The organism is Pseudomonas sp. GW823-FHT02E01, from assembly GCF_058797535.1.
Window position 1 is genome coordinate 100,443 of sequence record NZ_JBXAJS010000009.1, and the last position, 56,419, is coordinate 156,861.

Below are 56,419 nucleotides of genomic sequence, written 5' to 3' on the forward strand. Positions count from 1 at the left end.
AGCGAGCTTGCTCGCGATGGCGGAATGTCAGGCGAAATCGATGTTGAATGTGCCGGCCTCTTCGCGGGCAAGCCCACTCCACAGGGATGTTCGGCGGGTGCAAGAACTGTGTGCGATATTAAAGCCACTCAGCGCCGTGGCTCGGCCACCAACAGCAATGACTGCGGCACGGGGCTTTGCGGGTGCTGTGGCTCCTGCAGGCCGGCCAATGCAAAGCCGGCCATGTCCAGTGCATTCAGCCAACTGGACAGGGTGCGGAAATACCATGGCATGGGCTGCCACTGCCCCTTGAAGCCAGAGAAGTTCTCTTCCCGCCAGCCATCCTGGTAGTCGCCCGCCGCAGCCGCCCACGGGTGCAGCGTCTGGATCAGCAGCGCGCCACCCGGGGCGAGCCGGGTGTTCATGGCGGCGAACAGGGGGATGATGTCCTGATGCAGCAGGGCGAAGTTGGCGCAGATCAGGTTGTAGTCGCGGCCGATGTCGACTTTCGCTTCAGCCAGTTGTTCATAGCTCGCCAAATGCACCCGCGCAGTGCCCGCCGTCCGTGCCGCCTCCACCAGCGTCGCATCGCCATCCACACCGACCGCATCGATGGCCCGGTCTGCCAGCGCGCGCAACAACCAGCCTTCACCGCAACCCAGGTCGAGCACACGCTCGGGCTGGCGACCCAGCACCGCCAGCAGGATGGCCTGGTCGGTGACCTTGAGGCGGCTTTCGATGGTGCCACTGCGTATGGCGTCGATCCAGGCCCGGGCATTGTGGTGCCAGCTGTCGAGGAGGATGGATTCGGGGGCTGACATGGTCGATGTCCGGCGTGATGGGTTGGATGAAAGAATAGGGCAACAGAAGACTTACGGTGGAGCCGGTTTTACCCGGCACCACCGATAGCACAGCAAAGGATGGACCCGTCGCTAGGCGCTTTTGGTGGCGGCCAGATGATAGGCAACCAGCGCATTGGCGTGACCATGACCCATTCCGTGTTCGGTTTTGAGCCAGGTCACCATCTCCATGTGTTTCTTGTCGCTGACAGACTTGAGCAGGTCCAGCCAATGGCTGATCGGCTGCCCGTACTTTTTTTCAATGGACGGGAAGTACGAAGCCGGTCCTTTGGTTTTTGTCTCTTCGGTCACGATGCAAACTCCCTTTTCGATTTTCCAGGTTCGAAAACAGCACCGGTTACGTTACTTATTTGCCGTCAACGCGTCCATCGTCCGGGCGGTTGATGTTGAAGCGGGGCGGGGCAAATGTTCTCAGTAATTCATCCCGTCATCGATCGCGAGGCCTTGGGCACGCATGGCCTTGATCAACTCACCACGGGTGCCGGGCAGGTTGAGCATGGTCTTGGCGCGCAATGTCATGACTTCTTCGGCGGTGTAAGGCTGATAATCGGCCGGCATGCTGCTACCCGCCATGCCGTCTTCGCGCAACAGCCAGTTGAGCAAGTCCGCCAGTTGTGCGTTGTTCAGCGCTGACTGCGACATGCCCGGCACTCGCACGAGGAATTCGCGGCCACCGGGCACTTTCAGGAAGTTACCGACGAAACCTTTCATCCGTGGCGTGTCGTTGGCGGCCGAACCCGTGCCGTCGCCCAGGTGGCAACCGGCGCATTGCAGCTGGTAGTTCACGCCGACGCTGTAACCGGCCTGGGCAATCGGGGTTTGAACGTCTTCGTTGCCCGGCGCATGGCTCTGCGCCGGGTCGGGAATGGCCCGGGCGAAAGCGAGCGGGGCGCTCAGGGCGCAGACGAGACCGAGCAATATCAAACTACGCATGTAATCCAACTCCGCTGATGACCGGTTTGGCACCTGTTGTAGGAGCGAGCTTGCTCGCGAAGGACGTCAACGATAACGCGGGCTATCTGGTTTAACGCGTCGCCCTTGAGTTCTTCGCGAGCAAGCTCGCTCCTACAGGTACACACACACACAAAGCAGTAAAAAAAAAGAAAAGCAGCCACAGAAAAAAAAGCGCCGATTGCGCGAGCAACCGGCGCAAAGCGCGTTCTTTAAACGGCGACGCCGCGGATGACCGAAACGGTGCAGTGGTAGATGTGCGATTTGGCGGCCAGGCACCAGTTCACATCGTTGTTGTTGAACGGGCGGTAGGCCGGTTCTTCACTGTCGTTACGGGTACAGGCGCACTGGGCGCAGCTTTGCTTACCGCAGCAGTCGTTGTACGAAATGATGTAGTCCTTGCCGTCGGCCGGGTTGCGGCAGGTGCCGATCCAGGTCACTTGCGAGGCTTCGGTGCCCGGTGGGCAGGAGGTCACCGACCCACCGCAGCAGCTGCACAGAAAGCCGTCGATGGAGCAGTAGCGCCAGTAGTCGCAGCTGTTCGGATCACCCGGGTCGCCGGCCTGCGCAGGCTCCGCGGCCAGGGCCTTGCTGGTGCGATCCAGCGGCAGCAACAGTGGCAGGGCGGCACCGGCCACCATCAGCGAACCCATGCGTGCCAGCAGTTTGCGGCGCGAAGTGGTGTCGGCGACACGGCGGGACGAACGCTCAAACAACAGATCCAGCAGTTTCATAAAGGTCTCCCTGCCTTATCAGTGGCTATGGCCGTGGCTGTGGTCGTGATCGTGGGTGTGCGGTTGGGCATTGAGGTACTGCTGCAGCGTTGCGTGCTTCAAATGCTCGACTTCGAACAGGCTGTCCAGGTGCTCGCGGGAGTTGACCAGACCCTTGGCACGCAGGGTGCCGGCCTTGTCGATCAGCGCGGCGTACGGCAGCTTGCCGATCTGGTAGGTCATGCCCACTTCCGGACCGACCACGTAGGTGGCGTCTTCAAGTTTGTGTTCGCGGATCAGCGCTTGCTGGGCGTCCATGTCGCCATCGCTGACGAACACCACATCGAGGCGGTCCGATTGCTCCTTGGCGATGGATTTGATCGCTGGCAGCAGCGACTTGCAGATCGGGCAGGTCGGCGAGAGGAAGAACAGCAGTTGCGATTTCTCGCCGGCGTAACCGAAGTTCACCGGACGACCGTGACGGTCGCTGGCGGTGACTTGCGGCGCGGGTTCATTGACCGCCACCCCTTTGTCGACCATCAGCGCGCCAGCCGGGGCGAGACGACCGTGCAGCACGCCGATCTGCCGCACCAGGCCCATGACGACAAACGCCACGGCCACCAGCAGCACCCAGAGCAGAACGTTGGAAACAATCAAGCCTTCCATTTCGATTACCTACCAATCAATTTGAGCAGAAGAGGGGAGTTCGCCAGCAGCCCATCGGCGGCGGCGTAGATGAGCAGCGCAACCGCGGCGGCAGCCAGGGTCACGAACCCATCGAACAGGTTGAGGTCGCGGGCAACCGGCGCCACGCTGGCCACCAGCGCCAGCGCTATCAGTGCGCTGTTACGTGCCAGCAGCACCGGACGCAGCGGCTGTGCCTGGTCGGGACCGGCGCAACCGCAGTCGATGTCCGCGCGACCGCGCCACAGGTTGATACCGATGGCGGCGGCGTACAGGGCCAACAGGCTGGCGGCGCTCACCGCGGCGTAACCACGGCTGACCGGTACCAGCAGGGCAAAGGCAATGGCCAGTTCCAACAGCGGCACCCACCGTGCCGTCGGGCGCACCAGCGCCTCGGGCAGCAGTTGATAGTCCGCCAGTTGCCGGGCGAAGCGGGCCGGCGCGCGCAACTTGTGGGTCGCGGCGCTGGCCAGCAACACCGCGATGGCGATGGCGCTGGCAATGATGAAGATCGGATCTGTGTGCATGGCCGAACCTCTTAGTAGCTCAGGACCTGAGTCGCGGTTTTGGCGACTTTCGGCATGCTGCCGGTGAGCTTGTTGGTCTTCAGATCGAAAATCTGCAAACCGCCTTCCACGTCGGTGCCGAGCAACAACGGCTTGTCGTCGCCGGTTGCCTGCATGCTCCACACCGGAACCGGGGCTTCCAGAGTCGCCACCTTCTTGTGGGTCTTGAGGTCAAACGCCCAGATCAGCGGGCTCGGGTCTTCCCACTTCATCGGTTCGTGGGCGTCGTGCATCAGCACGTACAGGCGGTCCAGCTTCGGCGCCACGGCCATCATCTGCCAGCCACCCGGCGCCCAGCCGGCCTTCTTGTCTTCGTCGGAAACCAGCGACCAGGACGGCAGGACCTTCGGCGCATCACCGGCGAAATCCACCGGGCGCACGGTGCCGGTCGTGGTGGTGAAGTAGTAGGTATCGCCGACGTTGACGGCGCGCTCTACCAGTTTTTCCGCGTTCGGATCAAAGAACGGCGTGCGGCTGCGCGCGGTTTCCTGGCCCTGATCGTTGAGGGTCACCACTTGCAGGCTGCCATCGCCGCACAGCGAGGCGAAGCGGCGGTTACCGACCGGGTAGTTGAGCACGCAACCGGGGATGGCGATTTCCGTGGCAACCGCCTTGGTCTGGGTATCGACCACGGTCACCGAAGTCGACGGGGTGAAGTTGTAGACGTAGACGAACTTGTCGTCGCCGCTTGGCTTGAGCGCATAACGCTGGGTCAGCGATTCGGCGCGCTTGTTCGGAATCAGCACTTCCCAGGCCGGCGACAGGGTCGAGCTGTCCCACGCGGTGAGCACGTCGGTGCGGGTGCCGCGGGTACCCCGGGAATACCAGATGTCCGCACTGTAGATGGTTTTTTTGTCGTGACTGAGGGTCGACGGCGCTGCGAAACCGGTCGGCACCATGCCGAGGATGCGCTTCTGGTCCGGGTCGACCACGGTCACACGGCCAGCGACAAAGCTGTCGAACTCGACGTCGATGACAAACGCGCGGTGAGCTTCGGGTGGAAACGCCAGAACGGTCTGGCCAATCGTACCGGCGGGCAGGTCCGCGCGGGCACTGTTCAAACCGAGTACAAGCAGGCTCAGGCCTAGCGCTGACTGTACGGAGATCCTGTTTGTTCGCATAAGGGGAACTTCCTGAATTGTTGGTAACGCGGATCGCGGGTGCTTTGGCAGATTTTTACCCTTTGATTCTGCCGTGCCCCGAGATCGGGAGAATTGCCCTGCCTGCCAAGTGTTTGTGTGTCTGTGCCAGTGTCATGAAACTGGCTGCACAAGCTGATAAGGCGGGGGTTTGACTGGCGTCAGAGGTGGGAAGGGCGAAGCTGCATTTGTGGCGAGGGGGCTTGCCCCCGTTGGGTCGCGAAGCGGCCCCAGCATTTGCCAGTCACACCGTGCCAGCAGGTTTTGCGGCTGCAGTGCAACCGAACGGGGGCAAGCCCCCTCGCCACAGGATTTGTGTATGTCAGACCACAGTAGTGGTGCAGGTCAGGCGGGATTGGCGAGGGGAAGGGAGAAGGTAAACACCGCGCCGCACGGCTCCAGGTTTTGCGCCCAGATATCGCCACGGTGGCGGCCGATGATGTTCTTGCACAGCGCCAGGCCGATGCCATTGCCACTGACCTTGGACGAGAAAAAGCCGTCGAACAGCTTCTCCTGCGCCTGGGCCTGGATGCCGCGGCCGCAGTCTTCGATGCGCACCAGGGCCACATCGTTCTCGCGACTGGCGTGGATACGCAACAGGCGTCGTTCAGTGGGCAGGTCGGCCATTTCTTCAATGGCGTTGAAGGCCAGGTTGAGGATCACCTGGCCGATCAGCACCTTCTCGCAACTCACCCGCAGGGGTTCGGACGCGGCGACGATTTCCACGCGCACCCGGCTCGGATCGGCGCGCAGGCTGATGAAGTAGCGGGTTTCGCGCAGCAGCTCATTAAGGTCGACCAGCTCTTCAGTCTGCTCCAGCTTGACCACGTAATCGCGCACGCTCTTGATGATCACCGAGGCATGCTCGATTTGCCGCACGGCGCTCTGCAAGCCCCAGGCGACGCCTTGATCGGTTTCCCCCGCGTTGCCCAGGCGAATCACTGCGCCCTCAATAAAGTTGCGGGTCGCCGCCAATGGCTGGCTCAGCTCGTGGGCGATGGCCACGGCCATTTCGCCCATGGCGTTGTAGCGCGCCAGGTACTCGAGCTTCTGCTCGCTGACTCGCCGCGCCTCTTCGGCCTGCACCTGCTCGGTCACGTCGCGGAACAGCAGCAGATGGCCGACCAGATCGTCCTCGATCTCGATGTAGCGACAAGTTGCGTCATGCCAGCGCCATTCGCCGTTCCGGCGCTGCACCTTGTAGTGCACGTTGAACGGCGCGTGCTCCGGCGTTTCATGGGCGAACTGTTGCAACAAGCGCTGACGCGAAGCGTCGTCGCACCAGGCCAGGAAGTTCTCGCCCATCAGCTGGTGCACTTCGCTGTCGAGCAGGTGCGCGCCGGAGTCGCTGATAAAACCTATATCGCCCTCGGGGCCGAGCACCGCCACACCTTCGGCCAGGTCCTGCATGAAGGCCTTGAGCCGGCTCTCGAAACGCTTGAGGTCGCGCTTGACCTTGTCCTCTTTGGAAATGTCACGAAACTGCACCATCAACACATCGCGACCGTCCAGGTGCACCAGGGTCGCCACCGCCTCGGAAAGAATCTCCACCCCTTGCTTGGAGCGATAGCACCACTCGATGGTCCGTTGCCCGGTGCGTGCGGCCCTTTCGAGCCAGCGCAAACCTATGGAACGCCGGTATTTCGGCGCATCGCGGGTCATGTCGGAGGCCTTGAGCGGCGTCAGTTCCTCCAGGGTAAAACCCAACGCCGCCAAGGCAGCGGCGTTGGCCCAGAGAATTTCCTTGGTGTGCGCGTCATGAAGAATGATGCACAGCGGCATGGCTTCGATCAGCGCATAAAAGTCGTTCGGTTTTGGCTGGTACATCGCACGGCCCCTGGCGGCAGAGATTTGCAGTATGGCGTTTTATACCTGCTCGCACAGCGGGATGCGCTCAGAGGTTACCGGTGTGGGTCTAGGGGTTTTCTTTAGCGAGGGGGCTGCACGCACCAATAGTGGCGGCCGGATGCGGTTTTTACACTGGACCGCAATGCAAGGGTGACCACGCCGATTCCCTGTAGGAGCGAGCCCGCTCGCGATGAACCTGAGAGCGCCACGGGGTGCCAGGTTTCCAGCGTCATCGTTGACGACCATCGCGAGCAGGCTCGCTCCTACAACGGGGCATGCGTGTAGCCCCACTAACAATAAACAAAACGGAGAATGCCCATGCTGCGTTCAGCGGTTGCGCAACAAGACGCATCGATCGGCGTTGACGAGAATGTCGTCGACAGCCAGGCCTTTGCGCAGGTACTGGATGAAGTGCGCCGGCGCCGCGAAGAATTCGACACTGGCTCCCACGTGCCACGGGACATGATCGAGCGCTTCAAACAAGTGGGCATCTACCGTGCCGCCACGCCGAAATGCTTCGGTGGCGACGCCCTGGCACCGCACCTGTTCCTGCAAATGATCGAACGTATCTCCGAAGCCGACGGCTCGGCGGGCTGGGTGGCCAGCTTCGGCAGCGCCGGTGTCTACCTGGCTGCTTTACCACGGGAAACCCTCGCTGAACTCTACGCCGAAAGCCCTGACCTGGTGTTCGCTGGCGGCCTGTTCCCCTTGCAACCGGCCGAGGCCGTAGAAGGCGGCTATCAGGTCAGCGGCACCTGGAAATTCGCCAGTGGCTGCAAAGGCGCAGACCTGTTGGGCGTTGGCATCGGCGCCGCTGGCGGCAAGCCGCGCACCGCTGTGTTCCGCCCGGAGCAGGTAGACATCGTCGAGAACTGGGAAGTGGTCGGCCTCAAAGGCACCGGCAGCCATGACCTGCGGGTGACCGATAAACGCGTTGACGAGCGCTGGACGTTCATCCGCGGCGGTGCCTCGACCATCGACGAGCCGCTGTTCCGCTATCCATCGATCGCCTACGCCGCGCAAGTGCTGGCGGTGGTCAACCTCGGACTGGCCCGTGCTGCGCTGGACGAAATCAGCCGCATGGCGGGTGGTAGCGGCATCACCGGCGCGCCGAAATTGTCCGACCGCGCTTACGTGCGCATCGAGATCGCCAAGGCTGAAGCCAAGCTCAGCGCCGCGCGCGGTTTCTTCTACAACGCCACCGAGCAGGTGTGGAACTCGATCCTGGCCGGCAACCCGGTCACGCCGGAGCAGACCAGCCTGTTGCGCCTGTCGGCCATTCATGTGTCCCAGGCCGGTGCCGAGGTGGTGCAGAGCGCCTACAGCCTGGCCGGCACCACCGCCATTTACCTGCGCCATCCGCTGCAACGCTATCTGCGCGACTCGATGGTGGTGACCCAGCACGCCTTCCTCAGCGAAGGCCTGTACGACGGCGCCGGCTCGGTGTTCCTCGGCGTTCCGCCGTTCCCGGGCTACATCTGAATCCCCATTACTTTTTCAAGGAATCGCACCCATGTCGCAAACCACCCAAGAGCCATTGCGCGTCGTCTTCTGCATCGGCATCACCCAGAACTTTTTCGACCTGCCCACCGGCGAAGGCCTGAGCGTGTGGAAAGGCTTCAGCCAGATGATGGGTGACCTTGGCGCGATGCCCGGCATCACCGTGCTCGGCGCGATGGATGACGACCGCCTGATGGTCGGCCCGTCCACCACTTCGCCCTGGACCGTGTACATCATGGCCGACGTCGATTGCCACCAGTCGGTGATCGACGCCTGCAACCTGTTCCGCACCACACCGGTCGGCCAATACAGCCTGTGGCGCTACGCCAAGATCGAAGCGCGCATCGGTCGTCCGCTGACCATTCCTGATGCGGCCAAGGTGTAAGCCATGAACGAGGCCTTGCTGCAGCGTCTGGCGACGCTCGAAGGGGAAAGCGCAGTGCGTCGCTTGATGGCGCGCTACATGGACCTGTGCGATGTGCCGCGGGCGGCGATTCATCTCGACCAGTTGGCGCAGTTGTTCACCGAGGATGCGGTCTGGGAAGGCCTCGGCACCCAGACCGCGCAGACCTTCGGTCAACACCGTGGACGTGAGGCGGTGGCGGCGTTTGTCGGCGGTTATCTGCCGCCGTCCGACCACTTCAAGCTGAACCTGCATTACCTCACCAGCGAGTCGATCGTGGTCGACGGCAGCAGTGCGCAGGGGCAGTGGATCATGCAGCAGATTTCCACCTACGCCGATGGTCGCAACGAATTGTTCGGCACTCGCTTGAACATCGATTTTCGCTGTGTCGACGGCGTCTGGCTGATCGCGCATTTCCGCACGCAACGCTTGTTCAATTCGGAGCTGAGCGCATGAGTACTTTCATCAGCGAATTCCTCCTCGGTGGCAACGGCAAGCGCGTCGCCATCAAGGACTCCATCGACATCGCCGGCCATCCGACCCGCTCAGGTAGCCGTGCGTTCGCCGATGCACCGGCGGCGACGCAAAACGCCGAGGTGGTCGATGCGATCCTCGATGCTGGCTGGCAGATCGTCGGCAAGACCAACCTGCATGAACTGGCGTTCGGCGTGACCGGCATCAATGACTGGACCGGCACTCCGATCAATCCGCAAGCGCCGGACCGTGTGCCTGGCGGCTCGTCCAGCGGTTCGGCTTCCGCGGTCGCGGCAGGCCTGGCGGACATCGCCATCGGCACCGACACCGGTGGTTCGGTGCGGGTGCCGGCGGCGTGTTGCGGGATTGCCGGGCTCAAGCCGACTTATGGTCGCGTCAGCCGTGTCGGCGCTCATCCACTGGAATCGAGCCTCGATTGCGTCGGGCCGTTCGCCAAAAGCATGGACGACCTGATCGCCGCGATGCAGGTGATCTGCCCGGGCTTTTCCGCTCAAGGCCTGCCAGGCGACGGCGCCAGGGTCGGCTTTCTCGAGGTGGCCTGTGATTCGCACCTGCAAGCCAGCCTGGGTGCCGCCGCGGACCGCGCCGGATGGCGTCGCAGCAACCTGCACCTGAGCGAATTCGAAGCAGCGTTTGCCGCCGGCCTGACGGTGATCAATTTCGAAAACTGGGCGGCGTTCGGCCACCTGACCGGCAAGGGCCTGATCGGCGCCGATGTGGAAACACGCTTGCTGGCGGCCAGCCGCACCACGCGCGAAGAGCTGGCCGATGCCTGCGCCGTGCGCACGCGGTTCACCCAACAGGTGGATGCAGCGCTGGAAGACTTCGCCGTATTGCTGTTGCCGACACTGCCAACCTTGCCGCCAACCCTCAGCGAAGCCCGCGCCGGCAGCAAAGCCGTTGCCGGCATGACCCCGCTGGTGCGGCCTTTCAACCTCAGTGGTCACCCCGCGCTGACGGTGCCGGTGGAACTCGATTGCGGCGGGCTGAAAGTCGGCCTGCAAATCGTTGGCCGCAAAGGTCAGGACGAACTGGTCTGCGCCTTTGGTGCGCAGCTGCAAGCCTCTACCACTCAATCATAAAAAGAAGCCATGAGGAGAACCGCATGAGCACTCATGAATATCAGCTGATCGCAACGTCGAAAAGCCCCGAAGACCTGGTCCAACATGACCGCGTCGACGTCTCGCTGTACAACGACCCGGCGCTGTTCGAAGCCGAGCTGGACAAGATTTTCTACCGCACCTGGGTGTGGGTTGCCCACGAAAGCGAAGTGCGCAATAGCGGCGACTTCAAGACCGCCACCATCGGCCGCCGCCCGGTGATTGTGGTGCGCGACAAGAAGAACAACATCAACGTGCTGGAAAACCGTTGCCGGCACCGTGGCGCCACTGTGTGCGAGAAGCACAAGGGCAACGCCACCGGTTTCACCTGCCCATACCACAGCTGGTCCTATGGCCTGGATGGCAAGCTGCGTGCGCTGCCGTATCCGGACGGCTACGAAGGCATCCTGGAAAAGTCGGAACTGCCGCTGACCAGCCTGCGCGTCGAAAGCTACGCTGGCATGGTGTTCGCCAGCTACAACGACGAGATCGAGCCGCTGGAAGACTTCCTCGGCGGCGCGAAACACTGGATGGACCTGTTCATGAAGCAGGGCGCCGGCTACCCGATCAAGACCCAGGGCGAACACAAGTTCAGCTTCAAGGGCAACTGGAAGATCCAGCTGGAAAACACTACCGACGGCTATCACTTCCCGATCGTGCACAAGTCGTTCATGTCGTCGGTGGATGAAGAAACTTCGGAAATGCTTTCGTTCATGACCGACGAGCAAGCCGTGACCCACTCCCTGGGCAACGGCCACAGTGTGATGGTGATGGTGCCGGAGCACGTCGACCTCGATCACGACGACGGCACCGAACAGTTGCAGGAGCGCTTCGCCCACGTCACCGAAGAACTGTCGAAAACCCTGCCGGCCGATCAGGTCCGTCGCATCGTGCGCTCGCTGCACGGCGCCGGTTTCAACCTGAACCTGTTCCCCAACGTGGCGATGTCGATGTCGTTCTTCCGCGTGCTGCGCCCGGTGTCGGTCACCGAAACCGAGATCCGCCACGTGGCCCTCGGCATGGACGGCGGCCCGGAAATCGCCAACCGCGAACGCATGCGCATCCACGAACACTTCCAGGGCCCGTTCGGTTTTGGCAGCCCTGACGATGCCGAAGCCTGGGACCGCGTGCAGCGCGGCTCGTACGCCGGCGTCGATGCGCCAATCCTGGTCAACCGCGGCCTGAACCGCGAAATCACCGCTGAAAACGGCGACAAGGTCAGCCACGCCACCGACGAGGGCGGCATGCGCGGTGCCTATGACATGTGGAAAAGGATGATGAGCCAATGAGTAATCACGACACCCTGAACGGTTTTGCAGGTCCCTTGGCCCAGGCCATCGAATTCATCTGGCGCGAAGCCGAATTGCTCGACCACAAGAACTACGCCGAATGGGCAACCTTGTGGAGCGAAAGCGGCAAGTACATCGTGCCGATCGACCCGGACACCGAAGATTTCGAAGCGACCCTCAACTACGCCTACGACGATGCGCGCATGCGTGACCTGCGCATCGAACGCCTGACCGCCGGCTACTCGCCGTCGGCGGTGGACGCAGCGAAAACCATCCGTACGATCTCGCGTTTCCGCCTGGTGGAAGCGGCCGGCGACATCGTCGAAGTCAATTCGGCGCAGTTGCTGTACGCCTACAAGCGCGGCGTGCACACGCCGTTCGTGGCCGACCTGAACCACCGTATCCGCTTCACCGACGGCGTGCCGACCCTGGAGCGAAAAGTGGTGCGCCTGATCAACTCCACCGACAGCCTGAGCGCGCTCGGCTTCCTTTTGTGAGGGCAACATCATGAGTCGAGTAGCCCTCGTAACGGGTGCCTCGCGCGGACTGGGCGAGTGCATCGCCCGCCGTCTGCACGCAGCCGGTTATCGCGTCGGCCTGGCGGATGTGCGCCTCGATGGCGTGCAGCAACTGGCTTTGGAACTCGATGGCAGCGGCGCCAGCGCCGTGGCCATCGAGCTGGATGTGCGCAGCAAGGCCGACTTTCAACGTGCCCGCGATGTGCTCGCCGAGCGCTGGGGCGGCACCGACATTCTGGTGAACAACGCCGGTGTGTCGAAAGTCGCGGCGCTGATGGACATCACACCAGAAGAGTTCGATGAGTCGATGGCGATCAACCTGCGGGGCACCTTTGTCGCCTGCCAGGTGTTCGGCGCGCACTTCGCCGAGCGCGGCTTCGGTCGCATCGTCAACATTGCGTCCCTGGCCGGGCAGAACGGCGGCACCGCCACCGGCGCGCATTACGCGTCGGCCAAGGGTGGCGTGGCGACCCTGACCAAAGTCTTCGCCCGTGAACTGGCGCCCCAGGGCGTGACGGTCAACAGCATCTCGCCAGGTCCGCTGGACTTGCCGGTGGTACGCGAAACCGTGGCTCCGGAGCGTCTGGAACAGATCCTGAAGATGATCCCGGCCGGCACCCTCGGTGACCCAACGTTCATCGCCGACAGCGTGTTGCTGCTGATCGCCGAGAACGCCGCCTCGGTAACGGGTGCGTGCTGGGACATCAATGGCGGTTTGTTCATGCGCTGAGCAGCAGAAAAATGCCCCCACCCTGTAGGAGCGAGCTCGCTCGCGATGGTCGCCAACGATAACGCGGGAAACCTGACACCCCGTGTTGTTCTCAGGTTCATCGCGAGCAGGCTCGCTCCTACAAGGGGCAGTAAACCAAAACAACAGTATTCAGGTGATGCAATGATGAAGGTGAAGATCGAAAGGATCGTCGACGAAGCGCTGGATATCCGTTCCTTTCGCCTCGTGCGCAGTGACGGCCAGCCGCTCGACACCTATGAACCGGGTGCCCACGTCGACCTGACCGGGCCGACCGGGGTGACCCGCCAGTACTCGCTGTGCAGCCCGCCGCAGGATCGCCGTGCGTATCTGGTGGCGGTGAAGAAAGAAGCGCAGTCGCGCGGTGGTTCGCTGGCGCTGCACGAGCAAGTGGAAGAGGGCATGGAGCTGGAAATGGGCGCGCCGCGCAACCTGTTCCGTCTCGATGACAGTGCCCGCGAACACGTGCTGTTCGCCGCCGGTATCGGCGTGACGCCGCTGTTGAGCATGGCTTATCGACTGGCGGAAAGCGGCCAACCGTATCGTTTGCATTACTTCGCCCGTTCGGCGCAGTACGCGGCGTTTACAGAGCTGTTGGCGACAAAATTCGCCGACCACGTGGAGTTTCATTACGGCGTGGAGCCGGCGGATCTGGACAGCGCGTTGAGCGAATGCCTGGCGCGTGCCGGCAGCGCCGCCCACGTCTACACCTGCGGCCCGGCACCTTTCATGAACAAAGTGGTGGAAGTAGCGTCCCGCAGTCGCTCTGACGATTCGATTCACCTTGAACACTTTGCCGCAGACCCGGCCGCCAACAGCGCCCCGGCCGGCACGTTCGAAGTGGAGCTGGCCAGTTCCGGCGTGGTGCTGCAAGTGCCGGCAAACGCCAGCCTGGTCGACGTACTTCAGGCCCACGGTTGCGACATCGACACCGAGTGCCGCGAAGGCATCTGCGGCACCTGCATCGTCGAGGTACTGGACGGCGTGCCGGAGCACCGCGACAACTGCCTGTCGAACAAGGAAAAGGCGTCCAACAAGCAGATTTGCGCGTGTGTATCACGGGCGCTTTCCGCTCGTCTGGTATTGGACATTTAACCCGTAGGTCGACTGGAAAGCTTGGGCCGGAGCCTGTTGAATGGGCGCCCGGCGGCCGTCGAAGGAGGAGATGGCTACAGAAACAACCGTTTTGACGAACCGCTCGATGAAGCGGTCGAAAAATAACAACAAAAACGTGAGGCTTTGCGGACATGATTACAGCATCGACGGTGCGCAACGAGGCGTTCGAAAGTTGGTTGAGCCAGGTGAACCAGGCCTGTGGGCGTTTCGATGCCCGGGCGCTGGACATGGATTTCTACGGCGAACTGGCGGAATTTCGCAGCGGTGCGATCAACCTGAGTGTGGTCGACATGGCGCATGTGCATTTGTACCGCACCAGCAAGGACGTCAGCACCAGCTGCGACGGCCACTACTACGCGGTGTTTCAGATGCGCGGCAGCTCGCAACTGGAGCAGGGCGACAACCGCGCGCAACTGGGCTGTGGCGACATCGCCTTGATCGACGCCAGCCGCCCGAGCGACATGATCTACAACGACGATTGCCGACAGCTGTCGCTGATTCTTCCGCGCCAGGTGGTCGAGCGGGGATCGCACTTCAATACCGTCAACTGCGCCACGCGCATCGCGGCCGGCAGCCCCCTGGCGGCGATGGCCAACAAGCTGGTGCTGGACACCCGCCAGCAGGAAGGGCTGGACATGCAGGAAAGCGAGGCTGTGCTCGATGCCCTGGCCAGCCTGTTGCTGCCGGGCATCAGCGCCCGGGACGGCGGTGCTGACGCCCATGAGCGGCAATTTCGCAAGATCATCGCCTTCATCGACGCCCACCTCAGCGACGAAGAACTGTGCCCCGAGCTGATCGCCCGTGAAGTGGGGATTTCCGTGCGCGGCCTGTACCGGATGTTCTCCAAGCGCGGCCTGGTGGTGGCGCAATACATCAAGCACCGCCGCCTGGACTTCTGCGCCGAAAACCTGCGCCGCGCCGATGTCGAACAGAAGCTATCGGCACTGTGTTATGCCTGGGGCTTCTCGGATTCGAGCTACTTCTCGTCGGCCTTCAAATCACGTTTTGGCGTGTCGCCGGGTGCTTATCGCAAGCGCTATAGCTGCTGAATTCGATGTTGAATGGGCTGGCCCCATCGCGAGCAAGCTCGCTCCCACAGTGGATCTGCGGTGAACACGAAGTTTGTGTACGACCGGGATCAACCTGTGGGAGCGAGCTTGCTCGCGAAAGCGGTATGTCAGTCGCCAGCGAAGTTGGATGTGCCGGCCCCATCGCGAGCAAGCTCGCTCCCACAGTGGATCTTCAGTGAACACGAAGTTTGTGTACGACAGAGATCAACCTGTGGGAGCGAGCTTGCTCGCGATGGCGGCCTCATGACCGCTGCAAATCACTCAGTGCCGCACCGGCTCATCCACCGGTAAATGCAGCACCTCGCGCACCAGCATGGCGATGCTGGACACCCCCATCTTTTCCTTGATCTTGGTGCGGTGCACATCAACGGTCTTCACGCTGATGTTGAGCTCCCGGGCAATCACCTTGCTGGCCTTGCCATCGATCACCAGCATCAACACTTCCCGCTCACGGCTGGTCAGCAGTGCCAGTTTGCCTTGCAGGTTCTGACGCTGCTGCTGATCGGCCTGGGCGTGTACGGCGGTCTTCAGCGCGGCCTGGATGCGGTCGATCATCTGCTGCGGGTTGTAGGGCTTCTCGACGAAATCCAGCGCGCCGTTCTTCATCGCCGTGACCGACATCGGAATATCGCCATGGGCCGAGACGAAAATGGTCGGCAGGGTGCTGCCGCGCTGGTTGAGGATTTCCTGCAACTGGAAACCGCTGGTCTCCGGCATGCGCACGTCGAGCACCAGGCAGGCGGGCTGCTTGGGGTCGTACTGGCTGAGGAACTCTTCGGCGCCGGCAAAGCACTGCGCCTGCACGCTCACCGACTCCAGCAACCAGGCCAGTGAGGTTCGCAGGTCCTTGTCGTCGTCAACGATATAAACAATCGGTTTACGGATTTCCATCGGGGCTGCCACGAAAGTTTTCTAATTATTGTTTTCGCACGCGAACGCGCGGCACGCATCGGCTCATCGTTCTGGAGCCTGTATGCAGAATACCCACTGTGGCCGGCCCTTGCGATAAAGAAACCACCTAGTCGACTAGCGGAAACCCAACCCTGCCATGGGGATCGTCAGAATGGTTGCGGCGCGCCCGCAGCCTTAGTCTTGTTCCATCACCTACGGGCCGCCAGATAGCGGTCCTCCTGAAGGAAGGGGCATCGACATGGCCGACCTGAGCCAGCAGCAAATCGACTTTCGCAACGCCATGGCGCAGCTGCCTGCCGCGGTGAACATCATCACCACCAACGGCCCTGGCGGTCGTTGCGGCATCACCGCCAGCGCCGTGTGCTCGGTGACCGACTCGCCACCCACCGTGCTGGTGTGCGTCAACCGCAACAGCGCCACCCACGACGTGTTCCGCACCAACGGCCATCTGTGTGTCAACGTGCTGTGTGGCGAGCAGGAAGAACTGGCCCGTCATTTCGCCGGCATGACCCAGGTGCCGATGGCCGAGCGTTTTGCCTGGGATCTGTGGGACGACGGCGCCGCCGATGTGCCGGTGCTGCGCGATGCCCTGGTGCAGCTCGAAGGGCGGATCAGCGAGTGCAAGGAAGTGGGGTCGCATTCGGTGATGTTCGTGGAACTGACGAAGGTGGGCGTGCGCGAGCCGCGCGACAGCCTGGTGTATTTCAACCGGTTGTTTCATCGGCTTGAGCATGCCAGTGCAGCTTGAGCAAGACCGCGTTATCGTTCATCGCGAGCAAGCTCGCTCCCACAGGAATCTGTAGTGAACACAAAGTTTGTGTACGACTGAGATCAACTGTGGGAGCGAGCTTGCTCGCAATGGCGGTGCCAGTTTGGAATGCATGTTTAACGGCTGTAGGAGTAACTTCCTGCAAGCCACAACGCCTTGCGTCATTGCCTACAGCTAAGCCAGAATCCGCCGGCTTGTGCGCCCTGGAGGCCATCGGTAACTTGGTCCGCGTCACTGATTCCCAGTGATCGGGTTTAGCAGCCCGTGGTATTTGAAGGTCGTACGAGTGTCCGTCAGGCAGGTGTTCCATACCTGCATTTGATGGTGGCTGTGCGTAGGGCGTCCTTGGGCGCGCCGGCTTTCTTCTTTTCCCCGGTCTGCTAACCTGCGTACAGCCGCCACCCCTCGTTTAGCAGCGACGGCGTGGCTGCATCACAACGGAAAAGAACATCATGTTCAAGGTTACGCCTGATCCACCAGACAACGATTCCTGCCCCAACCCGGCCGCTCACATCATGGCCACCTCGCACAAACCCTCCACACTGTTCACCATCAACCCCGACATCAACACCGAAACCCTGCTAGCCCACGCCTGCGAATCGCTGGCCTCGGCGAGTGTCATGGCCAATGACCTGGCGGGTTTTCTGCAAGGCACGCACCGCAACACCCTGCTGGGCATCGCGCAAGTCATCATGCTGGGGGAGTTGGCGGTGAATCGGGCGCTGGATCAGGTCGATCGGCCCGGTTAACCACTAAACACTGTGGGAGCGAGCTTGCTCGCGATAGCGGAGTATCTGTCAGCAATGATGCTGGATGTGATGACCCCATCGCGAGCAAGCTCGCTCCCACAGTGGATCGTCGTCGAACACAAGTTCTGAGTTCACTGAAATCCAGTGTGGGAGCGACGGTGCGGCGATCCGACCTGCTCGCGATTTCGATGTATCAGGCCTGCAAATAATCCCGAGCCAACAAGCAAGCCCGCTCAATCAGCATCGGCGCCATTTCAATCGCTGTCGGTGTGCCCTGGCGGGTGTGAATCCAGCCCAGGTACGTGGTGCCACGCAGCATCAGGAACAACGCCAGTGTCTTGCGATCCGCCTCGGTCAGCGGCTTGACCGCGTTGTAGCCGTCGAGCAGCGCCGTCTTGATCTGATCAAAGCGCGGGTCATCCAGGCAGAAGTACAAGGCAGTGGCCAACTCGAACATGTGCCAGCCGAACCCCGCATCGTCGAAGTCGATCAGGCGCAGTTGCGGGCCCTCGATCAGCAGGTTCTCTGGCACCAGATCCGCGTGAATCATGCCGAAGTTGCCCAGGTGCCGACCGTACTGGCGCAAGTCCTTGCGCGCCGTACGCCGGGCCTGTTGCAGCAGATCCCGTTGCTCGTCGCTGAGCTGCTCCAGCTCCCAGAAACGCCCCCAGAACGGATTGGCGCCGATCAGGCCTTCTTCATCCCAGGCATGCCGGACAAACTCGTCCGGTTGTTGCCAATCCGCCGAATGCAGGTGGATGCGCGCGGCAATCGCCCCCGCCTCATTGAACAGGAAATCGATCTCCGTATCGGACTGCACACCCGCCTCGGAAGTACCGGCGGTGGCACCGGGCAGCCAGGCGAGCATGTCGATGTGACGTGCCTCGCCGATGGCTTGGTGGGTGACTTCGATCAGATGGCTTTCATTCTGTGCGCGGATAATCTGCGGCACGGTAATACCTGCGCTGGCCAGGGCTTCCATCCATTGCAGCTCGGAACGCAGTGCGGCCTCGCAGTGATAACCATTGCGATGGATGCGCAGGGCGACGCGCTGACCGTCGTGGCGGCGGGCCGAGAACACTGCGTTCTCGCGAAACTTCACCAGTTCAATGTCGGCGAATTCGCCTTCCCACTGTTGCAGGGCATGGCGCGCCAGTTCGTGCAGACGGGTGACTTGCTGGTCATGGGGCAGGGTGTGGAATTCAGTCATGGCAGGGCCTCAAATCGCGCTCAGGGCGCTGTCCAGTGTGTCGACGAACAAGTCAGCGTGGTCGCGGCTGAATACCAGCGGCGGGCGCAGCTTGAGAATGTTGTCGCCAGCGCCGATCTTGCTGATCAGCACGCCGTTCTCGCGCATGTCGTTGACCACCTTGCGCGCCTCCAGTCCAGCCGGTTCCTTGCTGGCGTGGTCACGTACCAGCTCCATGGCGAAGAACAGACCCTTGCCGCGCACGTCGCCGATGATCGAGTGCTTGCCGGCCAACACCTGCAGGCGTTGTTGCACATAGGCACCGACGTTTTGTGCGTTTTTCAGCAGTTGCTGTTCTTCGATCACATCCAGCACCGCCATGCCAACCGCTGCCGCGACCGGCGAGCCGCCGAAGGTGTTGAAGTACATGGCGTGGCGACCGAAGGATTCGACCAGCACCTTGTGGGTGATCAACCCGGCCAGTGGATAGCCGTTACCCATCGGTTTACCAAGGGTGACGATATCCGGCACCACGCCGTGGGCCTGATGGCCCCACAGGTGATCGCCGGTGCGGCCGAAACCGGACTGCACTTCATCGGCAATGAACAATCCGCCTGCTGCACGGATCAGCGCCGCCGCCTTGTTGACGAAGCTGGCCGGTACCCGTGGCAGCCCTTCGTTGGCGAACAGGGTGTCGATCAGCAGCGCGGCGGGGCGAATGCCCTGGGCTTGCATCGAGGCAATCGCCGCCGCGATGTTGGCCGCATATTCCTCGGCCAGTTGCGCTTCGGTGGTGCCGGCCGGTGCGTGGTACAGGCACGGAATCGGCACGGCCCGGGCATGGGCGGCGAAGGGTTCCGGCGAGGGCAGGGCAGTGGTGACTTCGGCCAACGATGCCGAGTTGCCGTGGTAGTTGTAGTCGCTGACGATGATGCCGGTGCCGCCACTGGCGAACCGCGCCAGGCGCAGCGCCAGTTCATTGGCCTCGCTGCCGGTGCAGGTGAACATGGCGGTGTCCAGCGGCGCGGCGAAGGTCGCGGTCAGGCGCTCGGCGTAGCGCACCACGTGTTCATCCAGGTAGCGGGTGTGGATGTTCAGCGTGGTGGCTTGACGCTGCATGGCCTCGGTCACATGGGGGTTACAGTGACCGACGCAGGGCACGTTGTTGTAGACGTCGAGGTAGCGGCGACCGTCAACGTCGAACAGCCAGACGCCTTCGCCACGCACCAGGTGCAAGGGCTTGTCGTAGAACAGCGGCGAGGCGCTGCCGAGCACGCGATGGCGGCGTTTCAGCAGAGTGTCTTCAGGCATGGTCTGGAACCTCGATGACGGTGGCGCGACGGTTGCGCAACAGGTAATTGAAAATGCACAGGGTGAAGGTCACCGCCAGGGCGATCAGCATCAGCATGTCGAGCTGGAAGCAGGCGGCGATCACCACCAGCGTCAGGGCCAGGCCGAGCCAGGCAACCAGTTTGCCGCCGACCAGGGTGAACGGCCGTGGCAGGTCCGGTTGGTTGCGTTTGATGTGCAGGTACGCGCCGAAAATGAACAGGTAGCAAACGTTGAGCAGCAACACGACGGCGAGCATCACCGTGGCCGGGTCGACCTCGGACAGCGGCAGGCCGATGGCACCGATCAGCAGCAGCGCCGGGTATGGCGTGCCGCGCTTGCCGGTCTTGCCCAGCCATTGCGGGAACAAGCCGTCGCGGGCCATGGCGAACAGTTGCCGGGACGCGGCGTACACCAGTGAAAAGAAGGTCGCGATCAGGCCGAACACCGCGCCGCAGCCAATCACCCTGGCCAGCCATGAACCTTCACCGAAGGCGCTGTTGCTGGACATCGCGGCATACAGCGGATCACCTGCCGAACCGACGAGCTCGACACCACCGGCACCCGGTGCGCATACCAGCACCACCAGCGCGGTCACCAGCAACGTGCCAATGGCCGCCAGAATGCCGCGGGGCATGGTGCGACCGGGGTTGTGCGCCTCCTCGGCGGCCGAGCCGGTTTGCTCAACGGTGATGAACAGCCAGATGGCGAATGGCACGCAGGCGAAGATACCGCCAAGGCTGACCGGTGTTGCGACGCTGGCGGGCAACTTCAGCAAATTGGCCAACTCGACATGGGGCGCCATGGCCACGCCAAATGTGAGCAGGGCAACGACGGCAATCACGCCGGCAATGAACGTCAGGCCCATGGCCTCACCGACACCGCGCATGTGGATGCCGATGATCACGGCGAACAGGGCGATCTTCACCGGCCAGCCACCGAGGCCGAAAATTGATTCGGTATAGGCGCAGATAAAGGTCGCGGCTGCACCGGTGCCGATGGTCAAAGCCAGGGCACAGGCCACGCCAACGAGGTAACCCACGAACGGCCCGAACGCACTTTGCGCATAGACGAATACACCGCCAGCACTGGGCAGTGCGGTGGACATTTCCGCCACGCACAACGCCAGGCCGCCGCAGAGCAGGGCCATCAACAACGTAGCGATCAGCATGTTCAGCCAGCCACCGGCCGCCAGCCCGAAGTTCCAGCCGGAAAACTGCCCGGCCACCACCAACGCAATTCCGAGGCCGGCAATCTTTGGCCAGCCCAGCGCACTTTTCTTGAGCACAGAAATCTCCCGCGACCCGAGGGTCGATTTATTGTTGTTAGTGAGAAATGGAGGGGTTCAGCGTTGCATTGCAGGGCGCCCAGGAGTGGGTTGTGCCCTGAGGTCGGGTTCGATACTACGCCCGGGGGGCGCGGCGACATGTTTGCGCGCATGCCATGTGGTTGGTTGTGGGTGCCAGATTTGTGCGGGCTTGCCTTGATCTCTGTGGGAGCGAGCTTGCTCGCGATGGTGGAGTGTCAGTCAACGATGGTGCTGGATGTGGTGGCCTCATCGCGAGCAAGCTCGCTCCCACAGGGGATCTGGGCTGTACACGGATTTTGTGCACGGCAGAAATTCAAATGTAGGAGCGAGCTTGCTCGCGATGGCGGAGTGTCAGTCAACGATGATGCTGGATGTGGTGGCCTCATCGCGAGCAAGCTCGCTCCCACAGGGATCTCGGGTGACCACAAAGTTTGTGTATGGCAAAAATCCAGTGTGGGAGCGAGCTTGCTCGCGATGGCGGAGTGTCAGTCAACGATGGTGTTGGATGTGATGGCCTCATCGCGAGCAAGCTCGCTCCCACAAGGGATCTGCGGTGTACACGGATTTTGTGCACGGCAGAAATCCAAATGTGGGAGCGAGCTTGCTCGCGATGGCGGCATATCAGGCAACCAAAATCTCAGATCCGAAAACTCCCCACCAACTGATTCAACCGCCCAGCCTGTTGCTCCAGCTCGGTACAAGCCCTCAATGTCGATTGCAAATTCTCCACGCCTTGCCGGTTCAGGGTGTTGATCTGGGTGATATCGACATTCAGGGCCTCGACCACCGCGGTTTGTTCTTCGGTGGCGGCGGCGACGGACTGGTTGACGTTGTCGATCTCGCCGATGCGCTGGGTCACGCTGCCCAGGCGGGAGCCGGCGAGGTTGGCGATGGTGACGCTTTCTTCGCTGTGGCGCTGGCTCACGGTCATAGTGGTGACCGATTCCCGCGCGCCCACTTGCAGCTCTTCGATCATCTGCTGGATCTCCAGCGCCGAGGCCTGGGTGCGTCCGGCCAGGCTGCGCACTTCGTCCGCCACCACCGCAAACCCACGACCCGCTTCACCCGCCCGCGCGGCTTCAATCGCTGCGTTGAGCGCCAGCAGGTTGGTTTGTTGGGAGATGCCCTTGATCACTTCGAGGATCTGCCCGATGTTCACGGTCTTGTCGTTGAGCACTTCGATGTTGGCGCAGGAGGCACTGATCTTGCCGGACAGTTCGTTCATCACCTCGATCGTGCGCTGCACCACCTGGCGCCCATCCTCGGCTTGCTGCCGTGCGGACGAAGCCTGTTGCGAGGCATCGGAGGCGTTATGGGCGATTTCCTGTGCGGCGGCGCCGAGCTGGTTGATTGCCGCCGCCACGCTGTTGGTGCGGGTGGATTGATCGTCGAAATTGCTCATCGACGAGTTTGAAGCATCCAGTACCCGCCGAGCGCCTTCGTTCACCCCCAACGCCGCCGATGACACCTCGCGGATCGAATGATGGATGCGCTCGACAAAGCGGTTGAAGGCGGTCGCCAGTTGGCCGATTTCATCTCGCGATTGCACTTGCAGGCGACGGGTCAGGTCGCCGTCGCCCAGGGAAATATCCTCCATGACCCGGGTCAGCACTTGCAGCGGCCGGGTGATGCGTTGCGCGGTGTACCAGATCAACAACAGGCCGAGCAGGGCCGAGCCGCCACCGAGCAGCAGTTCAAGCGCAGTGCTTTGCACGCCCTGGGCATCGAGTTCGTTCTGCAACGTAGTGACCGGTGCCAGCAACACGTTCTGCGGCACACCGACCAACACGCCCCATGGCGCAGCTCCGGCAATCGGTGCCAGCGGTTCAAGCACCTTGATTTGCCGGGCATCGACAAACACTTTGGGCTGGCCCTGACGCAGGCTGTCCATCACTTCGGCATTGTCCATCGGCTGACCGAGGCGACCGACGTCCTGGCTGTTGGCAGAAATCACCCCTCGGGGGCTGACGATGCTGATCTCGCCGTTGCCATCGAACAGTTCACGGGCGCTGGTTTCGCTGTTCTGCTGCAGGGCGGCGAGGTTGATGTCCAGTCCCACCACGGCGATGACCTTGCCGTTTTCCAGCAACGGGAAGGCAACGCTGGTCACCAGTTTGCGGCTTCCGGAGGCTTCATCGAAGTAGGGTTCCAGCACACAGGCCTGGCGGGTGTCGCGGGCGCAGGTATAGAAGGCGTTGTACGGCGCGCCGCTCGGCCCCGGCTCGGTGTTGGCGAGCAGGCTTTCGTCGCCGATCACCGCTTGCAGTTCGCCGGGTTTGCTCTGCACCCAATAGAGCGCAAAGCGCCCGGTTTCATTACTGCCAAGTTCCGCCTGGTTGGCGAAACCGGCGTCGGTGCCATCGAGTGCACCGGGTTCGAAAATGACATAAAGCCCGAGCAGGTCGGGCTTGTCGATCAAGGCTTGGTGAAGCTGGGTGCTGAGTTCCTGGCGCAGTTGCGGGCGAGTCAGGCTGCCCTGATGTTGCAACTGTCGCAGGTACAACAAGTAGCGCGATAACCCCTGGCCATATTCGTGGGTCTGCATGAAGGTGCGTTGCACTTGCATCGCCTGTACTTTGCCCAGGGCCTGCATGTGTTCCCTGGCCGCATTGGCGAGCATGTCGCCGCTGGCTTCGGCCACTTGCCGGCTGCTCTTGTGGGTCTGATAGAGCGACAAACCCATCAACAAGCCGACGACCAACAGCAGGCAGAGACCGGCGAGCAGGGCGATCTTGCTCTGGATCGTCAGGAATGTTCTGTGCATTGGAAATACCTTTTTCCACGCGGGCAATGGCGTGGCCACTGCCCGCGGCCGAGATTAGAAGCCGGTGGCGAACACCACCTGGGCGTAGACGTTCTTGTCGTTGTTACCCAGTTGGGTACCACCGTCTTCGGCGCTCTTGTCCGGTTGGTAGATGCCCACCAGTGGCATCACGGTCAGGTGGTCGTTGACGTGCCATTCGGCGTACAGGTCGACTTCGTGGCCATCGGTGTTGCCCAGGTTGCGGTCGATGGTGTCGAAGTTGAAGTACATCGCGCCGACGGTGAGGTTCTCCAGTGGCGAAACTTTCAGTGTGACGTTCTGGATGCGCGAGTTGCTGTTGAACGGCCCGGCGTAGTTGCCCGCCACTTCACCCTGGAACCAAGTGCCGTAGCCACGGCTGAAACCGTAGAACAGGGTGTCGTAGCCTTCCGAGAAGCGGCTGTAGCGGTAGCTGGCGCTAGGCGTCCAGACCGCGTCGGAGAAGGTCCAGCCGGCTTCCAGGTACCAGGCGTCTTCGCTGGTGGTGTGAGGTTTGTCCTGCTTGGCGTATTCACCGGACAGGAACAGGTCTTTCACCCCGGCGTTGCCCGCCGCACGCAGGCTGTAGGTCTTCATGCCGTCGCGTTCGAGCTGGATCGGCGAGGCGTACTGTTCATCGATATCGGTGGTCTTGATGAAGGTCAGGCCGACCGTGCCGGCCTCGGCCACGTGCTCCAGGGTGCCGACGTACATTTCGGTCTTGGCCTGGGCGCGGTTGTCGGATTTGAGCCACATCAGGTCGCTACGCCAGCCTTCCTTGCCACCCAGACGCAATACGGCGGTTTCGTCGAAGGCCTTGCGTGCCGCCAGGTAGTAGGCGCCGCCCCGGTTGAATTCGCCGTCGGCCAGGCCTTTGCCCATGTTCAGCGCGTCGCCGTCGATCAGGAAACCGTCACCGACCACAATGTTCTGGCGACCGAAGGACAGGTCGACGCCGTCACTGCCCAGCGCACCGAACAGATCGGCCGAGCGCCAGCCGAGGTAGGCGTCTTCGAACTTGGTGGTGCGTTCCGAACCATCGGAGAAGCCGGCCGCATCGCCATCGCCCCAGGTGCCGGAGCTGAGCATGTTCGCCGCGCCGTACGCGGTGCCCACACCGCCCAGGCCTTGATCGAAGCTCAAGCCGTATTTGATGTAGCCCTCGCGCCACGACGAGCTGCCTTCATTCAGGCGACCGGACAGGGCGTAGTTTTCCTGGCTGTGGAAAATGCCGAACACGGCTTCGAGGGTAGCGTTCAGATGGCTGTCGTCATCGGCGTAGAGTTCATAGGCACCGGCATTGCCGGCACTGATCATCAGCGCGAGCGTCGAGAGACGAAGCAAGGGGGACTTGAGCATGGTGTGGCATCCGTTCTTGTTCTTGAGCGCAGGTTTGCGGTCTGTCCGGATACTAAGGCGCGGCTATTGTTTGCCCTTTTCCCTGTTTGCCAATTAGTTGGTTGTGCATGCCAGATTGCATGGCGCGTTGCCACGACGCCGGTTCCTGGTGCACGAGACCAGGCGCTGCGCAGTAATCGCGCACGGATCGGCATGACCACCGCGGTATTTCTCGGTGGCGAGCGACAGGAACGAAAAGTGCAGGGCGCCTCGCAGCGACTAATGCGATGGATGAGGCTGCGATGAGCAATGCACAACAGGTCGAGCGCTTTGATCAATGGCTCGACAAGGTCAATCAGGTCTGCGGGCGCTTTGGTGCCAATGTGTTGGGGGCGCAGTTTGCGGGCTCTATCGATGAGTACCACAGCGGTGAGCTCAAGATGAGTTTTGTCGACGTGGCCCAGGCCCGACTGTTCCGCACCCAGCATGAGATCGATCAGGGCGAAGGCTCGCATTTCTACGCGGCGTTCCAGCTGGCCGGCGAAGCCGTGATGGAGCAGCAGGGCAGTTGCATCACCCTGTTGCCGGGGGATATCACGCTGATCGACTCCACGCGTCCGAGCAACTTTGTGTACCGCAACAACGCCCGTCAGTTGTCATTGATACTGCCCCGGGAGCGGGTCGAACAGCACCTGCGTTACACCACGGTCAAACCCGCGCAGCGCATTCCGGCTTCGGCGCCGATGGCGGGGTTGGCCAAGCGCCTGATCCTCGGTTCAACGGAGCAAGGCCTCAATCACGCGGAAAGCGAAGCGACGCTGGACGCGGTGATCAGCCTGCTGCGCCCGGCGATGGGGGCGAGCGAGTTGGACGACTCACCCCAGGCTCGCACCTTCCGCAAGGCCTTGCGCGTTATCGATGAACACATTGGTGACGAGGCGCTGTGCCCCGAATGGCTGGCGGCCGAGGTGGGCGTCTCCGTGCGCGGCCTGTACCGGCTGTTTTCCCGACACGGCCTGGTGGTCGCGCAATACATGAAAAACCGCCGCCTGGACCTTTGCGCCGAACAACTGCGCCATGCGCGGGGTGAGGGCAAATTGTGTGCGCTGGGCTACGAATGGGGCTTTAACGATTCGAGCTATTTTTCCACGGCGTTCAAGGCGCGCTTTGGTGTTTCGCCGGGTGAGTATCGCAAGCGCTACATGAATTGAGCGTGACCATTTCCCGGTAGGAGCTGCCGCAGGCTGCGATCTTTTGATCTTGCTTTCAAAAAATAAGCTCAAATGATCGTCCGAACGCGGCTCGAGCCTACGGTAGCTCCGCATCGCTTGAAGCTCTGTAGGCGGGTGCGTTCCTTTTCCTACTGCACGGACTGAGCAGTGCATCCCCAAACACCACTGCCAACAACGTAGCGGACACCATCGTCGCCAGTTAGAAGCTCACCACAGAACGGCATACGATCATCAAGGTTACCGTTCGTCGTATTTTTTAAAATTTAAAATCAAACTTCAAAAAATATCCTTTGAAAAAGAAAGACATTTCTTACTCTGTCCTACAGATCTCTGAGTTCAGTGTCTTTCGGCTTGTTTCAGTTTTGAGTCAACTTTGGTTTTGGATTTTAAGTACTTATAGATATCTGCCAGTGCGATGCCATTTTTTAAACAGAGAGTGAACGAAAAACGATCCGGAAATCTCGCACGAATTTTCCTTAGATGTTGAGTGAAAATTCCTACGCACAAAAAAATGGCCTCTTGCGTCAAGTTCTGGAAGTTACTAAATATAGAAGGGTCACTAACTTTGGTGGCGTTTTCTCTAATAGCGAGTAAACAATGATGAACAGCGAAAACTTTGGAGACGTTCTTTATCTTGGCGATGAGTTTGAATACGGCTCATGCCCACACATGGCTGGAGGGTCTGGCGGTCAAGGCGGATGTGGAGGTAGCGGCGGATGTGGGGGTGGCGGCGGTTGTAGTGGCGGGAGCGGCGGAAGCGGTGGGAGTGGAGGGAACGCAGTAACTCCTCAGGTATCGTCCGACAACGACTGACAATTCATCAAGTATGGCTTTTCTGGTGTTAGCCAGAAAAGCCATATAAAGGAACTGGATGATGTTAAATATACAAAGCTACGAAATACTTAATTTTCACTCTGATAATTTAGTAGTTTCAAGGAAAGGTGTTTCGAAGATCAGTTCGCCATCTTTGGTGGCGGCTCTGACTAAGTTAAAAAATTATAAGAATATTTCAAAGGCTGAGTTTTTGGAGATATTGTCGGAGCATGGCTTAAATCCAGAAGCCGCCTATGATTTTTTAGAAAAAGCGCTCTCTATTAAAGAAGACCCTGGTGAAATTTACTTTGAGAAAACAATTGTGGCCCATGATTGGGACAAAACCACCGAACTAGAGGCATTGTTAAGAAGTGAGATCGATACCCCGTTAGAAATAAGTGATATCTCAGACTCGCTTAAGGACATTGTTTTAAGTAAGAAATGCTACATCGTAATCGCTTGCATGAATTATGATTATGATTTTATAAAGAAAATATACTTCGATGTTGTAAATGCTGCGCCGGACAGTGCGATCAGTGTTTGTTATCGCTCGGGTAATTCGTTCTGTATCAGTCAGCCGTACTTGCCGAAAGTCGGAAATCCATGTCATTTTTGCAGCATAGACAGGCTGATAAACTATGAGGAATATCATAGTGGCAGGAATACTTGGTCAAGGCTGCTTAATTTTTGCAAAAATAAGCATATAGCCGTTCCTACCGATTCGCTAAATATCCTGCAGCGATCATTGGTTGTTGGGGCGATTGCAAAGAAAATAAAGCTGCTAACGAAACCTGGTAGTGAATATCGTTATCAGGATAATGTACTTCAAGACTCCTATGTTGATTTTAATGGTAACTTCGTGAGGGATGTCTCGGCCTCTCATTGGTATATGTGCGACTGTTTGAGGGTGCAGGGATGAAGTATATACCCCATGACTATTATCTGAAGTTCATGAGTTCAACTGTTCATGCGGAAACCTTGGACTTTCACGTAAAGGGGAATTATACGATCCATGATGCATTCAAGCATGCAACTCGTCTTCATAATGTCAGCAATGAGCAGCTTACTCAGTTAACCGGGAACGAACTGCGGATTTACCCGGATCTAAATTTGGAATTCCCTGTTCGCTCTGAATTGAATTTGGATTCGGATGTTTGTCGTGATGAATCATGTGAAACCTTCTCCAGCACAAATATAGTTTTTTCGAAGCTAGAAAAGCTTATGTCTCCTGTGCTTTCCCCAAGAAAAAATAGTTATAAGCGTGGATATCCAAGCGGTGGTGCATTATATCCAGTTGAGATGTTTATTTGTTCTCTGATGGATGATGAGGAAAGTTGGCCATGTTCTGAAAAGATCTTGCATTTACTACCGCGGTCGAGGAGGTTTGAAGTAATGCAGGGTACACAAAATATCGATGATTTTAAGAGGGCAATTTTGTCATCTCCAGGCAGTATTGGCACACCTCGTATAGCGATAGTTTATGCCGTCTACATACCTAAAACACTATTTAAGTACAGATATCGAGGGTACAGACTTGCGCTTATGGAGGTTGGATCAATTTACATGCTGATCGAATTGCAAGCCAAAAAGCTTGGATTGCGATGCAGGTTGTGGTCCGCGTACACAGACACGATGCTGTGTAAGGCAATAGGTCTTAATCCAACTCTTTTCTTTCCTATGTGTGTGCACTTCATTGGTGAGCAATGTGATTCTATATAATTCTAGTCACTACTCAACGTTACCTGGTGCATTGATTTGTCAGCCAGCCTGCTTACTGTCTCTTCCGTCTTCTGTTGAAGTAGAAGACCCTTGGTTAAACGGAGGATCTGGAATAGGGAACGGTTCCTCCTCTATAAAAGCGGCGCTAGGTGAGTACTTTGAAAGACGGCATTTCTACATGGAGGTTAAGCCCGACGTAGTAGGGGGTATCACTCATACATTGTCGAGATTTGAAGCTGGGAAGTTTATTTATGCTTTTTCTCAAACTAATGAGAGTAATTTGACATCCGCGCAGCTTGCCAAACATTCATATAATTTGACGGAGGTGTTGCGTGTATCGGATTTTTCTTGCTGTCACATACCTACCGCATGTGTTTCTCTTAACTATAATAAAATTGAAAGTGAAAATTCAATATATCCGCTGCGAGATACATGCGGTTGCAGTTTTCACTACCGATTTGAGGATGCAGCTTTTGGGTCGATAAAGGAATATTTGGAAAGGCAGTTTCTAGCAAGATTTTGGCTCACAAAGGAATGCACTCAGCTGGTTCTTGAAACTGACATCAAAATAGCCCTGAGTGAAGGTCGCGCTCAAACGTTATACGACGCACTATGCAAGTCAGGTGAGATTACGGTTATCGATATAACAGATTATGATTACCCAGGTGTATGTTTGTTGGCTGTTTACGGTCAAAAGGATAATAAGCGTCACGTTAGGTATTGCGCCGGAATGTCGTATGCGGAAACGCTAAGCAGCGCACTTGAGAAATCAATCTATGAGCTGTGGCAAACCTACAGATTCATTGATTTGTTTCGAGCTACTGAGGGTGACGTCGAAGAGGTTAAAGATTCATATTTGAAGTATTTTTTAAGCTGTAACACCTATGGAACATACAAGGAGATAACTTCGGTAAATTTCCGTGGTTCCGACACATCAGAGTCTTCGCTTGAGTTTAACTTGTCTGGACTTTTGGCTGCGCTCAAGTCTCAGCGGATTGATGGTTATCTCTACGTTAATTCTCTTGTGATGCAGAGCGGCTTGTATTTTTTCTGTAAGTTTGTTTCTCCCGATTTATTTTTGCATATGAATAACTCTAGGGGGATAAATTTCCGCAATAAATACTCTGAGAGATTTATGGGGCAGATATTTTCTGAACGGAAGAAAATTATGGTTCCATTTCCATGAAAGGGTGACTCATGACAGCTTTTACAATATCAAGATCTTTCGAGCTTACGTGGTTGTTTGTGAAGGAACAGCTAAAAGAACCTGTTGCGCTTTTTTGGATTATTGTTTCGCCGGTAGCGACCTATTATTTGCTGGCATACTCCAGAGGAGAGCTTTCTCCTTCGGGTATGAGCTATTTAGAAAGCACTTCTTGGTTTCATGCTTATATTTCTTCAAGTGTCGCTTTTTTTGGCTTCTCCTTTTACATCGTAGGTAGAAGGGAAAGTGGATTCATTAGATCGTTTGTATATACATCCGAAGCCAAGCTGATATTTATGTTGGCGCAGTTTTTTGCTTGCTCACTTATTTCTTCGATTTACTGTGCCGCTTTCTATGTGTTGACATGTTTTTCTTTTGGAGGCTTTGATGTGGCTGAGTTTTTATTGGTTTTTTCTCGGTTTTATATCTGCTATGTATTGTTTTGTGTGCCTGGAGTTCTGTTGAGCTTGTTGCCTGTTAGTTTTCAGAATGCCAATACAATTTTCTCCGTGACGTCATTTGGAATGCTTGTGTTGGGTGTTCTAAGTGTTCGCGATTTGCATCCTGTATTGGATATTATCAAAAGGTTTAATCCTTTATATATTGCAAATCAAATAATGATTGGGGGGGTTGAAAGGCACCCGGTTTTGATATTGGGGGTTTTCTTTTCTTTTATTACTGTATTTTTGTTGTCCTTGCGATTTTTGCGCATAAATCCAGTGTGGAGTCGGTATTGATGGGTATTATAAAAGCTAGTTCGCTTTGTTTTGAGTATTCTGAAAAAACAATATTCAATGACGCATCTATCAGTGTGATTCCAGGCTCTATTACCGGTCTGCTGGGTCCAAACGGCTCTGGAAAGACTACGTTTTTCGATATTGTATGCGGCTTGAAAAAGGCGAAAGAAGGGCAGCTTGTCAATAGGTTTGTCAGGCAGCTTTATTTATCACAGACGATCATGACGCCCCCCGTGCTGCGTATGTTCGATATCTTTAAAATGACTACATTACTTTGCTCTCCGATCCGAATGTCGCAAGAGCATGCTTTGAAAAAGCTCGCTGTCTGGAGCCCGGAAATAATTGAGCGATATAAGGAAATCTGGAGCAAAAAGTCTTCTGTTTGCAGCTATGGCGAAAAGCGTTGGTTCTTTACTCTATCATTGCTGGCTGTAGAGGCGGATCTGGTGATACTGGATGAACCCACCGCTGGAGTTGATCCTGAGTTCAGACACTACATTTGGAAGTGTTTGCGTGGAGCTGCTGCTGAGGGAACGGCAATTCTAGTGTCTTCACATAACATCGAGGAGGTTGTGAGCAACTGTGACAACTTTTATATGATCAGCATGCGACGGTTTGTACCGTTCAGCTCCGGTAAAGAGTTCTTGGACTCTTACGGTGCAAGCACTCTGGATGAAGCTTTTATCCGCGCGGCGGTTGCACCCGTGTTCACGGCGCCTTCTACTCAAAAAAAATAACGAGGTCACCGCCTTCTCAGCTCAGCTAAAACGAGCTCCTGATGTCGCATACCTGCACGTGCTGTTTCTAATACGCAATCTGGCACAACCGCCAACACAACTGGCACGCAGGGCAAAACCTGCGTGTCGGCGACCACCGACAATCCCTACCAACCTGCCGAAGCACCGTTGCCTCGGCATTTTTAGTGTTGGCGTTCGCCTGCTGGCGGGCGCGTGGATTTTCAAGGTCGTTTTCCTATGTTCACTTCGCTGCGTTTGCCCGTGATCGGTTTGCTGTCTTTCACCCTGGTTCAGGCGGTGTCCGCCGCCGAGTGCGCCCCGTACACGCGCCGTGGTGCCGAAGTGTTTGCCACTGAGTGCAGCGTCTGCCACGCGGTGACCAAGGGCACGACCGGCATGATGGGGCCGAACCTGTTCGGTGTGTATGGGCGCAAGTCCGGCTCGCTGGCGGGTTTCAGCTACTCCCAGGCCATGCGCGACAAAGACGTCGACTGGCAGGCCGAGAACATCACGCAATTGATCACCCAGCCCCAGGCTTTCGTGCCGGGCACCTACATGCCCTACATGGGCCTGGCTTCCGCCGACGACCGCCAGGCGGTCGCGTGCTTCCTCAAAGAACAACACTGATCAGGCCGGATTTGCGCCTGAACACATCGTCTGAATGAAAGGTGAATTATGAGCAACGTTGAAATCCTGCCCCAGGTTGCTGCATTCCTCGAACGTCGTCACGGCTGCTTCATTGACGGCCAGTGGGTGTTTGCCGAGGGCGACAGCATCGCCGTGGTCAACCCGGCCACCGGGCAAACCCTGTGCGAAACCCTGGATGCACCGCTGGAACTCGTCGAGCGCGCCGTGCAGTCGTCCCACAAGGCGTTCAAGTCCGGCGTGTGGTCGAGCCTGCGCCCGGCGGACCGTGAACGCATCCTGCTGAACTTCACCCGCCTGGTCGAAGAACACGCCGAAGAACTGGCTCAGTTGGAAACCCTGAGCCAGGGCAAGTCGATCAACATGGCCCGCGCCCTGGACCTCAACGCCACGGTGGAGTTCATGCGCTACATGTCCGGCTGGGCGACCAAGATCGAAGGCCAGACCTTCGACGTGTCGATCCCGTTGCCACCCGGTGCGAAGTTCACCGCCTTCACCAAACGTGAGCCGGTGGGTGTGGTGGTCGGCATCGTGCCGTGGAACTTCCCGCTGCTGATCGCCGCCTGGAAGCTGATGCCAGCCCTGGCCACCGGTTGCACGGTGATCATCAAGCCGGCGATGGAAACCCCGCTGACCGCCATGCGCCTGGCTGAACTGGCGCTGGAAGCCGGCATCCCGGCCGGAGTATTCAACGTGGTCACCGGTGGTGGCGCTTCCGTTGGCGGCGTGCTGACCCAGCATCCTCTGGTGAGCAAAGTGTCGTTCACCGGTTCCACCGCCGTGGGCAAGAGTGTCGGCGTGGCGTGCATGGAGAACATGACGCGCTTTTCCCTGGAACTGGGCGGCAAGAACCCGATGATCGTGCTCGCCGATGCCGACATCGAAAAAGCCGTGCAAGGCGCGATCCTCGGCGGCTTGCTGAACAACGGCCAGGTCTGCGCCGCGGCCTCGCGCTTCTACGTGCACCGTTCGATCCACGACCAATTCGTCGAAGCCCTGGCCGCCGCCGTCTCTTCGATGCCGATTGGCGCCGGCATGAATTGCGACGCGGCAATCAACCCGCTGGTATCGCGCAAGCAACAACAAAGCGTGCTCAAGCACATCGAACTGGCCCGCCAGCAAGGTGCGCGGGTGGTGACTGGCGGCGAGTTGCTGGAGGGTGATGGTTTCTTCGTGCAGCCAACCATTCTGGCGGACATCGACCACAGCATGGCCGTGGCCCGCGAAGAAGTGTTCGGCCCGGTACTGGGTGTGATGCCGTTCGACGACGAAGACGCCGTGATCGAACTGGCCAACGACAACCGCTACGGCCTGGCGGCCAGCCTGTGGACCAATGACCTGGGCAAAGCGATGAACCTGGTGCCTCGCATCGAAGCCGGTACGGTCTGGGTCAACGCCCACGTGCTGCTCGACCCGGCGATGCCGTTCGGTGGCGTCAAGCAATCGGGCATGGGCCGTGAGTTCGGTCGTGCGGTGATCGAGGCTTACACCGAGCTCAAGTCGGTGTGCATCGCACATTGATCAACCTGTAGGAGCGAGCTTGCTCGCGAAAAACGTCAAGATAATGCGGTCTGTCAGTTAGTTCGCGTTATCGTTGGCGACCATCGCGAGCAGGCTCGCCCCCACATCACGCTGCAGGCGGTTTCGCCAGTTCAATCCCGGCGGCCCCCAACCGCTTGAGAATCTCAAACAGCAGCTGGCTCTTGATCGCGCCGACAGTGCGTGGGCTGCCGACATAGCCGGTGATGGTCAATGTGATTCCTTCGGGTTTCAGCTGGCTGAAGCGCAAAAACGGCGTTGGTTTATCCAGAATGGATTCATGCTCGGTGTAAGTGTCCATCAGCAGGTTTTGCACCAGCTCCGGATCGATATCCAACGGGAACATCAGCTCGAGTATCACCACGCCCTGGGCGCTGCCGCCGAGGGTGACGTTGCGCAGGTTCTGCGAAATCAGGTGGGAGTTGGGCACGATCATGATCGAGCGGTCGGCCAGTTGTATTTCCGTGGCCCGTACGTTGATCCGGCGGATGTCGCCTTCGACGCCGCTGATGCTGATCAGGTCGCCGACTTTCACCGGGCGCTCGGTCAGCAGGATCAGGCCGGAGATGAAGTTCTTCACGATCTCCTGCAGGCCAAAGCCGATACCCACCGACAAGGCACTGACAATCCAGGCCAGGTTGGTCCACTTGATCCCCAGCGACGCCAGCGTGAGCAGAACGACGGACACGTAGCCGATGTTGGCGAACAGGGTACTCAGCGAGGCGCACATGCCCGGGTCCATCTCGGTTTTGGGCAGGAATTCGCGATCCAGCCAGCGGCGCAGGGTACGAATCAGGTAGACACCGATCATCAGTGTCAGGAGGGCATGCATCAAATTGTCCGGGACGATGTTCAGCTTGCGCAGCCCTTCACCGCCGAGTACGGCCACAGTGCCGGTGAACAGTTGCCCGAGTGTCGTACCGATCCCGCCGACAAACAGCGCAATGAGGCCAATCAGTATCAGGATGGCGCGGCCGGCTCCGGATAACACGGTGCAGATCTGTTCCAGGCGCGGATTGCCGATGCCCAGCAGCTGTTTGATGGTCTTGCCGGTGGGTTGCCGGGGCGAAAAAACGTAGTCGCAGGTGTCCTGATAGACCTGTGTGAGCAGGTAGAAACCGGCGCAGATGATGAATATCCAGACCATTTCATAGGTGATGAACCGGGCCATCGTCACGTAGCCGATCAACAGGGCGAACAGGGACACCACCACGGCAGCGCCCGTGAAGGTGTAAATCAGACCGGCGAAGGTGGTGACGCCTTCGGGGGCTTCTCCGGCAACGATCAGGTCTCTGCGCGTCTTGCTGACGCGCAACAGCAGCGCACCGATCACCAGTGCCGCGACCAATGCCACGATGCCCCGACCGAACAACACCACTTCGGCGCTCATGCCGGTGACATTGCTCATCTGCACCAGGGTTACCAGCACCAGCAGCAGGCTGGCCAGCAACCTCGGATAGGGCTCCATCGCCAGCGCCACCGGATCGGCAATATCGGGCAGGCGCCAGGAAGGATGTTTGGTGGACAACAGTGCGCGGCTCAATCCGGTGATCAGTACGCAGGTATAGGCCAGCTTTTCCAGATATTGCGCCAGGTCGGCCAGCAGGGGGGGGTAGGGCAGTTGCCGGGTCCCGGCAAAATGCAGCAGTTGCAGGGCGATGCCAGCGGTCAGCACCGTCGCCATCACCGACGCCAGCGCAAGGGAGCTGCGCCGGAGCCGGCCTGCAGGCATTCGATGAAAGCACAGCCACGCCAGAACCCGGCCGGCGAGGTCTCGACCCACGGTCCATATGAGCAGGGCCAGGATCAACAGGATGGCCGTGATCCCGCGTTGTCCGGGTTGCCAGGCGGCCCGGTGCGTGGCCTCGAGTTGCTCGATGAGGGCGCTGAAACGTTGACGGTCCTCGATCGGAAGAGCGAACAATGGCGACCAGAATCTCGGGCTCAGGATACTGCTGGTCTGCTGAGTCACTTCCGCTTCCAGCAAGCTGCGCCGAATGCTGGCAATCTGGGTGATCAGCTCGGCGGCACTTATTTTAAGCGCGGCCAGGGTTTTGAGTTGGCTGTCGATCTTGTTTTTTTGCTCGCCGAGGGCGTCTCGTTGGGTGGTAATTGCAGATGTCACCTGTGCGTTCTCGTCAAGCGGCACGGGCCCCAGCACGTTCAGTTGCGCCTGCAATTGCGCCTGGCCAGGCAGCAGCGATGTGGACAGGCGTTCAATCTCCTGAATCAGTAATTGCACCTGGTCCTGTGAGCTTTCCAGCTGGGTGTAATTGCTGGCCTGGGAAACCTGCTGCTTGAGGCTGTTGAGCTGGTTTTGCACCCCCAGCAATTCGCTGTCGGAGATGCTGATGATCGGGGCTGCGGGGGCGGGGGCGGGGGCGGGGGCAAGAGCAGGAGCGTCGGCCATATCCCCCGCCAACAGCCATCCCGGGCTTGCCACCAGAACCGCGAAGGCGACGTAAATCATTGACTTCAAGACATTGCGCATCGGCGAGCTCGACGGGTTGTTGGTCACTTAGCCAATGAGGTTAGGCCATGACACGTACCCTGGAGCATTGTTTTGTCGCAATGGAACCCGAGAACCTGTGGGAGCGAGCTTGCTCGCGATGGCGGTGTGTCAGACACCGAAAATGTCGACTGACACTCCGTCATCGCGAGCAAGCTCGCTCCCACAGGGGGCTCCTACAAGGGGGGCGGCGCCTTTGGCGGGTGGTTTCAGCAAAACAAGTCAACCCATGAATCCATGGCCTAAGCTTGTTTGCAGGCCCCGGTCCATCGCACACCTCGATGGGCAAGCGGCACCGATAAAAACAATGCAATCAGGAGATCCCATGTCCGCCTTGATCCGTCGTTTCAGTCGCTGCATGGCCGCCGGTTTGACCGCTGCCGTGCTTGTCGCACCAGCCTTCGCGTTGGATACCGTGAAATTCATGGCCCCGGGTTCGGTGGGCGGTGGTTACGACCAGACCGCCCGGGTGCTGGGCAAGGCCATGGTCGAGGCCAATACGGCCAAGTCCGCGACCTTCGAGAACAAGGGCGGGGCGGGCGGGACCCTGGGGCTGGCGCAATTTGCCAACAGCACCAAGGGTGACCCGACCGCATTGCTGGTGGTCGGCGCGATCATGGTCGCGGGGATCGAACAGAACAAACCGCAGATCAGCCTGAAGGATGTGACGCCCATTGCCCGGCTGTTCACCGAGTACAACGTGATTGCCGTGCGCAAGGATTCGCCATACAAGACCCTCGATGACCTGATCAAGGACTTCAAGGAAAAGCCCACCGGCGTCACCTTTGGCGGTGGTTCCAAGGGGTCGATCGACCACATCGGTATCGCCGAGCTGGCTGGCAAACTGGATGTCCCGGTCAACAAGGTCAATTACATCGCCACCGGCGGCGGGGGTGAAATCGTGGCCCAGACCCTGGGCGGCCAGATCAAGGTGCTCACCGGGGGCTACGCCGAACTGGGTCAATACATCAAGAACGGCCAGATCCGGGTGCTGGCCATCGGTGCGCCCGAGCGTGTCCCGGGGATCGATGCGCCGACCCTCAAGGAAAGCGGCTACGATGTGATCATCGGCAATTGGCGCGGTGTCTACGGTGCTGCGAACCTCACAGCCGAGCAGCGTAAAGAAGTGACCGACGCGGTCGTGACCGCCAGCAAAAGCAAAGTCTGGCAAGACAACATTAAAACCAATGCCTGGACCGAGAGCGTGTTGACCGGTGATGACTTCGGCAAGTTCGTCGACGAAGAGCACGTGCGTCTGCGGGCGATGCTGGTCAAGGTCGGGCTGCTTTGAGATGGCCGGGTCACGCGCAATCGTACCGACGCAATTGGCGATCGGCCTTGGACTGATCACTCTTAGCGCCTTGCTGGCCGTGGGGGCCAACCGCTTTCCAGCCGAGATGGGCTTCGTGATTCTGCCGGCTTACGTCTATCCCTGGATCGTCGCCGGCTTTCTCGGCGTGGTGGGCCTGTTGCTGAGTTATCAGGCGCTCACCGGCGGCTTTCGCGAGCTGGACAGCGGCAATGGTGCGATCCCTGGCGGTAAATCCGGAGCCGCCTGGGTTACTGGAGGGTTGGTGGGGGGGGCCCTGCTGATCAACTTGATCGGTTTCGTGCTGGCCGCCGGGTTGCTGTTCGCCTGTTCGGCGCGGGGTTTTGGCAGCCGTCATCCCGTGCGGGACCTGGCCATCGGCATTGCCCTGACCTTGCCGATCTATTGGCTGTTCAACGCCGGGCTGGGGGTTTCCCTGCCGTCGCTGATCAACATTTGGCTTTGAAAGGAGCTCGACACCGTGGACATTCTTTCAAGCCTGGCGATGGGGTTTTCCTCGGCACTGACGCCGATCAATCTGATGTGGGGGTTCATCGGCTGCCTGCTCGGCACCGCCATCGGCGTATTGCCGGGGATCGGTCCGGCGCTGACGGTGGCCCTGCTGTTGCCGATCACCGCCAAGGTCGACCCCACCGGCGCCTTGATCATGTTCGCCGGTATCTATTACGGCGCACAGTTCGGTGGCTCGACCACCTCGATCCTGCTCAACACACCCGGTGAATCGTCCTCCATGGTCACGGCCCTGGAAGGCAACCTGATGGCGCGCAACGGCCGGGCGGGACCTGCGCTGGCAACGGCGGCGATAGGCTCGTTCGTCGCCGGCACCATCGCCACCGTTTTGCTGACCCTGTTCGCACCCATCGTGGCCAGGCTGGCCCTGAATTTTGGGCCGACCGAATATTTCGCGATCCTGGTGCTGTCGTTCACCACCGTGTCGGCAGTGCTCGGCGCTTCGATGCTGCGCGGGTTCGCTTCGCTCGGCGTCGGGTTGACCATCGGTTTGATCGGGCTGGACTCGACCTCGGGCATTGCCCGCTACACCCTCGGCGTGCCCGAACTGGTGGACGGCATCGAAGTGGTGCTGGTGGCGGTCGGCTTGTTCGCGGTGGGCGAGGCCTTGTACAGCCTGCTCTATCAAGGGGAATCAAACGAAGGACGGCATCGCCTGACCTCGTTGTGGATGACCCGCGCGGACTGGAAACGCTCGGTGCCCGCGTGGCTTCGGGGCACGCTGATCGGTTTCCCGTTTGGTTCGATTCCGGCCGGTGGTGCCGAGATTCCAACCTTTTTGTCCTATTCCGCCGAGCGCAAGCTCAGCAAGTACCCCAAGGAGTTTTCCGCCAACAAGGGCGAGGGCGCCATCGAAGGCGTCGCCGGCCCGGAAGCGGCCAACAACGCCAGCGCGACCGGGTCTTTGGTGCCGTTGCTGACCTTGGGCATCCCGACGTCCGCTACCGCGGCGATCCTGCTGGCGGCGTTCCAGAACTACAACCTGCAACCGGGGCCGATGCTGTTCGAAACCTCCGCCGACCTGGTCTGGACATTGGTGGCGTCGCTGTATATCGGCAACGTTATCCTGCTGGTGTTGAACCTGCCGCTGGTGGGGCTGTGGGTCAAACTGCTGCAAATCCCCCGGCCATACCTGAATGCCGGCATCCTGGTGTTCGCCACCATTGGCGTGTATGGCATGCGGCACTCATCCTTCGACCTGATACTGATGTTGGCGATTGGCTGGGGCGGGGTGTTGATGCGGCGTTTCGACTTCCCCGTCGCCCCCGTGATCGTCGGCATGCTGCTGGGGCCGATGGCCGAGAAACAACTGCGTAACGCCTTGTCCATCAGCCAGGGCGACTGGACGGTGTTCGTCACGCAACCGATCTCGGCATTCTTCCTCGCCCTGACGCTGCTGGTGCTGATGGTGCCCTATGTGCTGCATAAACGCGGCATCAAGTTGCATGAGGATGATTGAATCCTGCGATGCGCAACTCCTGTGGGAGCGAGCTTGCTCGCGATAGCGGTGTGTCAGACACCTGTGATACCGACTGGCACGCCCTCATCGCGAGCAAGCTCGCTCCCACAGATTCTGGTGCTTAGTTGACTGGCGGTGTTGTGGTTTGCGCGGCAAACCATTGCATGACCGGTGCGCAGGCTGGGTGCGATGCCGCCGAGGGTTGCAGGCACAGCGAGTAGATCCCCCGTGTCTTCAACGGCTCCCCGAACGGAATCACCAGTTCGCCCCGTTGAATCGACTCACCCGCCAGGGTCATGTCGGTCATCGCCACGCCCAGGCCCCGGGCGGCGGCATCGAGCGCCAGTTCGTCGAGGTTGAAAGGGATGTGCCGGTAGTCATGCAGCGACATGCCACCATGGGCTGACAGCCAGACCTTCCAGTCATGTTGATCGGAGGAGCGGTGCAGCAACGCGAAACCCGACAGATCTTCTTGCGAAGCCAATGGCCGGTCGTTGGTGCCGAGCCCTGGCGCACACACGGGCACCAATGCCTCTTCGAACAGGGTCAGGCAATCGGGCGCTGTGGACGGCTCAGGCAGATAGAGAATGTAGGCGTCACTGTCGCTGGCCGGCTCGACCACTTCGGTGGCCACGGTTTCGATTGCCAGGGATACGTCCGGGTGATGCCGGTAGAAATCGCTCAGTTTGGGCAGCAGCCAGCGCACCGCCAGTGACACGTGCATGCGAATGCGGAACGGGCGTTTTTGCGGCGCGAGCCGGTCTTCGAGGGTGCGCAACTGTTCAAGGATGCTGCGGGCGCTGGCCAGTACCTGTTCGCCCTCGGCGGTCAGTTGAAGGCTGCGGCTGCTCCTGACAAACAGCGGCAGGCCAAAGTGGCTCTCCAGTTGCTGAATCTGTCGGCTCACCGCGCTCTGGGTCAGGCAGAGCTTTTGCGCCGCTTGGGTGAAGCTGCCTGACCCGGCAACCTCGACCAAAGCCTGCAAGCCCTGCAGCGAGGGCACGTGGCGAATCTTGTCCATGCGTTTTCAGAATGCCTCGATGATTTAATAACGTTGGTTGCCTGCGTTTTGAGCCTTTAGATTCTAGTCATCGCCACCGTCCTCGAAAACAGCTTATGCAAATTCTGCATGCAGTGCTGTTGGAGCGAGACGGTTCGCAGAACAAGAACCTGAGGTGACACATGGAAAATATCTGTGGCTGGATTGCGCAAGCGGGGAGTTCCCCCTTGCGCGAGCCGCTCAAAGGCGCGCAGCAAGCCGATTGGCTGGTGATCGGTGCTGGCATCACCGGCCTCAGTGCGGCGCACGCTCTGGCGCAAATGCACCCCCAGGCCCGTATCGTGGTTGTTGACCGCCAGCGTGCCGCGCAAGGCGCTTCGGCGCGCAACTCCGGTTTTGTGGTGGCTCATGAGCATCCCGCTGCCGGGGAGCTACTGGGTAGCGACGGGTTCGCCGGGTATCAAGCGGATACGGCAATCGGCCGCGCAGCCGCCGACGAAGTCCGCAAGCAGATCACCCGCCATGGCATCGAATGCGACTTCAGGGAGTCGGGCTATTTCTTCGCCGTCAGCGACCCACGCAAGCTGACTCACGTCGAGGCCAAGCTGCAGACCCTGCGTGCCGTTGGCGCCAGCGCGCAATTTCTGCAAGGCGAGCCATTGATCGAAAAACTCGGCAGCCGGCACTACCGCGCCGCGATCTGGTGCGGCAACGGCAATGCACTGCTGCAACCGGCGAAGTACGTTCGGGGCTTGCTCGATGCCCTGCCGCCGACAGTGACGGTCTACGAGAACACCGATATCGCAGGTCTTGAGCGCCTGGGTGACGGCCGGATTCGCGCCCGGGGCCAAAACGGCAGTGTCGAAGCCAGACAGGTTTTGGTCTGCCTGAACGCCTTTATCCCTCGCGCGGGCATCGATGACAGCGGCACCTTCGCAATGGAGCTCAGCGCCAGCCTTACGCGGCCGCTCAGCGATCAAGAGTTTCAAGCCCTTGGTGCGCCAGCGTCCTGGGGCGTGCTGTCGACCCGCCCGTTGGGCGCCACGGTGCGCCTGACCCCGGATCGCCGGGTGATGATCCGCAACACCGCGGAATACCGCTCGCGGGATCTTTCATTGAGCGAATTGTCGATCCGCCGCCAGCACCATGTGCTGGGGTTGCAACGACGTTTCCCGATGCTCGGCGAGCAGGACATCGAATATACCTGGACCGGTCATCTCAGCGCTTCGCGTTCCGGGCAGCCGTATTTCGGCAAAGTCGAGGAGGGCGTTTTCGCCGTGGCCGGGTGCAATGGTTCCGGCGTGGCACGGGGCACGCTGTGGGGCCGCTTGCTGGCGGAGTTGGCCTCGGGTCGTGATTCGCCGTTGCTGCAATCGGTCATTCAACGGGCACAACCCGGCTGGCTGCCGCCCAAGCCCTTGCTCGACATCGGTGCCATGCTGCGTATGCGCGTGGAGACGGTCCGGGCCAGAAGCGAAATCTGAAAACACCCGTTTCACAACAAGAACAAAAGCACTTCCCATCGAAGGTGATTCAACATGCGCGTCAATACGCTTTCCCTTGTGGCCCTGATCTCGACCTTTTCCGCCGTCACTCATGCCGACGAAACCGTCAATATTTCCAACTGGAACGGCTACATCGCCGACGACACCCTGGTCAACTTCAACAAGGAAACCGGGATCAAGGCGACCTACGACATCCACGACAGCAACGAAGTGCTGGAATCGAAGCTGATGACCGGCAACACCGGGTATGACGTGGTCAGCCCGTCGAACCACTTCCTGTCGCGCCTGATCAAGGCCGGCGCCATCCAGAAACTCGACCGGAGCCAGTTGCCCAACTGGAAAAACCTCGATCCGGCGCTGATGAAAAAACTTGAGGTCAACGATCCGGGCAACCAGTACGGCTACCCCTACATGTGGGGCACGGCGGGCATCGGTTACAACGTCGAGAAGATCAAGGCGATCTTCGGCAATACCGACGTCACCCGGTCCTGGAGCCTGTTTTTCGACGAGAACAACATCAAGAAGCTCAGCGAATGTGGGGTGGCGATCATCGACAACCCGACGCAGATCCTGCCGATCACGCTTAACTATCTGGGCCTGCCGCCCCACAGCCATGAGCCTGCCGACTACAAGAAAGCCGAGCAGGCGCTGCTGAAGATCCGGCCTTACGTCCAGTATTTCCATGCGTCCAAGTACATCAGCGACCTGGCCAACGGTAACGTCTGCGCGGTGATCGGTTTCAACGGCGACATCGTGCAGGCCGCCGCCAGTGCCAGGGAGGCGAAAAACGGGATCGATATTGCCTACTCGATCCCGGACGAGGGTTCCACCTTGTGGCTGGACATGGTGGTCATGCCCAAGAACGCGCCCCATGAGCGCAACGGCTACGCCTACATGAACTACCTGCTGGAGCCGAAGGTGATTGCCAACATCAGCAACAGCATCCATTACGCCAACCCCAACAGTGCGGCGGATGCCTTCGTTGACCCGGCGGTGAAGCAGGACCTGGCGATCTACCCGCCGAAAAACGTGATGGACAAGCTGTTCACCGTCGAGGACTTGCCCGCGGCCATCGCACGGTTGAGCACGAGGTTGTGGACCAAGCTGAAAACCAATACCTGATCGTCTTATGATCGCGATCAATCTGAAGTGACGCTGAACCTGTGGGAGCGAGCTTGCTCGCGATAGCGGTATGTCAGACACCTATGATGTCGACTGGCACACCCTCATCGCGAACAAGCTCGCTCCCACAGGTTTTTTCAGACTGGATTTACGCTAGATGGGCTCAGGCATCGATGGCCGGGAAGTCGATGTCGGTCAGCACTGTGTTGTTCAGGTAGTTGGTCAATGTCTGCGAAGCTACATGGGCGATCACTTCGATGATCTTGCCGTCGTCGATACCGGCGGCACGCGCAGCGGCGATCTGTTCGACTGTCAGGTGGCCACGGCTTTCGGTGATCTGGCGGGCGAGGGTGGCTATGGCGTTTAGTTCACCGTGTCGTGCGCTGAGGATGTCCTGCTTCGACAGCCCGGCCTTGCTGGCGAACAGCGTGTGAGCGGCCAGGCAGTAGTCGCAGCCGTTGACCTGCGAAGTAGCCAGGGACACCGCTTCTTTTTCCGTGGCGCTCAGGGACGTCTTGCCCAGTGCGGCCGAGTTTTGCAGGAACGAGGCCAGCACCGCCGGGGCGTGGGCCAATACCTTGAAGACGTTGGGCAAAAAGCCGATTTTTTTCTGCACGCCTTCCAGCAGCGGGCGGGTGGCGTCGGTGGCGTGTTCCAGACTGATCGGGGTAATGCGGGTCATGGTGATACTCCGTGGTGTGAAGCGCGGAATGCGCTGGGTACGGAGCTGATGTTAGGGAGAACGCCTGGCTTGTTGGGTGCAAATCGTCGATGATATGCGACAGATCGTCCAGAACTGCCTTCGGGAGCCTTGTCATGGATCGCTTGTCTACGTTGCTCACACACTTTGGCGTCAATGCCGGCACGTTCCATAGCGGCACGTTTTGCGGTACCACCGCCTTCGACGGCCAACAGGTCAGCGGTCATTTGCACCTGCTTCAGGCGGGTGAGTTGCTGCTCAGGTTGGGGGATCAGCCGGATCTGCAACTGACCGAACCGACCCTGATATTTTTCCCCCGACCCTATCGGCATCGCCTGTTCGCTTCAGAAGCGTCCGGCACGCAACTGGTCTGCGCGACCCTGGATTTCGACGGCGGCGCGGGCAATGCCCTGGCGGCGGCACTGCCTGATTACCTGGTGCTCAAGCTCGATGAAATCCCGACCCTGGCCGGGACTCTGGAATGGCTATTCAACGAGGCGTTTGACGGCACATGCGGGCGCAAAGCGGTGATGGATCGCCTGTTTGAACTGCTGGTGATTCTGTTGCTGCGGCACATCTTGAGCACCACTGGCCAGCAACCGGGCATGATGGCTGGCCTCGCCGATGCGCGCCTGGCGCGGCCCCTGAGCCTGATGCATGAAACCCCGGCCAAGGCCTGGAGCGTGGCCGAACTGTCGGTCGCCGCCAACATGTCGCGGGCCAGTTTCGCCGAACATTTTCGCCGGGTGGTCGGGCAGACGCCGGTGGATTACCTGGTGAGCTGGCGCATCAGCCTGGCGCAGAAGCGCTTGCGCGAGGGCCGGCCGATTGCGTTGATTGCCGAGGAAGTCGGTTACGAAAGCCCCTCGGCGCTGGCCCGGGCGTTTCGTCGCAAGACCGGGCTCAGCCCGCGGGAATGGAGGGGCAACTGATTCACCCGAAAAACCTGTGGGAGCGAGCTTGCTCGCGATTCGGTAGTCCATTCAACATCAATGTCGACTGGCATGACGCTATCGCGAGCAAGCTCGCTCCCACAGGTTAAGGGGTGGTTTTAGCTGTGCATCAGAACTTGTACGCCTGCCGTCCTACCAGCAGCCATTTGCCGTTCTGCTTTTGCCAGATCTGGAAGTTTTCGATTTCGGTGGGCACCACTTCGGTGCCTTTGAGCGCTTGGGCCGAGAAGTGGTGACGGACCAGCGCGACATCGCCCGAGACGGTAATGGTCTGGTTTTGCATCTCAAGGGTCTTGAAGGCGCTTTTGCCGGTTTCGATGTCGGCGATGAAGGCCTGCTTGTCCTGGATCTTGCCGCTGGAATGCCCGTAGGTCAGGTTCTCGGCGGTCAAGGCGTTCAGCTCCGGGATGTCTTTGTGCAGCATGGCCTGGGTCAGGTGGTCGACAGCCTGGGCCACGTCTTTGTCCGCGGCGGCCGGGGTGGCGGCGATGTAGCCGCTGAACAGGCACAGAAAACCAATCAGCACTGTTGCTTTTTTCATGGGTGTTTCCTTGTTGTTGTAGGGATAGCGCGACGACTGCTCTAGTATTCGTCAGTCATCGTACAACGTAGCATGCGATGGAGGAAAAAAGCGAACTTGCCTGGTGACCGTACCTCGAAGTTAAAAGGGCGATGCCCTGACTTCGAGGTATTGCGCCATGCAGCCTGACCCGCGTTTACGGCACGACCTGACGTTGCTCATGGTGTTTCTGTTGATTGTCGTGGTGTCGGGTTTTGCTCCCCGCAGCCGGGTGGACTGGGCGCTGGAGAACCTGCTGGTGCTGTTGCTGGTGGGGACGCTGGTGGCGGTTTCACGGCGGTTTCGCTTGTCTGCGGTATCCATCACGCTGGTGTTTGCGTTTCTGTGCGTGCATGAACTGGGCGCCCACTACACCTATTCCCTGGTGCCTTACGAACAATGGTCTTCGGCGTGGTTGGGCTTCAGTTTCGACCGGGCGACAGGTGCTCACCGCAATCACTACGACCGCCTGGTACATCTGAGCTATGGGCTGCTGCTGGTTTATCCGGTGCGCGAAGTGCTGTGGCGCCTGACGCCGCTGCGCGGGTTCTGGCTGTTTTTCGTGACCCTGAACATCATGCTGTCGACATCCGCCTTGTACGAACTGGTGGAATGGATCGGCGGGGCTTTCCTGGGCAAAGACACGGCGAAGGCCTTCGTCGGTGCGCAAAACGATCCCTGGGATTCGCAAAAGGACATGGCCATCGCGGTTGCCGGTGCGTTTGTCAGCCTGTTGCTGGTGTCTTTGCGCAGCATGGCGCAAAAGCAACCGGTGACGACTGTAAGGTGATCTGGTGGAAGGCTTCGGCGGGGCAGCTGTCGCGGTCGGTTGATCGGTTCAGGTTTTGAGGTGGAGGTTGCCTGACAGGACGCCATCGCGAGCAAGCTCGCTCCCACAGGGGATCTTCGGCAAATGGAGATCAACTGTGGGAGCGAGCTTGTTCGCGATGGCAATAGCCCAGAAAACGCAGGACCAGCGACCTAAAGATACTTATCCGTCACAGCCCCCTCCGAAGCACTGGACACCGTCTTCGCATACTTGGCCAGCACCCCGCGCTTGTATTTTGATTCCGGCCGCACCCAGCGCGACTTGCGCTCGGCCAGCACGGCGTCGGAGACATCCACCGTGATCAGCCGGGTTTCAGCATCGATGATGATCCTGTCGCCATTCTCGACCAGTGCAATCGGTCCGCCCTCAAAGGCTTCCGGCGTGATGTGACCGACCACGAAACCGTGGGAACCGCCGGAAAAACGCCCGTCGGTGATCAGCGCCACCTCCTTGCCCAGGCCCTTGCCCATGACCGCCGACGTCGGCGAGAGCATTTCGCGCATGCCCGGGCCACCCTTTGGCCCTTCGTAGCGGATCACGATCACTTCGCCGGGCTGGACTTCGCCATTGAGAATGCCGGCCAGTGCACCTTCTTCGCCGTGATAGACCCGGGCCGTGCCTTCGAAGCGCAGGCCTTCCTTGCCGGTGATCTTGGCCACGGCGCCGGTGGGCGAGAGGTTGCCGCGTAGAATGACCAGGTGGGAGTCCTTTTTGATCGGCTGGTCGAAAGGCCGGATCACGTCCTGGCCGGCCGGGTAGTCGGGCACGCTGGCCAGGTTTTCCGCCAGGGTCTGGCCGGTGACGGTCAGCACATCGCCGTGCAGCATGCCGGCATCGAGCATGCGCTTCATCAGCGGTTGAATGCCGCCGATGGCCACCAGCTCGCTCATCATGTATTTACCGCTGGGGCGCAGGTCGGCGACCACCGGGGAAACCTTGCCCAGCTCGACGAAGTCATCCAGGGTCAGTTCGACATCCACCGCATTGGCCATGGCCAGCAGATGCAGCACGGCGTTGGTCGAGCCGGCGAGGGCGATCACCACGCGGATGGCGTTCTCGAAAGCTTTGCGGGTCATGATGTCGCGAGGCTTGAGGTCGAGCTTGAGCAGCTCCATGACCTGCTGGCCGGCGCGGAAACTGTCCGAGGCCTTGTCGGCGCCAATGGCGTCCTGGGAGCTGGAACCGGGCAGGCTCATGCCCAAGGCTTCAATGGCCGAGGCCATGGTGTTGGCGGTGTACATGCCGCCACAGGAACCGGGGCCGGGAATCGCCACTTCCTCGATCTGCTTGACCTGAATCTCGCTGATGTCGCCCCGCGCGTGTTGGCCCACGGCCTCGAACACGGAAATGATGTCGGTGTGGCCAGCCCCCGGCTGGATGGTGCCGCCATAGACAAAGATCGACGGTCGGTTCAGCCGCGCCATGCCGATCAGGCACCCCGGCATGTTCTTGTCGCAGCCGCCGATGGTCACCAGGCCGTCGAAACCTTCGCAACCGGTGACTACTTCAATGGAGTCGGCGATCACCTCGCGGGACACCAGCGAATACTTCATGCCTTCGGTGCCGTTGGCGATGCCGTCGGAAATGGTGATTGTGTTGAATATCACGCCCTTGGCACCGGCGGCATTCGCGCCTTTTTCGGCTTCGAGCGCCAGCTTGTCGATGTGCATGTTGCAGGGCGTGACCATGGCCCAGGTCGAGGCGATGCCGACCTGCGGCTTGGTGAAGTCTGCATCGGTAAAACCCACGGCCCGCAGCATGGCGCGTGCCGGTGCGGCCTCTACGCCGTCGATTACCTGAGAGGAGTACTTGCGCAGATCGTCTTTGTCGCTCATGACTGCTCCTATCGCTGAGGCTGTTGCTCACACACTCGTTGAGAAAAACAGGATGAGTATAGAAGGCCGGGCGCCCGGGCCCGGGCTAACCGGTCGGGAACAGACGCGCGGGTAAGCCTTGTCGTGATATTCTTCGCGACAACTTGGTTTGATCTATTCAGTTTTCCTGTCCTTGAGACGGGCGAGCAGAATCACTGTCGCTCAAGTAGCTGAAGCCAATAAAGATAAAAAGTCAGTTCAGAAGGGACATTAAAGTGGGGTCGATGCGGTTCGTCGGCCTTGTGTGCCCACCCTGCAATCCTTGAGTGCCGCACCCGTGACTGCCGTGAAACACGGGGTTGTGCGCATGAGGATGGAAGGGCGGATGGCGTTTTATCATAGGTGCTACAGATGTTTAAGAAAGTGAACACAGCCCTGCTGGGGCTGGCCTTGTCGTTGGGGATGACGACAGCCCAGGCCGAAGAAGCCAAGAAAGTCGACGTACTGCTGATCGGCGGCGGCATCATGAGCGCGACCCTGGGTGTGTGGCTCAATGAGCTGGAACCCGGCACTTCGATGGAAATGATCGAGCGCCTCGACGGCGTCGCCCAGGAAAGCTCCAACGGCTGGAACAACGCCGGTACCGGTCACTCCGCCCTGGCCGAGCTGAACTACACCCCTGAAGACGAGAACGGCAAGGTTTCGATCCCGAAGGCCGTTGAAATCAACGAAGCGTTCCAGATCTCCCGTCAGTTCTGGGCCTGGCAGGTTCAGCAAGGCGTGCTGAAGAACCCGCGTTCGTTCATCAACTCCACACCGCACATGAGCTTCGTGTGGGGCGATGACAACATCAAGTTCCTGAAAAAACGCTACGAAGCCCTGCAAGCGAGCCCGCTGTTCGCTGGCATGCAGTACTCCGAAGACCCGGCTGTGATCAAGCAGTGGGTGCCGCTGATGATGGAAGGGCGTGACCCGAGCCAGAAGATCGCGGCCACCTGGAGCCCGCTGGGTACCGACGTGAACTTCGGCGAAATCACCCGCCAGTTCGTTGCGCACCTGCAAACCACGCCGAAGTTCGACTTGAAGCTGTCCAGCGAAGTACAGGACATCACCCGGAACGAAGACGGCAGCTGGCGTGTCAGCTACAAAAACCTGAAAGACGGCAGCAAGACCAAAACCGACGCCAAGTTCGTGTTCATCGGCGCCGGCGGCGGTGCCCTGCACCTGCTGCAGAAGTCCGGCATTCCTGAAGCCAAGGAATACGCAGGCTTCCCGGTAGGCGGCTCGTTCCTGGTAACCGAGAACCCGACCATCGCCGAGCAACACCTGGCCAAGGCCTACGGCAAAGCCTCTGTTGGCGCTCCACCGATGTCGGTTCCGCACCTGGACACCCGCGTGCTGGACGGCAAGCGCGTGATCCTGTTTGGCCCGTTCGCGACCTTCAGCACCAAGTTCCTGAAAGAAGGTTCGTACCTGGACCTGCTGACCACCACGACCACCCACAACGTGTGGCCAATGACCAAGGTCGGCATCAAGGAATACCCGCTGGTCGAGTACCTGGCAGGCCAGTTGATGCTGTCTGACGAAGACCGCCTCAACGCCCTGAAGGAATACTTCCCGAACGCCAAGGCTGAAGACTGGCGCCTGTGGCAGGCCGGCCAGCGCGTGCAGATCATCAAGCGTGACGAAGCCGCCGGTGGCGTGCTGAAACTGGGCACCGAAATCGTCGCTTCGCAAGACGGCAGCATCGCCGGCCTGCTGGGCGCCTCCCCAGGCGCATCGACCGCCGCACCGATCATGCTGACCGTGCTGCAGAAAGTGTTCAAGGACAAGGTCGCGACCCCTGAGTGGCAGGCAAAACTGCACCAGATCGTACCGAGCTACGGCACCCAGCTGAACGCCAGCCCCGAGAAGGTTGCTGAAGAATGGGCCTACACCGCCAAGGTGCTGGAACTGACTCCGCCACCAGCGGTGATTGCGCCGGCTGTGAAGCCAGTGACTGTCGATACGGATGCGAAAGCGCCGAAGGCTAATGCTGCGAGTGATATGGCTCTGTAACTAGAAGCTAAATCAAAAAAAGCCCACTGAACCGGCGACGGTCAGTGGGCTTTTTTGCTCTCGGATCCCTCGAAATACCCCTGATTCCCTGTAGGAGCGAGCCTGCTCGCGAAAAACGCCAGGACAACGCGGGCACTCAGGCAGCACGCGTTATCGTTGACGTCCATCGCGAGCAAGCTCGCTCCTACAAGCTGGCGTTTATGCAATTTGGACAGACCATTGCCTTGGCGGCAGCAGGCGAGGGCAGTTTTTAGACTGATGTGAAAAAACCCACTGAACCGGCGACGGTCAGTGGGTTTTTTTGTGGGCGATGGCACAGGCAACGCTTTGAACTCGGAGCGTCTACGCCGGCCGTAACGAGGGTTCTTGTCATCAATTGTCAAGTCACTGACGCTCAATGAGAAGCAGACAGTTTGGCCCTGACGATACTGGTTTGTTTTCCGACCTCGGTAAGGCGAAACCGTAAGCCTGATACCTCTCCGCCCTGGCGGGAATTTGTAGGAGCGAGCTGGCTCGCGATGGACTCAAGTGCGCTGCGTTTAGTCAGTAAGCACGCGTTTTCGTTAACGACCATCGCGAGCAAGCTCGCTCCCACAGTCAGTTGCATCTCAATAAAACAATCATAGAGAGCGCAGAATGAAGTTCAGTTTTGTAGACAGCAGCCAGCCGAGCCGCCGGCGGGTTTTACGCGATGCTTTCACTTTGGCTTTGGCGACCTCGCCGTTGGCAAGCCTGGCCAGGGCATCCGACGAATCCGCAGCGGCCAGTGAATCCGTCGAAGACGTGACCTTTGCCGCAGGCCCACGACCGCTGGTGCAATACCCGCAAAAACGCCCGTTGACCCTGGTGACCACTCGGCCGCCGCATCTGGAGACGCCGTTCCCGGTCTTCAACGAAGGACCGATCACGCCCAATGACGCCTTTTTCGTGCGTTACCACCTGGCCAATTTCCCGACCAGCATCGATCCGGACAGCTACCGCCTGACGATCAAGGGCTCGGTTGACACGCCGCTGTCGCTTTCCCTTGCCGAGCTCAAGGCCCTTGCCGCCCCGGTGGAAGTGGTGGCCGTCAATCAGTGTTCGGGTAACAGTCGTGGCTTCTCGATGCCTCGCGTGTTCGGTGCTCAGTTGGGCAATGGCTCCATGGGCAATGCGCGCTGGGTAGGGGTACCACTCAAGGCGGTATTGGAAAAGGCCGGTGTGAAAGCCGAGGCCCGGCAAGTGACTTTCCGTGGGCTCGATAAGCCGGTGTTGCCAAGCACGCCGGAGTTCATCAAGGCGCTGGACATCAGTCATGCCATGGACGGCGAGCCCATGATCGCGTGGTCGATGAATGGCACCGACCTGCCATTTCTCAACGGATACCCGATTCGTCTGGTGGTGCCAGGCTACTTCGGCACCTACTGGGTCAAGCACCTGAGTGAGATCGAAGTCGTCGACCATACCTACGACGGTTTCTTCATGGCCAAGGGTTACCGGGTTCCGGATAACGATTGCTTCTGTATTGCCCCAGGCACCACGGCGGCGAAAACCCAGCCGATTTCCAGATTGCCGGTCCGCAGTTTCATCACCAGTGTTAAACACGGCGATGTATTGCCGCTGAACAAAAGCGTGGTGCTCAAGGGCATCGCGTTCGACGGTGGCGTTGGGGTCAACAAGGTGGAGGTGTCGATCGACGGCGGAAAAACCTGGCGTGAATCCACGCTCGGGCAGGACCTTGGCCGTTACTCCTTCCGTGAGTGGACGCTGCCGATCACCTTTACCGGCAAGGGCGCCACACCGTTGATGGTGCGGGCCAGCAACAGTGCCGGCGAGACGCAACCGCTGCAGGCCGACTGGAATCCCGCTGGCTACCGCCGCCACGTCGTCGAAACCACCCACGTGACCGTCGCCTGAGGAGGGCCGCATGAAACTTGTGAAATGCATGACCGCCTTGCTCTGCGCGGCTCAGGTTTGTCTGGCCACCCTGGCTGTCGCCGCGCCGCTGTCCATTACGCTGCCGCCTGAAACGGCTGTGTTCAAGCCCAGCACGATGCCTGGCTACGCTTTGGCGCAGCAGAAGTGTTCCGTCTGCCATTCGGCCGATTACATCAACTTCCAGCCGCCTGGTATGAGCCTGGCGCAGTGGACCGCTGAAGCGGGCAAGATGCAGCACGTGTACGGCGCTCCGATCAGCGACCGGGATGTGAGTGTTATCGGCGCTTACCTGGCTGTGACCTACGGCAGTGCGAAGGTCAATGATGCCGATGTTCTGGCGGCTTCGAACGCCCCGGTGGCCCAGCTCCCGGTGGTGGCTGGGGCTGGGGCTGGGGCAAAAGTCGACGCCAAGGCTTTGCTGCAGAACAATGCCTGTCTGTCCTGCCACGCGACCGATCACAAGGTGGTAGGCCCGGCCTACCGCGATGTGGCGGCCAAATATGCCAAGGACCCGCAGGCAATGGACAGGCTTATGTCCAGCATCCAGCACGGCGGCAGCGGGAAGTGGGGGGATGTGCCCATGCCGCCTTTCGCGCAGTTGAGCCCGGACGACCTGAAAAGCCTGGCGACTTTTATCCTGCAACAGTGAGCCAGTATTAGCTTGATGCGAAAAGCCCACTGAACCGGCGACGGTCAGTGGGCTTTTTTTGCGGGCGCGGGTTTGTTCAAGATATCGAGGAGTGGGTTGCACTGAAGCGCTTGAGAATGTCCTGGTACATTTTCGTCCGTCGATGACCTTGGCCATATCCGCCCGCAGCAGCGACGGTGCCAGACTGGACGTGGTCCAGGTACTTGAAGATTTTGCCGGGCGAAAGGAACACGACTTTGTAGCCAAGCCTGATCACGCGGTCTTGCAGCTCATAACCGGGCACACGGTCATCGATCTGAAAATGCAAACCCTGCTGCTTCATCAGCCTGCCATTCCATAGCGTGCAAAAGCTTTTCAAGTGGGTTTCCTTGTAGGGCTTCGGATCCTTCGAGCGCAGGCCGAGCGATTGCTTCAGGCGTCGGTAGTGGTGCTTGATCAGGCGTGAAGTGAAGCGCCAAACGGTCCTTGGCAGTCCGCGGTTGAGTTGCTCCGTGCAACCGACCGCGATGACGTTTTGATCCTTGGTGCAGTGGTCCATCATCATCGCAAAGACGTTTGCATCGAAGACGAACGTGTCGGTGTGCATCAGGAACAGGTAGTCGGTATTGACCCTGGCCAGCGCCATGTCCAGCGCTTTGCCATGGGCGATGTGCCCCGGTTCTTTGGTGGGGGCATCGCGTTCGATCAGGTTGATCCAGTCGAGCGAGCGCAAATACTCGACGCTGGCGTCCGCCGAACCGTTATCGACCACCCAGACCGCAATGCCTGATTTTTGGACATGCTCCTGCAACAGTTCCAGGCAGATCCTGGTGAGCTCCGGGGTTTTGTAATTAACCAGAACGATGCTGAATGGTGGCTTGGCGTTTGTATCGACACGACCCATCTTCGAAATGCTCGACGACTCAAAAGAGTCGAAGACTAAAGGGGCAACCTTAGCTCAAGCTTAATTTCACCTGGGCGACACGACGCTGGCTATCGCTACCTGACGCCTTCGAATGAACCTGTACGCACTTCGCCACTGCGGATGTAGCGGGCGATCAGCACACCCCTGGGTGAACTGATCGAATTCACCAGGGTGAAGGCTGACGCTTGTGCGTTGTCGTCGAACAGGCGCTTGCCGCGCCCCAGCAGGATGGGATGAATCATCAGCCGCAACTCGTCCACCAGGCCGGCGGCAAGCAGTTGGCGCACCAGATCGCCGCTGCCTTGGGTCAGTAGCTGAGGACCGTCCTGGCGTTTAAGCGCGTTGATCGCGTCAACAAGGTTGCCCTTCAGCGCATGACTGTTGTGCCAGGCCAGCGAGTCGGCGCGATGGGTGGCCACATGCTTGGGGACGGCGTTGAACAGGTCAGCGATGGTGTGATGGGTTGAATCGGCCTGAATGTTCGGCCAATAGGCGGCGAAGATGTCGTAGGTGCGACGCCCCAGCAGCAACTCGAATGGCTGTGAAAACAGGTCCATTACGGCCTGGCCGGTGGTTTTGTCGGCGTAGGGCACGATCCAGCCACCGAAGCGGAATCCGCTACTGCAATCCTCTTCAGGCCCGCCAGGCGCTTGCATGACGCCGTCCAGACTCACGAATGCGGCAACGGTCAGTGTGCGCATGCTCTTCTCCTGATTCATTCCGGTTTAAGCGTTTAGACAGGGAAGTCTGCAATTCCTTGAGACCGCTCCCTGAAAGGTAGTCGAACCAGACGCTGTGAAATCGACAACAAAGTGCGCGGCCCATATACGACGAAGGTCATATGGTGGTCTGTGCAGGTGCGTGTTAGCGAGGATTTGTCTTGAAGGTGCAATTGCAAATTTGTATCATTCGGTTTCAATTCAGCGAAGCAGGGAACGCAGCGCCAAAACAATAATAAGGTCAAGGCAATGCTCAAAATGCTTCTCGTGTACGGTCATCTGCTCGCTACGTGTATTGCCCTGGGGAGGGTGTTGCAGGCGGATCACAAGCTTTGGAGTTGGCGCAAGGAAGTACTGGACCAGGCGAGGCTTGAATACCTCGAAGAAACTCAGAAGATCGTCAGCCTTGCACTGGTGGCCCTTTGGGCAAGTGGACTGTTGCTGGTGCTTCAGGGTTACCTCAATGAAGGCGACGCGTATCTGCTCAATCAGAAACTCTGGGCCAAGGTGACGGTCGTCGCGCTGCTGAGCCTCAACGGTGCACTCTTGCATCGAGTCGGCTTCCCGCTGCTGCAAAAGGCTCCATTCGTCGCACTGCGCAGTGCAGGCCGCACGCGGCTCGCCTTGTTGGGTGCGCTTTCCATGAGCGGTTGGCTATTCGCCGCTTTCCTGGGCGTGGCTCGAGCCTGGAATCACGTGTTGCCTTACCTGCATGTGATGGGCGCATTCGCCGCATTCTCGTTGCTGGCCTGTTGCGTGGCACTGGCAGTTGCCGGCAGGGCGGGCAGTGTCGGTGCGCAAAAATCCTCGGTACCGGGGTAGCGATCAGCACGGCGTATTTCATACCTGTAAATTCGGGTCAGCTTCATTGCGCGGGAAAAGTTCCCGCGCATGAAATTCAGGCGAAGCTGTAAGTCTGACGAATTGCTCCCAAGCTGCTCCCGGATAGCAACGGGTATTGCGTTGGCACGGCTCTCGGTAAATTCATGGGATTATTTCCCACGCGGCTATACTGGGGTTATCTACCCAGGAATTCGCTGAATGCAATCGTCAACGCTGCCCACCTCGCTCCTCAAAGCCTTGCGGCATGTCATGCAGCCGCTGGTGCGCCTGATGCTGCGCAAAGGCGTCACCTACCTGGTGTTTGCCGACCTGCTCAAGGAGGTTTTCGTCGAAGTGGCGGACCGTGAGTTCCGCCTGGGCGAGAAGGCACCGACCGACAGCCGCATCAGTCTGCTCACCGGTGTGCACCGCAAGGATGTACGGCGCTTGCGCAATACCGCTGATCCGGCTGCTTCCACGCTTCCGGAAAACATCACGTTCGGTGCGCAATTGGTCAACGCCTGGGCCAGCGCGCCCTTCTGCAACGACGCCGGCCAGCCACTGCCGTTGCCTCGATTGGCCAGTGTCGGCGGCGACCGCTCCTTTGACGCCTTGGTGGCGAAGGTCAGTACCGATATCAGGGCGCGGGTGGTGTTGGACGAGTGGCTGCGCCTGGGGGTCGTGCGCCTTGACGAACAAGAGCGCGTGCACCTTGAAGCCCAGGCCTTCGTGCCGCAAAAGGGCTTCGATGAGAAAGCGGCTTATCTGGGGCACAATCTGCACGATCATGCCTGCGCTGCGGTTCACAACCTGAGCAGCGAAGCCCCGTCCTTTTTTGAACGCAGCGTCCACTATGACGCACTGGCCCCGATGAGCGTCGAGGCGTTACGCGAGGCCGTGGCCAGCGAGGGAATGCAGGCCCTGTTGAGCTTCAACCGATTCGCCGCCGAACTGGAGTCCCGGGACCTGCCCAGCCTTGAACCGCGCCAGCGCATCACAGTCGGCTTGTACTTCTACACTGAAGCTTCCGATCCCAATTCGCCAACAGCCCCTGAACCATGACCGTCAAATTGCGCCT

Annotated in this window: 51 protein-coding genes and 2 pseudogenes (1 of these 53 running past the window's edge); 31 read left to right on the forward strand and 22 right to left on the reverse strand. The window is 59.5% G+C overall.

The genetic code is table 11. From position 1 onward, the window contains the following. Positions 1 to 128: 128 nt before the first annotated feature. The 8 genes from AC1RDQ_RS21530 to AC1RDQ_RS21565 form a co-directional block, all read right to left on the reverse strand. Complete coding sequence (locus tag AC1RDQ_RS21530) at positions 129 to 800, reverse strand: class I SAM-dependent methyltransferase (RefSeq protein WP_492588054.1); 672 nt, start codon at positions 798 to 800, stop codon at positions 129 to 131. 111 nt (positions 801 to 911) lie between these two features. Further along, complete coding sequence (locus tag AC1RDQ_RS21535; protein ID WP_492588055.1) at positions 912 to 1,130, reverse strand: DUF4287 domain-containing protein; 219 nt, start codon at positions 1,128 to 1,130, stop codon at positions 912 to 914. Positions 1,131 to 1,250: 120 nt separating this feature from the next. Continuing rightward, positions 1,251 to 1,772 carry a cytochrome C gene (locus AC1RDQ_RS21540; protein WP_150815140.1) on the reverse strand — a complete coding sequence of 174 codons (522 nt, stop codon included), beginning with the start codon at positions 1,770 to 1,772 and terminating at the stop codon, positions 1,251 to 1,253. Positions 1,773 to 2,002: 230 nt separating this feature from the next. Next, positions 2,003 to 2,524, reverse strand: coding sequence for a methylamine dehydrogenase light chain (locus AC1RDQ_RS21545; protein ID WP_008050506.1), 522 nt, complete (start codon positions 2,522 to 2,524; stop codon positions 2,003 to 2,005). Positions 2,525 to 2,542: 18 nt separating this feature from the next. Continuing rightward, entirely contained in the window at positions 2,543 to 3,169 is a 627-nt protein-coding gene (gene mauD, locus AC1RDQ_RS21550; protein WP_090454794.1) for a methylamine dehydrogenase accessory protein MauD, read from the reverse strand. A 5-nt stretch (positions 3,170 to 3,174) separates the two neighbouring features. Further along, positions 3,175 to 3,714: a MauE/DoxX family redox-associated membrane protein gene (locus AC1RDQ_RS21555; protein ID WP_492588056.1), complete on the reverse strand. Its 540-nt coding sequence runs from the start codon at positions 3,712 to 3,714 to the stop codon at positions 3,175 to 3,177. A gap of 11 nt (positions 3,715 to 3,725) precedes the next feature. After that, positions 3,726 to 4,874, reverse strand: coding sequence for an amine dehydrogenase large subunit (locus tag AC1RDQ_RS21560; protein ID WP_218498457.1), 1,149 nt, complete (start codon positions 4,872 to 4,874; stop codon positions 3,726 to 3,728). A gap of 363 nt (positions 4,875 to 5,237) precedes the next feature. Continuing rightward, positions 5,238 to 6,719, reverse strand: a complete 1,482-nt coding sequence (locus AC1RDQ_RS21565; protein ID WP_492588058.1) for a sensor histidine kinase — start codon at positions 6,717 to 6,719, stop codon at positions 5,238 to 5,240. Between the two features lie 339 nt (positions 6,720 to 7,058). Between AC1RDQ_RS21565 and AC1RDQ_RS21570 the strand changes: the two genes are divergently transcribed. The 9 genes from AC1RDQ_RS21570 (at position 7,059) to feaR (AC1RDQ_RS21610) (ending at position 14,958) form a co-directional block, all read left to right on the forward strand. Then, positions 7,059 to 8,222: an acyl-CoA dehydrogenase family protein gene (locus AC1RDQ_RS21570; protein ID WP_492588060.1), complete on the forward strand. Its 1,164-nt coding sequence runs from the start codon at positions 7,059 to 7,061 to the stop codon at positions 8,220 to 8,222. 31 nt (positions 8,223 to 8,253) lie between these two features. After that, positions 8,254 to 8,625, forward strand: a complete 372-nt coding sequence (locus tag AC1RDQ_RS21575; RefSeq protein ID WP_057715413.1) for a hypothetical protein — start codon at positions 8,254 to 8,256, stop codon at positions 8,623 to 8,625. 3 nt (positions 8,626 to 8,628) lie between these two features. Further along, positions 8,629 to 9,099 carry a nuclear transport factor 2 family protein gene (locus tag AC1RDQ_RS21580; RefSeq protein WP_492588061.1) on the forward strand — a complete coding sequence of 157 codons (471 nt, stop codon included), beginning with the start codon at positions 8,629 to 8,631 and terminating at the stop codon, positions 9,097 to 9,099. Continuing rightward, positions 9,096 to 10,220: an amidase gene (locus AC1RDQ_RS21585; protein ID WP_492588062.1), complete on the forward strand. Its 1,125-nt coding sequence runs from the start codon at positions 9,096 to 9,098 to the stop codon at positions 10,218 to 10,220. The genes AC1RDQ_RS21580 and AC1RDQ_RS21585 overlap by 4 nt, the downstream gene beginning before the upstream one ends. Positions 10,221 to 10,243: 23 nt before the next feature. Beyond that, positions 10,244 to 11,527 carry an aromatic ring-hydroxylating oxygenase subunit alpha gene (locus AC1RDQ_RS21590; RefSeq protein ID WP_057715410.1) on the forward strand — a complete coding sequence of 428 codons (1,284 nt, stop codon included), beginning with the start codon at positions 10,244 to 10,246 and terminating at the stop codon, positions 11,525 to 11,527. Continuing rightward, positions 11,524 to 12,024, forward strand: a complete 501-nt coding sequence (locus tag AC1RDQ_RS21595; protein WP_154862359.1) for an aromatic-ring-hydroxylating dioxygenase subunit beta — start codon at positions 11,524 to 11,526, stop codon at positions 12,022 to 12,024. The genes AC1RDQ_RS21590 and AC1RDQ_RS21595 overlap by 4 nt, the downstream gene beginning before the upstream one ends. Positions 12,025 to 12,034: 10 nt before the next feature. After that, positions 12,035 to 12,775, forward strand: coding sequence for an SDR family NAD(P)-dependent oxidoreductase (locus AC1RDQ_RS21600; protein WP_492588063.1), 741 nt, complete (start codon positions 12,035 to 12,037; stop codon positions 12,773 to 12,775). A gap of 162 nt (positions 12,776 to 12,937) precedes the next feature. Beyond that, on the forward strand, positions 12,938 to 13,888 hold the full coding sequence (locus AC1RDQ_RS21605; protein WP_489340371.1) for a PDR/VanB family oxidoreductase: 951 nt from the start codon (positions 12,938 to 12,940) through the stop codon (positions 13,886 to 13,888). A gap of 152 nt (positions 13,889 to 14,040) precedes the next feature. Beyond that, positions 14,041 to 14,958, forward strand: a complete 918-nt coding sequence (gene feaR, locus AC1RDQ_RS21610) for a transcriptional regulator FeaR (protein ID WP_492588064.1) — start codon at positions 14,041 to 14,043, stop codon at positions 14,956 to 14,958. A gap of 282 nt (positions 14,959 to 15,240) precedes the next feature. On the opposite strand, the gene AC1RDQ_RS21615 is transcribed toward feaR (AC1RDQ_RS21610), so the two are convergent. Further along, complete coding sequence (locus AC1RDQ_RS21615) at positions 15,241 to 15,870, reverse strand: response regulator transcription factor (protein WP_053161157.1); 630 nt, start codon at positions 15,868 to 15,870, stop codon at positions 15,241 to 15,243. Positions 15,871 to 16,129: 259 nt separating this feature from the next. On the opposite strand from AC1RDQ_RS21615, the gene hpaC reads away from it, so the two are divergent. Next, positions 16,130 to 16,639 (forward strand): 4-hydroxyphenylacetate 3-monooxygenase, reductase component, encoded by a 510-nt coding sequence (hpaC, locus tag AC1RDQ_RS21620; protein ID WP_492588065.1) that lies wholly within the window; start codon positions 16,130 to 16,132, stop codon positions 16,637 to 16,639. Between the two features lie 473 nt (positions 16,640 to 17,112). Next, positions 17,113 to 17,409: a DUF6124 family protein gene (locus AC1RDQ_RS21625; protein ID WP_492588066.1), complete on the forward strand. Its 297-nt coding sequence runs from the start codon at positions 17,113 to 17,115 to the stop codon at positions 17,407 to 17,409. A gap of 193 nt (positions 17,410 to 17,602) precedes the next feature. Here the strand turns inward: AC1RDQ_RS21625 and AC1RDQ_RS21630 are convergent, their stop codons facing one another. The 6 genes and pseudogenes from AC1RDQ_RS21630 to AC1RDQ_RS21655 form a co-directional block, all read right to left on the reverse strand. Further along, on the reverse strand, positions 17,603 to 18,619 hold the full coding sequence (locus AC1RDQ_RS21630; RefSeq protein ID WP_492588067.1) for a phosphotransferase enzyme family protein: 1,017 nt from the start codon (positions 18,617 to 18,619) through the stop codon (positions 17,603 to 17,605). Positions 18,620 to 18,628: 9 nt separating this feature from the next. Beyond that, complete coding sequence (locus AC1RDQ_RS21635; protein WP_492588068.1) at positions 18,629 to 19,909, reverse strand: aspartate aminotransferase family protein; 1,281 nt, start codon at positions 19,907 to 19,909, stop codon at positions 18,629 to 18,631. Beyond that, entirely contained in the window at positions 19,902 to 21,215 is a 1,314-nt protein-coding gene (locus tag AC1RDQ_RS21640) for an amino acid permease (protein ID WP_218498363.1), read from the reverse strand. Before AC1RDQ_RS21640 ends, AC1RDQ_RS21635 begins: the two co-directional genes overlap by 8 nt. A gap of 658 nt (positions 21,216 to 21,873) precedes the next feature. Then, positions 21,874 to 22,911: pseudogene (locus AC1RDQ_RS21645) on the reverse strand (methyl-accepting chemotaxis protein); the annotation flags it as partial. Between the two features lie 360 nt (positions 22,912 to 23,271). Then, a pseudogene (locus AC1RDQ_RS21650) lies at positions 23,272 to 24,000 on the reverse strand (cache domain-containing protein); the annotation flags it as partial. Between the two features lie 54 nt (positions 24,001 to 24,054). Beyond that, positions 24,055 to 25,377, reverse strand: a complete 1,323-nt coding sequence (locus AC1RDQ_RS21655) for an alginate export family protein (protein WP_102672322.1) — start codon at positions 25,375 to 25,377, stop codon at positions 24,055 to 24,057. Positions 25,378 to 25,658: 281 nt separating this feature from the next. On the opposite strand from AC1RDQ_RS21655, the gene feaR (AC1RDQ_RS21660) reads away from it, so the two are divergent. The 7 genes from feaR (AC1RDQ_RS21660) (at position 25,659) to AC1RDQ_RS21690 (ending at position 33,964) form a co-directional block, all read left to right on the forward strand. Beyond that, complete coding sequence (gene feaR / locus AC1RDQ_RS21660) at positions 25,659 to 26,567, forward strand: transcriptional regulator FeaR (RefSeq protein ID WP_154862758.1); 909 nt, start codon at positions 25,659 to 25,661, stop codon at positions 26,565 to 26,567. A gap of 895 nt (positions 26,568 to 27,462) precedes the next feature. Beyond that, a complete protein-coding gene (locus AC1RDQ_RS21665; protein ID WP_492588070.1) occupies positions 27,463 to 28,320 on the forward strand; it encodes an McbB family protein in 858 nt (285 codons plus the stop codon). Positions 28,321 to 29,106: 786 nt separating this feature from the next. Further along, positions 29,107 to 30,306 (forward strand): YcaO-like family protein, encoded by a 1,200-nt coding sequence (locus AC1RDQ_RS21670; RefSeq protein WP_492588071.1) that lies wholly within the window; start codon positions 29,107 to 29,109, stop codon positions 30,304 to 30,306. A gap of 11 nt (positions 30,307 to 30,317) precedes the next feature. Next, positions 30,318 to 31,061: an ABC transporter permease gene (locus AC1RDQ_RS21675; RefSeq protein ID WP_492588072.1), complete on the forward strand. Its 744-nt coding sequence runs from the start codon at positions 30,318 to 30,320 to the stop codon at positions 31,059 to 31,061. After that, positions 31,061 to 31,798 (forward strand): AAA family ATPase, encoded by a 738-nt coding sequence (locus AC1RDQ_RS21680; RefSeq protein ID WP_057715397.1) that lies wholly within the window; start codon positions 31,061 to 31,063, stop codon positions 31,796 to 31,798. Before AC1RDQ_RS21675 ends, AC1RDQ_RS21680 begins: the two co-directional genes overlap by 1 nt. Positions 31,799 to 32,035: 237 nt before the next feature. Then, a complete protein-coding gene (locus AC1RDQ_RS21685; RefSeq protein WP_492588073.1) occupies positions 32,036 to 32,425 on the forward strand; it encodes a c-type cytochrome in 390 nt (129 codons plus the stop codon). Positions 32,426 to 32,473: 48 nt separating this feature from the next. Beyond that, on the forward strand, positions 32,474 to 33,964 hold the full coding sequence (locus AC1RDQ_RS21690; RefSeq protein WP_492588074.1) for an aldehyde dehydrogenase family protein: 1,491 nt from the start codon (positions 32,474 to 32,476) through the stop codon (positions 33,962 to 33,964). A 106-nt stretch (positions 33,965 to 34,070) separates the two neighbouring features. On the opposite strand, the gene AC1RDQ_RS21695 is transcribed toward AC1RDQ_RS21690, so the two are convergent. Next, positions 34,071 to 36,473 carry a DUF3772 domain-containing protein gene (locus tag AC1RDQ_RS21695; RefSeq protein ID WP_492588076.1) on the reverse strand — a complete coding sequence of 801 codons (2,403 nt, stop codon included), beginning with the start codon at positions 36,471 to 36,473 and terminating at the stop codon, positions 34,071 to 34,073. Positions 36,474 to 36,816: 343 nt separating this feature from the next. Between AC1RDQ_RS21695 and AC1RDQ_RS21700 the strand changes: the two genes are divergently transcribed. The 3 genes from AC1RDQ_RS21700 to AC1RDQ_RS21710 are packed head-to-tail and all read left to right on the forward strand — an operon-like array spanning position 36,817 to position 39,790. Beyond that, positions 36,817 to 37,782, forward strand: a complete 966-nt coding sequence (locus AC1RDQ_RS21700; protein WP_492588077.1) for a Bug family tripartite tricarboxylate transporter substrate binding protein — start codon at positions 36,817 to 36,819, stop codon at positions 37,780 to 37,782. Position 37,783: 1 nt separating this feature from the next. Next, positions 37,784 to 38,266, forward strand: a complete 483-nt coding sequence (locus AC1RDQ_RS21705; RefSeq protein ID WP_492588078.1) for a tripartite tricarboxylate transporter TctB family protein — start codon at positions 37,784 to 37,786, stop codon at positions 38,264 to 38,266. 15 nt (positions 38,267 to 38,281) lie between these two features. Next, entirely contained in the window at positions 38,282 to 39,790 is a 1,509-nt protein-coding gene (locus AC1RDQ_RS21710) for a tripartite tricarboxylate transporter permease (RefSeq protein ID WP_492588079.1), read from the forward strand. Positions 39,791 to 39,911: 121 nt separating this feature from the next. On the opposite strand, the gene AC1RDQ_RS21715 is transcribed toward AC1RDQ_RS21710, so the two are convergent. Beyond that, a complete protein-coding gene (locus AC1RDQ_RS21715) occupies positions 39,912 to 40,811 on the reverse strand; it encodes a LysR substrate-binding domain-containing protein (protein ID WP_090454822.1) in 900 nt (299 codons plus the stop codon). Positions 40,812 to 40,972: 161 nt separating this feature from the next. On the opposite strand from AC1RDQ_RS21715, the gene AC1RDQ_RS21720 reads away from it, so the two are divergent. Beyond that, positions 40,973 to 42,274 (forward strand): NAD(P)/FAD-dependent oxidoreductase, encoded by a 1,302-nt coding sequence (locus AC1RDQ_RS21720; protein WP_492588080.1) that lies wholly within the window; start codon positions 40,973 to 40,975, stop codon positions 42,272 to 42,274. A 54-nt stretch (positions 42,275 to 42,328) separates the two neighbouring features. Then, entirely contained in the window at positions 42,329 to 43,417 is a 1,089-nt protein-coding gene (locus AC1RDQ_RS21725) for a polyamine ABC transporter substrate-binding protein (RefSeq protein WP_492588081.1), read from the forward strand. Between the two features lie 163 nt (positions 43,418 to 43,580). Here AC1RDQ_RS21725 and AC1RDQ_RS21730 read toward each other — a convergent pair whose 3' ends face one another. Continuing rightward, positions 43,581 to 44,099 carry a carboxymuconolactone decarboxylase family protein gene (locus AC1RDQ_RS21730; RefSeq protein WP_492588082.1) on the reverse strand — a complete coding sequence of 173 codons (519 nt, stop codon included), beginning with the start codon at positions 44,097 to 44,099 and terminating at the stop codon, positions 43,581 to 43,583. A 134-nt stretch (positions 44,100 to 44,233) separates the two neighbouring features. On the opposite strand from AC1RDQ_RS21730, the gene AC1RDQ_RS21735 reads away from it, so the two are divergent. Next, positions 44,234 to 45,049, forward strand: coding sequence for an AraC family transcriptional regulator (locus tag AC1RDQ_RS21735; RefSeq protein ID WP_492588083.1), 816 nt, complete (start codon positions 44,234 to 44,236; stop codon positions 45,047 to 45,049). A 130-nt stretch (positions 45,050 to 45,179) separates the two neighbouring features. Here AC1RDQ_RS21735 and AC1RDQ_RS21740 read toward each other — a convergent pair whose 3' ends face one another. Beyond that, the gene (locus AC1RDQ_RS21740; RefSeq protein ID WP_492588084.1) at positions 45,180 to 45,611 is read right to left on the reverse strand and encodes a nuclear transport factor 2 family protein; all 432 of its coding nucleotides are present in this window, start codon (positions 45,609 to 45,611) and stop codon (positions 45,180 to 45,182) included. A gap of 157 nt (positions 45,612 to 45,768) precedes the next feature. Here AC1RDQ_RS21740 and AC1RDQ_RS21745 point away from each other — a divergent pair, with 157 nt between their 5' ends. Further along, entirely contained in the window at positions 45,769 to 46,419 is a 651-nt protein-coding gene (locus tag AC1RDQ_RS21745; RefSeq protein ID WP_492588085.1) for a DUF2238 domain-containing protein, read from the forward strand. Positions 46,420 to 46,610: 191 nt separating this feature from the next. Here the strand turns inward: AC1RDQ_RS21745 and ilvD are convergent, their stop codons facing one another. After that, a complete protein-coding gene (gene ilvD / locus AC1RDQ_RS21750) occupies positions 46,611 to 48,293 on the reverse strand; it encodes a dihydroxy-acid dehydratase (protein WP_090454829.1) in 1,683 nt (560 codons plus the stop codon). 390 nt (positions 48,294 to 48,683) lie between these two features. Here ilvD and mqo point away from each other — a divergent pair, with 390 nt between their 5' ends. The 3 genes from mqo (at position 48,684) to sorB (ending at position 52,896) form a co-directional block, all read left to right on the forward strand. Beyond that, entirely contained in the window at positions 48,684 to 50,330 is a 1,647-nt protein-coding gene (mqo, locus tag AC1RDQ_RS21755) for a malate dehydrogenase (quinone) (protein ID WP_492588086.1), read from the forward strand. Positions 50,331 to 50,966: 636 nt separating this feature from the next. After that, positions 50,967 to 52,226 (forward strand): SorA family sulfite dehydrogenase catalytic subunit, encoded by a 1,260-nt coding sequence (gene sorA / locus AC1RDQ_RS21760; protein ID WP_057715379.1) that lies wholly within the window; start codon positions 50,967 to 50,969, stop codon positions 52,224 to 52,226. A 10-nt stretch (positions 52,227 to 52,236) separates the two neighbouring features. Continuing rightward, positions 52,237 to 52,896 (forward strand): SorB family sulfite dehydrogenase c-type cytochrome subunit, encoded by a 660-nt coding sequence (gene sorB, locus AC1RDQ_RS21765; protein WP_492588087.1) that lies wholly within the window; start codon positions 52,237 to 52,239, stop codon positions 52,894 to 52,896. Between the two features lie 76 nt (positions 52,897 to 52,972). Here sorB and AC1RDQ_RS21770 read toward each other — a convergent pair whose 3' ends face one another. Then, positions 52,973 to 53,779, reverse strand: coding sequence for a glycosyltransferase family 2 protein (locus tag AC1RDQ_RS21770; RefSeq protein ID WP_090454833.1), 807 nt, complete (start codon positions 53,777 to 53,779; stop codon positions 52,973 to 52,975). Positions 53,780 to 53,874: 95 nt separating this feature from the next. Continuing rightward, positions 53,875 to 54,501, reverse strand: a complete 627-nt coding sequence (locus AC1RDQ_RS21775; RefSeq protein ID WP_492588088.1) for a dihydrofolate reductase family protein — start codon at positions 54,499 to 54,501, stop codon at positions 53,875 to 53,877. Positions 54,502 to 54,768: 267 nt separating this feature from the next. On the opposite strand from AC1RDQ_RS21775, the gene AC1RDQ_RS21780 reads away from it, so the two are divergent. From AC1RDQ_RS21780 to AC1RDQ_RS21790, 3 genes are all read left to right on the forward strand, one after another. Continuing rightward, the gene (locus AC1RDQ_RS21780; RefSeq protein ID WP_492588089.1) at positions 54,769 to 55,341 is read left to right on the forward strand and encodes a hypothetical protein; all 573 of its coding nucleotides are present in this window, start codon (positions 54,769 to 54,771) and stop codon (positions 55,339 to 55,341) included. A 219-nt stretch (positions 55,342 to 55,560) separates the two neighbouring features. Then, positions 55,561 to 56,403 (forward strand): DUF6502 family protein, encoded by an 843-nt coding sequence (locus AC1RDQ_RS21785; protein ID WP_492588090.1) that lies wholly within the window; start codon positions 55,561 to 55,563, stop codon positions 56,401 to 56,403. Then, positions 56,400 to 56,419: the beginning of a DUF5666 domain-containing protein gene (locus AC1RDQ_RS21790; RefSeq protein ID WP_492588091.1), read on the forward strand. It continues 1,618 nt past the right edge of the window; only the first 20 of its 1,638 coding nucleotides appear in the window; its start codon is at positions 56,400 to 56,402; the stop codon falls past the right edge of the window. The genes AC1RDQ_RS21785 and AC1RDQ_RS21790 overlap by 4 nt, the downstream gene beginning before the upstream one ends.

Excerpts from the sequence above, each read along its gene's own strand:
- AC1RDQ_RS21530 (WP_492588054.1), bottom strand. The coding sequence starts at position 800 with ATGTCAGCCCCCGAATCCATCCTCCTCGACAGCTGGCACCACAATGCC.
- AC1RDQ_RS21540 (WP_150815140.1), bottom strand. The coding sequence starts at position 1,772 with ATGCGTAGTTTGATATTGCTCGGTCTCGTCTGCGCCCTGAGCGCCCCG.
- AC1RDQ_RS21545 (WP_008050506.1), bottom strand. The coding sequence starts at position 2,524 with ATGAAACTGCTGGATCTGTTGTTTGAGCGTTCGTCCCGCCGTGTCGCC.
- mauD (WP_090454794.1), bottom strand. The coding sequence starts at position 3,169 with ATGGAAGGCTTGATTGTTTCCAACGTTCTGCTCTGGGTGCTGCTGGTG.
- AC1RDQ_RS21555 (WP_492588056.1), bottom strand. The coding sequence starts at position 3,714 with ATGCACACAGATCCGATCTTCATCATTGCCAGCGCCATCGCCATCGCG.
- AC1RDQ_RS21560 (WP_218498457.1), bottom strand. The coding sequence starts at position 4,874 with ATGCGAACAAACAGGATCTCCGTACAGTCAGCGCTAGGCCTGAGCCTG.
- AC1RDQ_RS21565 (WP_492588058.1), bottom strand. The coding sequence starts at position 6,719 with ATGTACCAGCCAAAACCGAACGACTTTTATGCGCTGATCGAAGCCATG.
- AC1RDQ_RS21570 (WP_492588060.1), top strand. The coding sequence starts at position 7,059 with ATGCTGCGTTCAGCGGTTGCGCAACAAGACGCATCGATCGGCGTTGAC.
- AC1RDQ_RS21575 (WP_057715413.1), top strand. The coding sequence starts at position 8,254 with ATGTCGCAAACCACCCAAGAGCCATTGCGCGTCGTCTTCTGCATCGGC.
- AC1RDQ_RS21580 (WP_492588061.1), top strand. The coding sequence starts at position 8,629 with ATGAACGAGGCCTTGCTGCAGCGTCTGGCGACGCTCGAAGGGGAAAGC.
- AC1RDQ_RS21585 (WP_492588062.1), top strand. The coding sequence starts at position 9,096 with ATGAGTACTTTCATCAGCGAATTCCTCCTCGGTGGCAACGGCAAGCGC.
- AC1RDQ_RS21590 (WP_057715410.1), top strand. The coding sequence starts at position 10,244 with ATGAGCACTCATGAATATCAGCTGATCGCAACGTCGAAAAGCCCCGAA.
- AC1RDQ_RS21595 (WP_154862359.1), top strand. The coding sequence starts at position 11,524 with ATGAGTAATCACGACACCCTGAACGGTTTTGCAGGTCCCTTGGCCCAG.
- AC1RDQ_RS21600 (WP_492588063.1), top strand. The coding sequence starts at position 12,035 with ATGAGTCGAGTAGCCCTCGTAACGGGTGCCTCGCGCGGACTGGGCGAG.
- AC1RDQ_RS21605 (WP_489340371.1), top strand. The coding sequence starts at position 12,938 with ATGATGAAGGTGAAGATCGAAAGGATCGTCGACGAAGCGCTGGATATC.
- feaR (WP_492588064.1), top strand. The coding sequence starts at position 14,041 with ATGATTACAGCATCGACGGTGCGCAACGAGGCGTTCGAAAGTTGGTTG.
- AC1RDQ_RS21615 (WP_053161157.1), bottom strand. The coding sequence starts at position 15,870 with ATGGAAATCCGTAAACCGATTGTTTATATCGTTGACGACGACAAGGAC.
- hpaC (WP_492588065.1), top strand. The coding sequence starts at position 16,130 with ATGGCCGACCTGAGCCAGCAGCAAATCGACTTTCGCAACGCCATGGCG.
- AC1RDQ_RS21625 (WP_492588066.1), top strand. The coding sequence starts at position 17,113 with ATGTTCAAGGTTACGCCTGATCCACCAGACAACGATTCCTGCCCCAAC.
- AC1RDQ_RS21630 (WP_492588067.1), bottom strand. The coding sequence starts at position 18,619 with ATGACTGAATTCCACACCCTGCCCCATGACCAGCAAGTCACCCGTCTG.
- AC1RDQ_RS21635 (WP_492588068.1), bottom strand. The coding sequence starts at position 19,909 with ATGCCTGAAGACACTCTGCTGAAACGCCGCCATCGCGTGCTCGGCAGC.
- AC1RDQ_RS21655 (WP_102672322.1), bottom strand. The coding sequence starts at position 25,377 with ATGCTCAAGTCCCCCTTGCTTCGTCTCTCGACGCTCGCGCTGATGATC.
- feaR (WP_154862758.1), top strand. The coding sequence starts at position 25,659 with ATGAGCAATGCACAACAGGTCGAGCGCTTTGATCAATGGCTCGACAAG.
- AC1RDQ_RS21665 (WP_492588070.1), top strand. The coding sequence starts at position 27,463 with ATGTTAAATATACAAAGCTACGAAATACTTAATTTTCACTCTGATAAT.
- AC1RDQ_RS21675 (WP_492588072.1), top strand. The coding sequence starts at position 30,318 with ATGACAGCTTTTACAATATCAAGATCTTTCGAGCTTACGTGGTTGTTT.
- AC1RDQ_RS21680 (WP_057715397.1), top strand. The coding sequence starts at position 31,061 with ATGGGTATTATAAAAGCTAGTTCGCTTTGTTTTGAGTATTCTGAAAAA.
- AC1RDQ_RS21685 (WP_492588073.1), top strand. The coding sequence starts at position 32,036 with ATGTTCACTTCGCTGCGTTTGCCCGTGATCGGTTTGCTGTCTTTCACC.
- AC1RDQ_RS21690 (WP_492588074.1), top strand. The coding sequence starts at position 32,474 with ATGAGCAACGTTGAAATCCTGCCCCAGGTTGCTGCATTCCTCGAACGT.
- AC1RDQ_RS21695 (WP_492588076.1), bottom strand. The coding sequence starts at position 36,473 with ATGCGCAATGTCTTGAAGTCAATGATTTACGTCGCCTTCGCGGTTCTG.
- AC1RDQ_RS21700 (WP_492588077.1), top strand. The coding sequence starts at position 36,817 with ATGTCCGCCTTGATCCGTCGTTTCAGTCGCTGCATGGCCGCCGGTTTG.
- AC1RDQ_RS21705 (WP_492588078.1), top strand. The coding sequence starts at position 37,784 with ATGGCCGGGTCACGCGCAATCGTACCGACGCAATTGGCGATCGGCCTT.
- AC1RDQ_RS21715 (WP_090454822.1), bottom strand. The coding sequence starts at position 40,811 with ATGGACAAGATTCGCCACGTGCCCTCGCTGCAGGGCTTGCAGGCTTTG.
- AC1RDQ_RS21720 (WP_492588080.1), top strand. The coding sequence starts at position 40,973 with ATGGAAAATATCTGTGGCTGGATTGCGCAAGCGGGGAGTTCCCCCTTG.
- AC1RDQ_RS21725 (WP_492588081.1), top strand. The coding sequence starts at position 42,329 with ATGCGCGTCAATACGCTTTCCCTTGTGGCCCTGATCTCGACCTTTTCC.
- AC1RDQ_RS21730 (WP_492588082.1), bottom strand. The coding sequence starts at position 44,099 with ATGACCCGCATTACCCCGATCAGTCTGGAACACGCCACCGACGCCACC.
- AC1RDQ_RS21735 (WP_492588083.1), top strand. The coding sequence starts at position 44,234 with ATGGATCGCTTGTCTACGTTGCTCACACACTTTGGCGTCAATGCCGGC.
- AC1RDQ_RS21740 (WP_492588084.1), bottom strand. The coding sequence starts at position 45,611 with ATGAAAAAAGCAACAGTGCTGATTGGTTTTCTGTGCCTGTTCAGCGGC.
- AC1RDQ_RS21745 (WP_492588085.1), top strand. The coding sequence starts at position 45,769 with ATGCAGCCTGACCCGCGTTTACGGCACGACCTGACGTTGCTCATGGTG.
- ilvD (WP_090454829.1), bottom strand. The coding sequence starts at position 48,293 with ATGAGCGACAAAGACGATCTGCGCAAGTACTCCTCTCAGGTAATCGAC.
- mqo (WP_492588086.1), top strand. The coding sequence starts at position 48,684 with ATGTTTAAGAAAGTGAACACAGCCCTGCTGGGGCTGGCCTTGTCGTTG.
- sorA (WP_057715379.1), top strand. The coding sequence starts at position 50,967 with ATGAAGTTCAGTTTTGTAGACAGCAGCCAGCCGAGCCGCCGGCGGGTT.
- sorB (WP_492588087.1), top strand. The coding sequence starts at position 52,237 with ATGAAACTTGTGAAATGCATGACCGCCTTGCTCTGCGCGGCTCAGGTT.
- AC1RDQ_RS21770 (WP_090454833.1), bottom strand. The coding sequence starts at position 53,779 with ATGGGTCGTGTCGATACAAACGCCAAGCCACCATTCAGCATCGTTCTG.
- AC1RDQ_RS21775 (WP_492588088.1), bottom strand. The coding sequence starts at position 54,501 with ATGCGCACACTGACCGTTGCCGCATTCGTGAGTCTGGACGGCGTCATG.
- AC1RDQ_RS21780 (WP_492588089.1), top strand. The coding sequence starts at position 54,769 with ATGCTCAAAATGCTTCTCGTGTACGGTCATCTGCTCGCTACGTGTATT.
- AC1RDQ_RS21785 (WP_492588090.1), top strand. The coding sequence starts at position 55,561 with ATGCAATCGTCAACGCTGCCCACCTCGCTCCTCAAAGCCTTGCGGCAT.